Raw genomic sequence first — 57671 nt, 5'->3', positions numbered from 1 at the left:
CACCCGCATCTCGCACCGCAACACCGGCCACCAGTCGGGTGACCCGGTCTGCGACCGCATGCTGGCCCGCATCGCGACCGACGAGAACCTGCACATGGTCTTCTACCGCAACCTCCTCAAGTCGGCGTTCGAACTGGCCCCGGACCTCACCATGCAGGCGGTGCGCGACGTCGTGGTGAACTTCCGGATGCCCGGCCACGGCATCCCCGGGTTCGAGCGGGCGGCCGCGCAGATGGCCATCGGCGAGGTGTACAACCTGCGCATCCACCACGACGACGTGATCCAGCCGGTGCTCCGCTTCCTGAAGGTCCTGGAGATCGACGGGCTGGGCCCCGAGGGCGTCAAGGCCCAGGAGGAACTGGGTCTGTTCATGGGCGGCCTGGACGCCGAAGCCGCCAAGTTCGACGAGAAGCTCGCTGCCCGCAAGGCCCGGATGGCGGCCCGCGCCGGCGGCTGAGACCTGCCGGGCCGAGGAGGGCGGGGCGGCTGGATTCGAACCAGCGTCTTCCCGGTTTTGGAGACCCGGCGCGTCGGCCTCTGCGCTACGACCCCGCCCCTGTACGCAGGGTAAAGGGATCGGGCCGGGTCCCACCAGTCAGTTTCGGCGGATCACCAGGCCGCCTCCTGGTAGTCCTTCAGGAATACGCCGGCCACCGGGTCCCCGGCCTCTCCCCGCACGATGGGGTCGTAGACACGGGCCGCCCCGTCGACGACGTCCAGCGGGGTGCGGAAGCCGGCCCGCGCGATACGGGACTTCTTCGGTGCGGGGTTCTCGTCGGTGATCCAGCCGGTGTCCACGGCGCACATGTACACGCCTTGTTCGGCGAGTGCGGCCGCGCTGGTGCGGGTGAGCATGTTGAGCGCGGCCTTGGCCATGTTGGTGTGCGGATGGCCGGGCATCTTGTTGCGCACCGCGAACCGGCCCTCCACAGCGGTCACGTTGACGACGTAGCGCCGTGGGTGCGGTGAGGCGAGCAGCAGGGGCAGCAGCCGGTCGCACAGCAGCGCCGGGGCGAGGGCGTTGACGAGCTGGGTCTCCAGCACTTCGGCGGGGTCGAGCGCGCCGAGCCTGGCCGACCAGGAGTTCTCCGGGGACGGGTCGGGCAGCAGTCCGGCCTCGTCGGCCTCGCGCAGGGCCACCGGCAGCGTGGCGCGTCCGTCGCCGAGCGTCCGCATCGGGGTGAAGCCCGGCGCACGGCGCGCCCCCTCGGGCAGTTCGTCCCGCTCACCGGAGGCGAGCAGCGCGTACGACTCCGGCGGCCGCCGCACGGTCTGCGCGGCGTTGTTGACGAGGATGTCCAAGGGTTCGCCCTCGCCGCGCAGTTCCTCGCACAGCCCCAGCACCTGGCGGGGGTCGCGCAGGTCGACGGCGAGTATGCGGAGCCGGTCGAGCCAGTTCGCGCAGTCGGGCTCCGCCCGGAAACGGCGGGCGGTGTCGTGCGGGAAGCGGCTGGTGACGGTCAGCTCCACGCCGTCGCGCAGCAGCATCAGCGCCAGCTGGAAGCCGATCTTCACCCGGCCGCCGGTGAGCAGGGCGCGGCGGCCGGTCAGATCGGTGGAGAGTCGGCGCCGGGCGCGGTTGTCGACGGCGCAGCCCGGGCAGAGCCGGTGGTAGAAGGCATCGACCTGTCGATAGGACGACTTGCAGACATAGCAGTGGCGCGACCGGTGGAAGACACCTGGACGGCCCGGGGCCACCAGCGGGGCGTCCTCGCGGCGGTCCGGCGCGCCGGTGGCCGTGGCGGCCATCGTCGCGGCGTCGGCCGCGGACGCCGCATCGTTGCGCGCCCTGCGGCGCCGGGCCTGTCCGTCGCGTACGAAGGAGGCGGCGACATGTTCGGTGCGCAGGCGCACCGGGTCGTCGGCGGGCAGCCGGCGCAGCCGGCCGACCGTGCGGTGGAAGGCGGACAGCTCTTCCTCGGTGATGCCGTCGCCCATGAGGCGCCCCCGTGTGTGTCGTGCCGGGGGACGCGCCGGACGCGGACCGGTGTGCCCTCCCTGCCGTGGAAAGGCGTCCGCTCCGCCGTCCGCCCCTGTGCGGCCCGGACGACCGGCTGCGAACCGCCGTGCGGGCCGGATCGATCGTAGCCACCGGAGCCACGTGGCCCGTACCGGTTTTCCCCGCCCTGACGGGCGGTGACCGTCAGGGAACTACCGTCCGGTGCGCCGCAGTTCCAGGCGCTCCTTCTCCGACAGGCCGCCCCAGACACCGAAGCGCATGTCGTTGGTCAGGGCGTACTCGAGGCAGGTGGCGCGGATCGGGCAGAGGCCGCAGATACGCTTGGCCTCGCGGACCGAACTGCCGGGCTCGGGGAAGAAGAATTCTCCTCCCGTCTGCGCGCACAACGCCTCCTCCTGCCAGGCGAGGTCGGGCGACGGGAATGTGTCGATGTGCATGGCCGGAAGCGTGCCGGACGGCGAAAAACGTTCGATCAACGCCGTATCAACGTCCGGGGCGCGGCCGGCTCCCGTGACCGCATGATGATGGCGCCGGGCGGCCCGGCCCGCACGGCGGCGCGCCGGGGTTCACGTCTGGCGGGGATCCCCCTTGAGGACCGCGAAGCGCGCGCCGTACGGATCCTCCAGGCGGGCGAGCCGGCCGACACCGGCGAGGGACGTGGCGGGCATCCGTACCCTGCCGCCCAGCTCGACGGCCCGGGCGACGACCGCGTCCGGATCCTCCACCCCGATGTAGGGCAGCCAGTAGGGGAGTCCGCTCTCCGCCTCGACGGGGTCGTCGGCCAGCGGGACCAGCCCGCCGAACATGCCCTCCTCCCCCGTCCCGGCGGGGTTGACGGAGGTGTAGACACCGGCGGGAAAGGTCACCGCCGAGGTCTCCCAGCCGAGGGTGGAGTGGTAGAAGGCGGCGGTCCGGGCGATGTCCGGGGTGTAGAGCTCGACCCAGCACAGGGAGCCCGCCTCGCCGGCCGCTTCGATGCCCTTGCGCAGGGAGGGCTCCCAGATGCCGAAGGGGACGCCCGCCTGGTCGGTGAGGATCGCCGTTCTGCCCTGCTCCATCACGTCCATGGGCGGCATGGTCACACCGCCCCGGGCCTGCTGGGCGGCCCGCGCGGTGGCGTCCGCGTCGGAGGTCCGGAAGTAGACGGTCCACGCGGGCGGGCCCTGTTGCGGGGCGCTCTGCATGCCGCCCGCGACGATGCGTCCGGCCAGCTCGAAGAAGCCGTAGCCGCCGGCGTCGGGCCCCGCCGAGCGGAACTCCCAGCCGAACAGGGCGCCGTAGAAGGACGCGGCGCCGTCCATGTCGGAGGTGCCGACGTCGATCCAGTTCGGGGCGCCGTTGACGAAGTGGGTGGTGAGCATGGTGTCTCCTCCTCCGGTGGGAGTCTTCCACCAGCCACTGACAATCACCGCCGGAGCACCCGGACGGGCGCAGCGTTTCTCGCCCCCGCCGCGCCTTCCCGTTCCCGGGGCGCTCCCCCCGGACTCCCGCTCCTCGAACGCCGGAGGGGCTGAATTCAGCCCGTATGGAGGAGTTAGAGGACGAGGCTCGTTCAGGGCCGACCAGCGGAGTCACGCCGACGCGCGGCGGATCAGTGTCGTCGGGAGGATCAGGCCGCCCGCGGCCTGGTCCTGCGCACCCGTGCCGTCGAGCGTGCGCAGCAACAGGCGGGCCATCAGGCGTCCCATCTCCTCTATGTCCTGGCGGACCGTGGTGAGCGGGGGTTCCGTCTGTTCGGCGATCGGGAGCATGTCGTCGAAGCCGACCACCGCCACGTCGTCCGGCACCCGCCGCCCCCGTTCGCGCAGCACGCGCAGCGCGCCCGCCGCCATGAGGTCGTTGGCGGCGAACACCGCGTCGAGGCCGGGGCTGTGCTCGAGGAGTTCCCGCATCGCCCGCTCGCCGCTCGCCGAGGTGAAGTCGCCCTCCACGACCAGCCGGGGATCGGCGCCGGCCACGGCGTCGCGGTAGCCGTCGAGCCGGTCCACGGCCGAGGTCTGGTCGAGGGCGCCGGTGATGTGGGCGATGCGGCCGCGGCCGAGGCCGATGAGATGCCGCACGGCGTCGCGGGCGCCGCCCCGGTTGTCGCAGTCGACGTAGACGACGCCGTCCCGCCCGCCGCTGAAGTCGGGCCGGCCACCGAACACGGTCGGGACCCCGGCGCTCCGGATCAGCCCGGGCAGCGGGTCGTCGACGTGGAGCGAGATGACCAGCGCGCCGTCGACATGGCCGCCGGCGAGGTAGCGGCCGACGCGGGCGTGGTCGTCGCGGTCCTCGGTGAGCAGCAGGACGAGCTGGCTGTCGTGGGCGGTCAGTTCCTTGCTGATGCCGCGCAGCTGGCGGGCGAAGAAGGGGTCGGCGAAGACGCGGGTCTCCGGTTCGGCGACGATGACGGCGACGGCGTCGTGCCGCTTGGTCACCAGGCTGCGAGCGGCCTGGTTGGGGACGTACCCGAGTTCTTCCACCGCCTGCCTCACCCGTTCGGCCAGGGGTTCACGCACCGCGTCGGAACCGTTGACCACGCGGGAGACCGTGGCCCGGGAGACCCCGGCCCGTGCGGCCACCGCCTCCAGCGTGGGGCGCGGCACTGTCTCGGTCACTTGGGCGCTCCTCACCTGCGGATGCGGGAAAGGATATCCCCGGCCATCCACGGGCGAGGGCGCTCTCGGATCATGTCCGGCGCCGTCAGTGCTCGTGCGTCGGTTCCTCCTCGGCGGCGGGCTCATGGGCGTGCTCGTGTTCGTCCGGGTCGTACCCCGGGATGGTGCCGTCCGGTTTCTTCACCAGGAACAGGCCGACCATGCCCATGTCGGAGTGGCTCTGGACATGGCAGTGGTACATCCAGGCGCCCGCTCCGACGCCCTCCCCCGCGATGATCTGGAAGCCGAAGGAGTCGGCGGGGCCGCAGATCTTGTTGTCGATGACCTGGCTCGGGTCGTCGGGCCCGGTGAGCATGCCCGTGCGGTTGTCGGCCCAGCGGTGACCGTGCATGTGGAAGGTGTGGTAGTACTCGCCGTGCGTGATCATGACGATCTCGACGCGGTCGCCCACGGTGGCCTCGAAGTTGGGGCCGGTGTGGGCGGGCTTGTTGTTGATCGACATGTCATTGAAGACGATGGCGTGGGTCGCGTCGGGCAGGACGTCGCCCTTGCGGCGGACGATCACGGGGCCGTAGAGCCCGTTGCGGATGCCTCCGGTGCCGTGCACCGTGCCGACGACGTGGTCGTGGTAGTGCCAGTAGCCGGCGCTGCCGGCCCGCCAGGTTCCGTCGGAGCGCCGGCCCGGCTTGTGGGTGCGCCAGGTGTAGGTGCGGGTGCCGCCGGGCTCGACGTCGCTCTTGTTCTGCTTGGTGCCGTCGCTGGAGATCTCGTAGTCGAGGCCGTGGACGTGCAGGCTCACGGGTACGTCCATGGTGTTCTCGAACTCGATGTGCAGGGTGTCGCCCTCGTTGAGCTCGATCAGGGGGCCGGGGACGGACGCCTTGCCCTTCTCGAAGCCGTAGCCCATCCGTCCGCCGTCCAGCCGTTCGGCGTACATCTTGATGCGCCGCACCTCGCCGCCGGCGGGCGCGGTCTTCGCCGGCTTGTCCGCGCTCACGGCCTCGGGTGCCATGGACAACGATGTCGCCGCTACGGCGCCGCCCAGCAGTACCCGACGGTTGAACCCGCGTCTGTCCATGCCGAACTCCCCACGTGGCTGTCATGAACCTGGGAAACCGTAGCGGCCGCCCCGCTGTTTATCCACACTCAGGACAAAGTTTGGTTCATTGCTGCGATAGGTATTGGCGTGTGGCGCAAAGAGGTCTAGCTTCCTTGACGCTGTTGCTGCGACCGAGGAAGGGTGGGTAGCCACGTGCGGTCCACATCGCATCACGAACCCATGCATTTAGCAGGGTTGGACACGTCGAGTACCTCGAACGCACGAAGGACGAGATTCAGACGACGGGCCTGGGCGGCCACCGTGGCCGCCGGTGTCGTCGCCGCCGGCCTGCTGTCGGGTCCCGCCAGCGCGCGCCCGGCCCCGGATCCGTCCCTGACAACGATGTCCATCAAGTCGCCCCCGGGCGGCGCGAACGTACGTGTGCTGCTGTTCCACGGTTCGGCGGCCGGCGGCGACGAGTCGCCCCTGGTGAACGCCGGGATCGCGGCGATCGAGAGGATCGGGCTCTCCGGCCCGGCGGAGCAGCGGTTCCGGGTCACCGCCACCGGCGACGCCTCGGTCTTCACCAACGCCAAGAAGCTGGGCCGGTTCAACACGATCGTGTTCCTGACCGGCGGCGGCGACGTCCTCGACCCGGACCAGGAGGCGGGCCTCGAGGCGTACATGGAGGCCGGCGGCGGTTTCGTCGGTCTGCACGACGCCGCCCGCGCGGAGCCGTACTCGGACTGGTTCACCGGTCTGATCGGCGCCCGCCCGGCCGCCTCGAGCCCCGACAAGGTGCAGCGGGCGACCGTGGAGGTCGGCGACCGCGCGCATCCGGCGACCAAGGGTCTGCCGATGGAGTGGAAGCGGCCCGACAAATGGCTGAACTGGGTGAAGAACCCGTCCGGCGACGTGCACACGGTCGCCAGGGTCCGCGAGTCGACCTACGCGCCCGGTGCGGGCGCGGGCGGCTGGGACCACCCGGTCAGCTGGTGCCGTGACTACGACGGCGGCCGGTCCTTCTACACCGGCATGGGCGGCACGGTGTCGTCGTACGACGAGACCGACTTCCGCGAGCATCTGCGCGGCGCCCTGCTGTGGACCAACCGGCTCGTCCAGGCCGACTGCAAGGCCACCATCACCGGCAACTACAAGGCGGAGCGGCTCACCAAGCCCAACCAGCCCGGGCAGAACGACCAGATCGGCGAGCCGCACGGCCTGGTCACCGCGCCCGACGGACGGGTCTTCTACATCGGCCGCGGCGGCGCGGACGCCTCGCAGCCCGTGGTCACCGACTGGAACGACCCGGACATCGGCAAGGGCAAGGGCGAGATCCACGTCTACGACCCGAAGACCGAGAAGGTCACCCTGGCCGGAGCGCTCACGGTCTTCGGCAACAAGGGCGGCGGCGACGAGCTGAGGAAGGTCGAGGAGGGCCTGCTCGGCATCGAACTGGACCCGGCGTTCGAGCAGAACGGATGGGTGTACCTGCACTACACGCCCCACTCCGAGATCAACCGGGACACCCGCATGGCCGAGCGGCGGGTCTCCCGCTTCACGCTCGACCACGCCACCGACAAGCTGGACCTGAGCAGCGAGAAGGTGCTGCTGAAGTGGCCGGTGCAGATCCATAGCTGCTGCCACGCCGGCGGCGGGATGGCCTGGGACTCCAAGGGCAATCTGTACATCGCCACCGGTGACAACAACTCCAGCGGCTTCAGCGGCGGTTACTCGGGCAACAACCCCGAGCCCAACTACAAGGGCGTGTCCTTCGCGGACGCGCGCCGCACGGCCGGCAACACCAACAACCTCAACGGCAAGATCCTGCGCATCCACCCCGAGCCGGACGGCACGTACACCCTCCCCGAGGGCAACCTGTTCACCGGCGAGGAGACCGCCGAGGGCGGCGGCAAGACGCGCGGCGAGATCTATGTGATGGGGGTGCGCAACCCGGCGCGCATCTCCGTCGACAAGAAGACAGACATCCTCTACGCGGGCTGGGTCGGCCCGGACGCCGGTTCCCCGTCGACCGTGTGGGGCCCGGCGAAGTACGACACGTTCGCCGTCATCACCGAGGCGTCCAACCGTGGCTGGCCGTACTGCATGGGCAACAAGCAGCCCTACCGGGACCGGAACCTGCCGGACCCGTCCAAGCCGCTCGGCTGGTACGACTGCGACCACCCGAAGAACGAGTCGCCGAACAACGACGGCCTGGTCAATCTGCCGCCGGTGACCGGCAACAACATCTGGTACTCGCCGCAGGGCGGCGCCCCGGACTACCCGCGCGACGCGAACGGCATCCCGTCGTACGTGCAGGACCAGGCCACCTACCGGCTGCCCTGGCTGAAGGGCGGCGGCCAGGCCGCGATGAACGGCCCGGTCTACCGCTACGACGCGGGCAGTTCCAGTGACGTCAAGTGGCCGGCCTACTGGGACGGCAAGTGGTTCGTCGGTGACTTCTACGACGCCGACCAGCCGCGCAACGCGGTGCTCATGGACCCGAAGACGCAGGGCGACGGCGGTCTCCCGGTGCACTCGGAGTCCCTGAAGAAGATCGTGCCCGTCGGCAACGACGGCATCAGGAACCTGATGGGCTGGACGTTCGGTCCGGACGGCGCGCTGTACGTCCTCGACTACGGCCGCGGCTTCTTCACCTCGGACGCCAAGTCCGCGCTGTGGCGGGTCACCTACACGGGCGGCGGCCCGACCCCGGCCGCCGGTCAGCTGGCGAGGAAGGCCGGATGAAACCAGTGACACGGAAACGAAGAGTGTGGGCCGGCCTGCTGGCCGCCCTGCTGATGATGCTCGGTCTGCAGACGACGACGTCCTCGGCCGGCGAGTCCGGGTCCACGGCCGGCGAGGCGGCGGCGCAGGTGCTCACCTGGACCGCGGGCGACAGCATCACCGCGTACACGTCGGCGCCGACGACCGCGGTGGCCGGCCCGGCGACGATCGTCTTCGAGAACAGCGCGGCCACCGGCAACACCACCGGCATGCCGCACACGCTGACGTTCGTGACCTCCGACCCGGAGTTCAACAACGACGTCCAGCTCAACATCCTGGCCAACCCCAGTGACGCCCAGGGCGGCCGGCACACCGCGGAGGTGACGCTCACCCCGGGCCGCTACTTCTACCACTGCACCATCCCCGGCCACGGGGAGATGCAGGGCATCCTGACGGTGACCGAGGGCGGCGGCGAGGACACCACCGCTCCCGAGGCCACGGCGAAGGTGACGGGCTCGCAGAACGACAAGGGCGAGTACGTCGGTTCGGCGAGCGTGGCCCTCGAGGCCACGGACGACGACTCGGGCGTGGACCGGATCGAGTACGCCCTCGGTGCCGACGGCGCCTGGCAGCCGTACACCGCCCCGGTGGTCGTCGACCAGGTCGGTGCGCACACGGTGCGCTACCGCGCCCTGGACAAGGCGGGCAACGTCTCGGCGGAGAAGAGCGTCGCCTTCACCGTCGTCGCGCCGCCGACGGACGACACCACCGCACCGGAGACCTCGGCGACGGTGGACGGCGAGAAGAACGACGACGGCGCCTACATCGACATGGCGACGGTCACCGTCACCGCGTCCGACACCGGCTCCGGCGTCAACACCATCGAGTACGCCCTCGGGGCCGACGGTCCCTGGCAGGCGTACACCGGACCGGTGATGGTGCACGAGGTGGGCACGCACACCGTGCGCTACCGCGCCACCGACAAGGCGGGCAACACGGCGGCGGCCAAGAGCGTGGAGTTCACCGTCGTCGCCGCTCCCCCGCAGGACACCACCCCGCCGGCGACCGGTGTGACCGTGGAGGGCACCAGGAACTCCGACGGCGCGTACGTCGGTGACGCCACCGTGACCGTCACCGCGGACGACGGGCACGGGGGTTCCGGGGTCGCGGCCGTCGAGTACTCGCTGGACGGCGGCCCGTACCTGGCCTACACCGGGCCCGTGGTCGTCGACCGGGCGGGCCGGCACACCGTGGCCTACCGGGCGAGCGACAAGGCCGGCAACACCTCCGAGCCGCTCACCGTGAGCTTCACGGTCGTGGCGGACGGCGGGGTGCCCGCGCCCAACTGCCCGGAGTACGACGAGCGGTTGACGGTGTTCGTCGGCACGGTCGACTCGGGTGTGCCGAACCGGGTGACCAACAACCGCTGCCGGATCGGTGAGCTGATCGAGGACGAGAAGGAGTGGACCTCGCAGGCGCTGTTCCTCAAGCATGTGCGGAGCGTCGTGGACGCGCTCAAGAAGGAAGGGGTCATCGACAAGCGGGAGAAGCGGGCGATCAACCAGGCCGCCCGTCAGTCCGGCATCGGCAAGCCCGGCCAGACCGAGGGCTACCGCAAGATCCTCGACGGCACCCAGGAGACCTTCGCCAAGTGGGAGCACGTGGGCGGCGGTTCGTTCGGGCTGAACCCGGACGGGTCGATCACCTCCGGCACCACCCGGGGCGGTCTGGGCATGCTGTGGTTCCCCGAGCGCAAGTACGGCGACTTCTCGCTGAAGCTCCAGTGGCGTGACGACGCCCCGGGCACCGGCAACGCCAACTCCGGTGTGTTCGTGCGGTTCCCGCAGATCCACGACCACCCGGAGGAGCCCCGGCCGGAGTGGGCCGCCATCAAGTTCGGGCACGAGATCCAGGTGTTCGACTCGCCCACCGGCGACATGTACAAGACCGGCTCCGTCTACGGCTTCGACCGGGTGGGCCTGGCCGGCGCGGGCGTGACACAGAAGGGCACCTGGAACGACTACGAGATCCGCGTGGTGGACCAGCACTACTCGGTCTACCGCAACGGCGTGCTGATCAACGAGTTCGACAACACCGGCGGCCAGGACTTCACCCCGCCGCGCTCGGACGACCCGGGCACGGACGGGCGGCGGTTCGCCTCCGGTTACATCGGACTGCAGGTGCACGGCACGACGGACGTCGTCTCCTACCGGGACGTCCGGATCAAGGACCTGTAGCACCCACGGGTACTGCGGTCATCCCGGGTCAGGAGGCCGAGGGCTTCGGCTTCCTGGCCCGGCTCGGCTGGACCCGGCTGGGTTCGCCCGGCATCTTCGGATACTCGGGCGGGTACGGCAGATCGCCCAGGCCGTGGTCGTGTTCGTCGCGGCGGGCGAGTTCGAGCAGGGGCTCCAGCGAGAACGCGTGAGCGTCCATGTCCGCGTGCACGTCGCCGAGTTCGGCGAAGCGCGCGGGCATGGTCATGATGTCGAAGTCCCGCGGATGCGCGGCATGGACCTCCTCCCAGCGCAGCGGCGCCGAGACGGGAGCGTGCGGGTGGGGCCGCACGGAATAGGCGGAGGCGATGGTGCGGTCGCGGGCGGTCTGGTTGTAGTCGACGAAGATGCGTTCCCCGCGCTCCTCCTTCCACCACTTGATGGTCACCTGCTTCGGCATCCGGCGTTCCAGTTCCCGGCCCACGGCGATGGCGGCGCGGCGGACCTGGGTGAAGGTCCAGCGCGGTTCGATCGGCACGAACACATGGAGGCCTCGTCCGCCGGAGGTCTTCGGCCAGCCGCGCATCCCGTACGCGTCGAGGACGGCGCGCAGTTCGCCGGCGGCCCGGACGGCGTCGTCGTAGTCGGTGCCGGGCTGCGGATCGAGGTCGATGCGCAGTTCGTCGGGGTGGTCCACGTCCGTGCGGCGCACCGGCCAGGGGTGGAAGACGAGCGTGCCGTACTGGGCCGCCCACACCACGGCCGCCTCCTCGGTGGGGCACATCTCGTCGGCGCTGCGGCCGCTGGGGAAGGTGATGTGCGCGGTGGGGATCCAGTCGGGCATGCCCTTGGGGGCGCGCTTCTGGTAGAACCACTCGCCGGTGATGCCGTCGGGGTAGCGCTGCAGGGTGGTGGGCCGGTCGCGCAGGGCGCGCAGCAGTCCGGGGGCGACCGCCTGGTAGTAGCGGGCGACGTCCAGCTTGGTGTAGCCGTGCTCCGGGAAGAAGACCTTGTCCGGACTGGACAGCCGTACGGTCCGGCCGGCCACCTCGAGTTCCACCGCGTCACCCATGCGAGCCACGGTAGAGGCGGGACACCTACCCCGCACACCGGGCGACAACGGGCGTGGGCGCGCAGAATCGGAGCATGGATCTTCCCGTCATGCCGCCCGTGAAGCCGATGCTCGCCAAGTCCGTGGCGAAGATCCCGCCCGGGATGCAGTACGAGGCCAAGTGGGACGGGTTCCGGGCGATCGTGTTCCGCGACGGGGACGAGGTCGAGCTGGGGAGCCGTACGGGGAAGTCGCTGACCAGGTATTTCCCCGAGGTGGTGGCGGCGGTGCGGGAGCGGTTGCCAAGGCGCTGCGTGCTGGACGGGGAGATCGTCATCGCCCGGGAGGGGCATCTCGACTTCGACGCGCTCACCGAGCGCATCCATCCGGCGGACTCGAGGGTGCGGATGCTCGCCGAACGGACCCCGGCGTCCTTCGTCGCCTTCGACGTCCTGGCGCTGGCGGACGAGTCGCTGCTGGACGTCCCGCTGTCGGACCGCCGGGAGCTGCTGGTCCGGGCGCTGGAGGGGGTCACGCCGCCGGTGCATGTGGCGCCGGCGACGACCGACGTCGAGGTGGCCCGGGGGTGGTTCGAGCAGTACGAGGGGGCCGGCCTGGACGGTGTGATCGCCAAGCCGATGGATCTGCGCTACCGCCAGGACGAGCGGGCCATGTTCAAGATCAAGCACGAGCGCACGGCCGACGTGGTCGTCGCCGGCTACCGGCTCCACAAGAGCGGCCCGGTCGTGGGCTCGCTGCTGCTGGGCCTGTACGACGACGGCGGCCGCCTCCAGCATGTCGGCGTGTCCGCGGCGTTCCCCATGAAGCGGCGCGCGGAGCTGATCGAGGAGTTGGCTCCGCTGCGGATGGACGACGTGTCGGGCCATCCGTGGGCGGCCTGGGCGGACGAGGCGGCGCACGAGTCGGCGCGGCTGCCCGGGGCCCCGAGCCGCTGGTCGGGGGGCAAGGACCTGTCGTGGGTGCCGCTGCGGCCGGAGCGGGTGGCCGAGGTGGCCTACGACCACATGGAGAACGGGCAGCGTTTCCGGCACACCGCCCGCTTCCGTCGCTGGCGCCCGGACCGCGCTCCCGAGAGCTGCACCTACGCGCAGTTGGAGGAGCCGGTCCGCTACGACCTGGCCGAGATTCTCGGCGGGCCGTGAGTCAGGGCTGCATCAGCACCTTGACGGCGCCGTCGCGCTTCTCCTGGAACATCGCGTAGGCCTCCGGTGCCTCGCTCAACGACACCCGGTGGGTGGCGAAGTCGTCCACGCCGAGGGGGTCCTCGTCGGTGAGGTAGGGGATGATCTCGTCGCTCCAGCGGCGTACGTTCGCCTGGCCCATGCGCATCTGGATCTGCTTGTCGAACAGGGTGAGCATGGGCATCGGGTCGGCCATGCCGCCGTAGACGCCGCTGATGGAGATGGTGCCGCCGCGGCGTACCAGGTCGATGGCGGTGTGGAGGGCGGCGAGGCGGTCCACGCTGAAGCGTTCCGCCATCGGGCCGCTCAGTTTGCGGGGCAGCAGCGCCGAGGCGTTCTGCACCATGCGCGCCGCGGCGCTGCCGTGGGCCTCGGTGCCGACCGCGTCGATCACGGCGTCGGGGCCGCGTCCGTCGGTTCGGTCGCGGATGGCGGCGACCAGTTCCTTGTGGTCGTCGAAGGAGCGCAGGTCGAAGGTCTCCACGCCCCGTTCCTTGGCCCTGTTCAGCCGTTCCGGGACCATGTCCACGCCGAACACCTGGCCGGCGCCCTGGACCTGGGCGACCCGGCAGGCCATGTCGCCGATGGGGCCGAGCCCGAGCACGGCGACGCTGCCGCCCTTGGGGACCCCGGCGTAGGCGACCGCCTGCCAGGCGGTGGGCAGGACGTCGGAGAGGTAGACGAAGCGGTCGTCGGACGGCCCCTCGGGGACCTTGATCGGGCCGTACTGGGCCTGCGGGACCCGCAGGTACTCGGCCTGGGCGCCCGGCACCGCGCCGTACAGCCGGGTGTAGCCGAACAGCGCGGCGCCCATGCCCTCGGCGCTGACCTGGGTGGTCTCGCACTGGGTGGGCAGTCCGGTCAGGCACATCCAGCAGTTGCCGCAGGCGATCTGGAACGGCACCACGACCCGGTCACCGACCTGGAGGTCGGGCACCGCCGCGCCGACCTCCTCGACGATGCCCATCGGCTCATGGCCGAGGATGTCGCCCGGGGTCATGAACGGGGTCAGCACCTCGTACAGATGGAGGTCGGATCCGCACAGTCCCGTGGAGGTGATGCGGATGACCGCGTCCGTCGGCTCCTCGATCCGTGGGTCGGGCACGTTCTCCACGCGTACGTCCCGCTTTCCCTGCCAGGTCACTGCCCTCATCGCCGTCTGCTCCCTCCGTGCCGGCCCGTGTGCCGCTCGTGCGGTGGGCGTCCGGGTACCCGAGCGGCCGGATGCCGAACCGCGGGCCGCTGAGCCGATCGGCGGACGCCACCGCGCGGGAGCACCTCCGTTCCGCTCTGGCCAGAGACGATCAGAAAAGCGCACAATCAAGACAACGGATGATATGAGGCAGGCGCGGTGGCAACGGTGGGCACGGAACGAGGGGCGCGCCTACGGCGCGGCACGGGGGCGAGGATGCTGCTGGCCGCCGTACTGACGGCCGGGCTCGCCGCGGGCTGTACGACGTCGGACGGTCCCGGTGACGACGGCCGGGGGTCGGCCGACGCGTCACCGTCCCGGCCCGGTGGACAGGACGTTCCGCCGGTACTGGCCGTGAAGATCGACAACGCCCCTGCCGCCCGCCCCCAGACCGGTCTGGGGGCCGCCGACGTGGTGTACGCCGAACAGGTCGAGGGCGGGAGCAGCAGGCTGATCGCCGTGTACGCCACCGAGCTGCCGGACTCGGCCGGGCCGGTCCGCAGCGCCCGTGAGTCCGATCTGGAGCTGCTGCGCCAGTTCGACCGGCCGGTGCTGGCCTTCTCGGGGGCGCAGAGCAAGTTGCTGCCGCTGATCGAGGAGGCGCCGCTGGAGGCGGTGACACCGGAAACGGAGCCCGGAGCCTACACCCGGGACCCCGGCCGGTCCGCTCCGCACAATCTGTATCTGCGCCCGGACCGGATCATGGACAGTCCTCCCGGCGAGACCGCCCTGACCACCGGCTTCCGCTTCGGCCGGCCTCCGGCGGACGGCGAGCCCCGGAACGAGCTCACGGTCCGCTACCCGGCCGCCCGCTTCACGTTCACCTGGTCCGAGGACCGCGACCGCTGGCTGGTCTCGATGGACGGCGCACCGGCGGTCACCACGGAGGGCGGGCGGCTGGCGCCCGCGACGGTCGTCGTGCAGTACGTGACCGTGCGCGCCTCGGGATTCCGGGACTTCCTCGGCAACACCACCCCGTTCACCGAGACGGTGGGATCCGGTGACGCCACCGTGCTGCGCGACGGACGCGCGTACCGGGCGGACTGGAAGCGTCCGGCCGCCGGGGACGGCACCTCCTTCACCACCGACGACGGCGACCCCCTGAACTTCGCACGCGGTCAGGTGTGGGTGGTGTACGCCGAGGCGCCCTGAGCCGGTACGGTCAGTGCGGGGCGCCCAGGGCGGGCCGGGGATCGCGCAGACCCTCTGCCGCATCCGCCACGCGCCGCATCAGGTCCATGAACACGGCCCGCTCGTCGGCGTCGAGCGGGGCCAGGAAGACCTGGTTCATCCGCGCCGTGCGCACCGTCAGCCCGCGGTGGGTGCGCACCCCGTCGTCGGTGAGGCGCAGCAGGAACCGGCGGCCGTCCTGCGGATCACGGACCTTGTCCAGCAGCCCGCGCCGGATGAGCCGGGCGATCACCTCGGCGACGGTGGACCGGTCGAGCCCGACCCGCTCCCCCACGGTGCGCTGGTCGAGACCCGGTTCGGCGACGAGCGCGTTGAGCACGGCGAACTGCGGTGAGGTGATCTCCTCGGAGACCATCGTGGTCCACAGCAGGTGGTGCGCCTGCTGGAGCCGCCGGGCCAGGTGCCCGGGATGGGTGGCGAGGTCCACGGCGGCCATGTGCGCTCCCATGGTTCGTTCGGTGCGTTTCGTCGGTGCACTGATTTTTTTGAACTCCTGAACAGTACTGGACAGGTGACTTGCCGCGTGTAAATACTCAGTGCCCTGATCAAACCAGGATCGGGCGGTCCGGAAGGGATGGGGTTCCTCCGATGGACAAGGTGGTCGTCTCGGCGGCGGAGGCAGTGGCCGACGTGCCGCACGGTGCGTCCCTGGCGGTGGGCGGCTTCGGCCTCAGCGGTGTCCCCCAGGTGCTGATCCGGGCACTGTACGCGCGGGGGGTCGGCGGCCTGTCGGTCGTCTCCAACAACTGCGGGGCGATGGAGTCCGGACTCGCGGTGCTGCTCGCGGCGGGCCGGATCGCCCGGGTGACCGGTTCGTACATCGGCGCGAACAAGGAGTTCGCACGGCAGTACCTGGCCGGCGAGCTGGAGGTCGAGCTGATCCCGCAGGGCACGCTCGCGGAACGGCTGCGCGCCGGAGGCGCCGGTATACCCGCGTTCTACACGCCCGCCGGAGTGGGCACGCAGGTCGCCGAGGGCGGACTGCCCTGGCGCTACGACGGCTCCGGCGGGGTGGCGCTCGCCTCGCCCGCGAAGGAGGTGCGGGAGTTCGACGGCAGGCAGTACGTGCTGGAGCGGGGTATCCGCACCGACTACGCGCTGGTACGTGCGGCGAGGGGCGACCGGCACGGCAACCTGGTGTTCGGCAAGTCCGCCCGCAACTTCAATCCCCTTGCGGCGATGGCGGGCCGGGTGACGGTCGCGGAGGTGGAGGAACTGGTGGAGCCCGGCGGCCTCGGCCCGGACGCCGTGCATCTGCCGGGCGTCTTCGTGCAGCGGGTGGTCGCCCTCACGGCAGCGCAGGCGGCGGACAAGAAGGCCGAGCGGCGGACGGTGAACGGCTGATGGCCTGGACCCGCGAGCAGATGGCGGCGCGGGCGGCCCTCGAACTGAGGGACGGTCAGTACGTCAACCTCGGCATCGGACTGCCCACGCTGATCCCGGACCACCTCCCGCCCGGCGTCGAGGTGGTGCTGGAGAGTGAGAACGGCATCCTGGGCACCGGCCCCTACCCCGCCGCGGACGACGTCGACCCGGACCTGATCAACGCCGGGAAGGAGACCGTCACGGTCCTTCCGGGCGCCTCCTTCTTCGACTCGGCGCTGTCGTTCGCCATGATCCGGGGCGGACACATCGATGTCGCCGTCCTCGGCGCGATGCAGGTGTCCTGCCGCGGTGACCTGGCCAACTGGGCGATACCCGGCAGGCTCGTCACCGGCATCGGCGGCGCGATGGACCTGGTCCACGGCGCCCGCACGGTGATCGTGATGACGGCCCACACCGCGAAGGACGGCACTCCGAAGATCGTGACGGAGTGCTCGCTGCCGCTGACCGGCAAGGCGTGCGTCGACCGGATCGTCACCGACCTCGGTGTCCTCGACGTCACCGGCGCCGGCCTCGTCCTCGTCGAGACCGCCCCCGGCGTGACCGTGGAGGAGATCACCGCCCGGACCGGAGCACAACTCACCCTCGGGGAGGGCCTGTCGTGACCGACGCACTCACTCAAGCCGACATCGACCGGGAGATCGCGGCCGAGCACGCCGCGTACGAGAAGCGGCTCGCCGACGGCGGGCCGGTCGAGCACCATCCCCGCCGCGGCTACGCGCCGTACCGTTCGTCGGTGCTGCGCCACCCGAAGCGCCCGCCGGTCGCCGTCGACGTGTCCCGGGACCCGGAGCTCGTGGAACTGTCCTCCCCCGCGTTCGGCGACCGGGACGTCACCGAGATCGACAACGACCTCACCCGGCATCACACCGGCGAGCCCATCGGCGAGCGCATCACCGTCTCCGGCCGGCTGCTGGACCGTGACGGCCGCCCTGTGCGCGGCCAGCTGGTGGAGGTCTGGCAGGCCAACTCGGCCGGACGGTACGCGCATCGGCGCGAGCAGCACGACGCCCCGCTGGACCCGAACTTCACCGGCGTGGGCCGCACCCTCACCGACGCCGACGGCCGCTACCGCTTCACCACGATCCGGCCGGGCCCGTACCCGTGGCGCAATCACGTGGGCGCCTGGCGCCCGGCGCACATCCACTTCTCCGTGTTCGGTACCGCGTTCACCCAGCGGCTGGTGACGCAGATGTACTTTCCGGGCGACCCGCTCCTCCCGTACGACCCGATCCTGCACTCCGTGACCGACGACGCGGCGCGGCAGCGGCTGATCGCCGCCTACGACCACGGCCTGTCCGTACCGGAGTTCAGCCTCGGCTACCGCTGGGACATCGTGCTCGACGGACCGCGGGCCACCTGGACGGAAGAAGGGCGCTGACCACCATGACGGACACCACCGGCCCGCACGGCGTGCTGCCCACCCCCTCGCACACCGTCGGCCCCTTCTACGGCTACGCACTGCCCTTCCGCGGTGGTGAGGACATCGCACCCGCCGGACATCCGGACACCCTGACCGTGCACGGGTACGTGTACGACGGCGAGGGCGGGCCCCTGCCGGACGCGCTGCTGGAACTGTGGGGTCCGGACCCCGACGGGAACGTGCCGACGGCGGACGGTTCGATGCGGCGGGACCCGGCGAGCGGGGGCTTCCTGGGCCGCAACGGCGTGGAGTTCACCGGCTTCGGGCGGATCCAGACCGATGCGGACGGCCACTGGTACGCCCGTACCCTGCGCCCGGGAGCACGCGGCCACAACGCGCCGTACCTGAGCGTGTGCGTCTTCGCGCGCGGCCTGCTGGTGCACCTGTTCACCCGCATCTATCTGCCGGGCGACGAGCCGGCCCTCACGGCGGATCCGCTGCTGTCCCGGCTCGACGCGGAGCGCCGCGACACGCTGATCGCGGCCGACGAGGGGGCCGGCACGTACCGTTTCGACATCCGCCTTCAGGGCGAAGGCGAGACGGTCTTCCTGGAGTTCCAGTGACATCAGCCGATTCCGACACCGGCCTGCTCGCCCCCGGGTGGACCGGCTCCCCGGCCGCCGCCGAGACCGGTGACCCGGCGTTCCTGCGGGCGCTGCTCGACGCGGAGGCCGCGCTCGCCCGGGCCCAGGCCGCGCTGGGACTCGTCACGGCGGAGGCGGCGGCCGCGGTGACGGAGGCGGCCGACCCGGGGCGCTTCGACATCGCCTCCCTCGCCGTGCGCGCCCGGGACGGCGGAAACCCGGTGATCGGGCTGGTCGCCGAGCTGACGCGGAGCGTCGGCGAGGTGCACGGAGCCGCCGTGCACCGGGGGGCGACCAGCCAGGACATCATGGACTCGGCGACGATGCTGGTCGCCCACCGTGCCCTGGGGCCGGTCCTCGACGACCTCGAGCGCGTGCAGCGGGCCCTGGCCCGGCTGGCCGTTGAACACAGGGACACCGTGCTGCCGGGCCGGACCCTGACCCAGCACGCCGTGCCGACGACGTTCGGGCTGAAGGCCGCCGGGTGGCGGTCGCTGGTGCTCGACGCCCGGGACCGGGTGCGGACGGTACGGGCCTCGCTGCCCGCCCAGCTCGGGGGCGCGGCCGGCACCCTGGCGGCCTTCTCCGCGTACGGAGCCGACGACGCGACGGCGCTGCCGGCCGCCTACGCCCGCGAACTGGGTCTGCAGGAACCGCTGTTGCCCTGGCACACCCTGCGCACTCCCCTCGCCGACCTCGCCGGGTGCCTGGCGTCGACGGCCGGGGCCCTCGGCAAGCTCGCGGCCGATGTCCTCACCCTCTCCCGTACCGAGATCGCGGAGGTGTCCGAGGGGAGCGGCGGCGGTTCCTCAACCATGCCGCACAAGGCGAACCCGGTCCGCTCCACGCTCATCGCGGCGGCGGCCCGGCGGGCACCGCAGCTCGCGGCCACGCTCTACGGCTCGCTGGTGGCCGAGGACGAGCGTCCGGCCGGGGCCTGGCACGCCGAGTGGGAACCGCTCAGGGACCTGCTCCGCCTGGTCGGCGGCGCGGCCCGGGACGCCGCCGAGCTCACCGAGGGACTGCGCGTGCACCCGGAGGCCATGCGTCAACACCTGGACACCACAGGTGGGTTGATCGTCTCCGAGCTGCTCTCCGCCGAGCTGGCGCCGGTGCTCGGCCGTGCCCGGGCGAAGGAACTGCTCACCGAGCTGGCCCGGCGGGCGCAGGAGGAGGGCCGCGAGCTGAGTGAGCTGCTGGCCGCCGTACCGGAGGTGCGGGACGCCGGCCTCTCCCCGTTCCTCGACCCCGCCTGCCGCACCGGCTCCGCCGGAGTGCTCACCGACCGTGCCCTGGAGCGATCGTGACCCCTTCTCTCCTCAACCACCGTGCCGAGGGAGCCGCTTCCGCTCCCCCGCTGCTGCTCGGCCCGTCGCTCGGCACGTCATCGGCCCTGTGGGACAGGGTGGCGCCCGAGCTGTCGGCCGCGCACCGGGTGGTGCGCTGGGACCTGCCGGGGCACGGGGGTTCCTCGGCGGGGCTGATCGGTCCCGGTGCCACCGTCGGCGATCTCGCCGGTCTGGTGCTCGCGCTGGCCGACTCGCTCGGCATCGACCGGTTCGCCTACGCGGGTGTCTCGCTGGGCGGTGCGGTCGGGCTGCATCTGGCCGTGCACCATCCGCGGCGGCTGACGTCGCTGGCCGTCATCTGCTCCTCGGCGCACTTCAACGGATCGAAGCCGTGGGAGGAGCGGGCGGCGCTGGTGCGACGCGAGGGAGTGGCCGGGCTCGCGGCGAACGCGGACGCCCGGTGGTTCACGGGCGGCTTCACCGTGCCGGAGCTGGTCCGCGATCACCGGGAGGCCGACCCGGAGGCGTACGCCGCGTGCTGTGACGCGCTGGCCGCCTTCGATCTGCGGGAGCGGCTGGCGGACGTCTCCGTGCCGACGCTGCTCGTCGCCGGTCGGGAGGACCCGGCGACACCGCCCGCGCATCTGCGGGAGATCGCGGACGCGGTGCCGGACGCGGCCCTGGTGGAGATCCCCGGCGCCTCGCATCTGGCGCCGGCCCAGTGTCCGGGGGCCGTGCTGGCCGCGCTGCGGGCGCAGTTCGGCGGTGCCGCCGGCCGCGGGATGGAGGTGCGGCGCGAGGTGCTCGGCGACGCGCACGTGGACCGGGCGCAGGCCCGCCAGACGCCGTTCACCGCCCGCTTCCAGGACTTCGTCTCTCGCTACGCGTGGGGCGAGATCTGGACCGACCCGACGCTCAGCCGCCGCGAACGCAGCATGATCACGCTCACCGCCCTGGTCGCGCACGGCCAGCACGACGAGCTGGCGATGCATGTGCGCGCGGCCCGACGGTGCGGGCTCACCCCCGAGGAGATCGGGGCGGTGCTGTTGCAGACCGCCGTGTACTGCGGGGTTCCGGCCGCCAACGCGGCCTTCGCGACGGCCCAGCGGGTGCTGGCGGAGGAGGGCGGTCACGAGCGGCCCTAGAAGGAGGCTCGTTGGGCTCGCGCCGGGGTCACGGGCCCTGGCACCGCATCTCGCCGCGTCGTCGTCGGCTGCCGCTCCGCCGTGCGCACCACGACCCCGGACCCCGCTCGGCCCGGCCGCACGGCACCGTTCATCGGAGCCGGCGGCCTGACCCCTGTGACGCCGCCGGCCGCGACCTCCTCGGCGCCGCACCAGGAGGTGTCCGACACATGGGCGCGGGAGAAGGAGCGGCGTCCGGTGCGTGCGATCGCAAGGCGCCGGAGCGCCCTCGTGACGGAGCCACGTGGGCGTTTCGGCAACGCGGCGAGCGTGCCTGCCGGACGCCGCGGGCATGTGTCAGACGCCCCTAGCGGAGTCCCGCGCCCGTCTCCAGTTCCGCCCGGGCCCGCTCCGCGAGGCCGTCCGCACCGCAGGAGCGGGCGAGTGCCAGGCCCCGTTCGAGATCGGTGGCGGAGCGGGCGAGGGTGCCGTACTCCACGCGGGCCGCGGCGTGTTCGTACTGGCAGGGCGAGGACTCCAGGTAGGTGACCGCCTGGGCGGCGAGGCGCACCGCGCGCTGGCCGGTCTCCAGGGCGGCGGCGACGCGCAGGGCCTCCCCTATGGCGGTGTCCGTGCCGAGCCGCTCGGCGCGCCGGCGGACGTCCACGGCCAGCCGGGCGGCGCGGGCGGGGTCCTCGGCGGCGAGGGCGCGGGCCAGGTCGGCGGCGCCGAAGACGTGCACCGGGTTGTGGTGGCCGCGGGCGGCCGCCGCCTTCTCCGCCGCCTCCAGTTCGTTGATGCCGTCCTTGGTGCGGCCGACGGCCAGCAGCAGCCGGCCGCGTACGGAGCGCGGGTCGGGCAGGACGATGGTGGACGGGTAGGGCGGTGCGAAGGCGTGCCGTTCGGCCGTCGCCCACGCCTCGTCGACATGACCGCGCGCGAGCAGGGTGTCGACGAGATTGCAGGTCGCGGTCCAGTACAGGGGCAGTCCGCGGCCGACGCGCTCGGCGAGGCGCAGGGATTCGCGCAGTGACTCCTCCGCCGCCTCCAGCCGGCCCCGCCGGCGGTGGGCGAGGCCGACGTAGGCGTGTGCCAGGACCAGGTGGCCGCCGCTCCAGCCGGCCGTGTCGTAGGCGTTCAGGGCTTCGGTGTAGAGGCTTTCGGCCCGGTCGAGGCGATCGGTGTAGGCATAGGAACTGGCCAGCATCAGCAGCAGTTCGACGCCCCACTCGGAGTCGGTCCAGCCGAGGCCGGGCGCGAGACGGCCGTTGACGAGGGCGCGGTTGCAGACCTCGACGATCTCCTCGGCGTTCTCGCCGCGCATCATGGCGTCGAAGCCGCGCAGGATGAGCAGCGCCCGTTCGGAGTTGTCGCGGCCGGTGCAGGTGGCGGCGAGCCGGGCGAGGCGCTCGGAGCGGCCGGGGGTGATGGTCTCGCCGGCGTGGATGCCCTCCCACATGAACTGGACTGCCTGGAGCCGCAGTTGGGCGGGACCTGGTTCGAGCCGGGCGGCCTCCGCCTCGACGGTGCGGACGGCCTCCTCCATCTGGTCGTTGTGCATCAGCGCCTGGGAGAGGCGGATCACGGCGTCCACCCGGCGGTCACCGTCGAGACCGGGCATACCGAGCGCGGTCCGCAGATGGCCGATCGTGCGGGCGGGTGCGGTGAGGAAGGTGGCACTGCCCAGTTCGTACAGGACGTGTGCGTGGACCTCGGGGCGGGGCGGTTCCTCGAGGGCGCGTTCCAGACAGCGGCGGGCGGCGTCGGGAGCGCCGACGGCGAGGTGTTCGCGCGCGGCCTCGCGCAGTTGCCAGACGAGTTCCTCGTCGTCGTCCGGGTGCACTTCGAGGAGGTGGCGGGCGGCGGCCGCGGCGCTGTGTCCGGAGTCGGTGACGATCCGGGCCGCGATGCCGTGCATGGCCCGGCGCAGGGCGTCGGGGATGGAGTTGTACACGGCCGTGGCGATCAGCGGGTGCACGAACTCCAGGTCGGCGGCCGAGGTGCCGCCCGTGGTGGCGGGGTCGGGCGCGGTGAGGATGCGGGCGCTGCGCAGGAGTTCGGCGCACCGTACGGCGTCGTCGCGGCCGAGGGTGGCGAGCCGGGCCACCAGGTCGACGGTGATGTCGCCGCCCAGGATGGCGGCTGCCCAGGCGAACCGGGTGGCGTCTATGCCCAGTTGTTCCAGCCGGGCGACGAGGCCGCCGCCGCGGGCCGAGCGGTTGAGTTCGCGCAGTTCTCCGGCGTGTGCCTCGACGGGCTCGAGTTCGCTGTCCTGGACCTTGGCGAGGAGCTCCACGGTCTCGTAGGGGTTGCCGGCGGTGACGGCCCACACCTCCCGGCAGAACGCGGCGTCGGCGTTCTCGCCCAGGGTGGCGCGGGTGAGTCCGGCGGCGGCGTCCGGGGTGAGGGCGCTGAGGGTGGTCACGGGGCGGTCGGCCGCGGCCGCGACGGCGTCCAGGTGCCGGGCTCCGGTCCCGGATATCTCACCGGGCCGGCGGGCGACCACGACGAGGACGGACAGGTCGGCCAGGCGCTCGGTGAAGGCGGCAAGCCAGTACAACGTCTCCTGGTCGGCCCAGTGGGCGTCGTCGATGAGCAGGACCAACGGCCAGTCGCGGCGGGCGAGTCGGCGAACGGCGGCGACCAGGCCCTCGCAGACGCCCTGCGGGTCGGCGTGCCGGTCACCCGGGTTCGCTATGCCGAGGGCGGGGCCGGCGATGTCGTACCAGTCGCCCAGGTACTCGCGTGCCTCCTCCGGCAGCATCGACACGAGGGCGGGCTGCAGGAGTTGGCGTACGACGTTGAAGGGGACGGAGCGCAGGGTCTCGCCGCCGCGGGCCGACCAGACGGTGCAGCCGCGCCGTTCGGCGATGCGCCGGGTCTCCGCCAGCAGCGCGGTCTTGCCGAGCCCCGCCTCGCCCCGCAGCACCAGGAGGCTGCCCGGCGAGGAGCGGTCGGCGCACAGGATGTCGACGGCCTCCTCGATCGCGGCGACTTCCTCGTCGCGCTCCCACAGGGAAGCCGAGGAAGCCGCCCGGGGCCGTGCCTCCGTCATCCTGCTACCTCCCCGATTCGCCCGAACGACGTACCGGTGTCGAGCGTAGTCCTCCTCCGGTCCGAGCGGGTCCGGTCGGCACACGTGTTGCCGTGACGAGTGACACCCGACACACCGGGTCGACGCCTCCCGCCTGCCACCAGGGGGCCTGATGGTCAACGACTGTCGGGAGGGGCCGGGTTGCGGGGGGCGTGCGGGCCGCGGGGCGCGGCCGGCGGGGTCTCTCATCCGGCTTTCACCGTCGCCTCATACGGTGGGGGCATGACGCAGGTGACTCCTCCCGGGTGGTACCCCGACCCCGGGCAGACGAATGACGGACCGGCCACCGAGCGCTGGTGGGACGGCGCGGCCTGGACGGGACAGGTCCGGCCGACGGGGTCGGCCGCCGCCTGGGGGCCGCCGGCGCCGGGCACAGCGGCCGGGGCGGCGTTTCCGGCGTACCCGGTGCATCCCGCTCCGCCGCCGCCCGGACGGGGACACCGGGTGCGGTACGGGATAGCCGTGGCGGTGGCCGTCGCCGTCCTGGCGAGCATCGGTGTGGGTGTGTACGCGCTGACGGACGACGGCGGAGGCGGGGGCACCACGACCTCGCAGGGGCCGGGCGGGCGGGACGACGGGCCGGACGGCGACTCCGGCGACTCCGGCGGCTCCGGCGGCGAGGAACCGGAGCGGGACGGCTCCGAGGCGCCGCGGGTCGAGAGCGGATCGGTGACCGACGCGCTGAGCGGGATCAGCCTGCCGGTCCCGGAGGGCTGGTACGGCCAGGAACTCCAGGTGGGTGCTGCGGTGACGTCGAAGGACGAGTACGACTGTCCCGGCAACACCTCCAAGAAGTGCACCAAGGGCGGCGCGTACTCGGCGCCCGCCCTGGCCCTCGGCGTCCGCGGCTCCACCGCCGAGGAGGTCGCCAAGGCGGACATCGCCGCCAACGCCGAGGAGAGCTACGGCAAGGACTCCTACGGGAAGATCACCTCGCACGACGTGCTCGCGTCCAAGGCGGTGACGGTGGCCGGGCAGAAGGGTTACCTGGTGCGCTGGAAGGCGGTCACCAGCAAGGGCTCCGACGGGTACGTGCAGTCGCTCGCCTTCCCGTCCCCCGCCCAGCCGAAGCAGATCGTCGTCGTCCGCCTCGGGGTCGACACCGACCAGACGCAGGACGTCCTCGACGAGATCACCGAGGGCATCGAGGTGTCGTCGGGCGGCGGCCGGGGGCAGGACGTCTGACGTCCGCGTATGACGGCCGGGTGGGCCACCCCTCCGCTCAAGAGGTGTCCCACCCGGCCGGGGTGAGCGCCGCCCCCGTCCCCACGGTGCGGCGCGGTCAGGTCGCCGTCCGGTCGGCCCGGTCACGGCGGCCTGCGTCTCATTCGAGGCCGAGTGCCGGCAGTACGGCGGCCTCCACGAACCGGAGCAGATAGTCCGGGTCCGCGTTGCACCCGTCCAGCATGGGCCGCACCCGCAGCACGCCGAAGATCTGCGCCGGGATGTACTCGAGCGCCGGGTTCCCGGCGTCCACCTCCCCGCGCTCGACCCCGCGCCGCAGGATCTCCGCCAGCGCCGCGAGCTCCGGGTCGACCAGCGCCTCGCGCAGCGCCCGCGCGAGTTCCTGGTCCTGCAGGACCGCGTGCCCGAGCGCCTGGAGCAGCGTGGCGTCCTTCGGCGACCACTCCCCCGCGCACCGCGCCGCCTCGCGCAGGTCCCCGGCCAGGGTGCCGGTGTCGATCCCCGCGAACCGCGCCTGCCGGCTGGACCGCAGGGCGGCGGCGACGAACTGCGGCTTGGTCCGCCACTGCCGGTAGAGCGTCGACTTGCTGCACCGCGTGCTGGCGGCGATGCCCTCCATGCTCACGGCGTCGTAGCCGCACTCGCGGATCCGGTTCAGCACGGCGTCGAAGAACTCCCGCTCACGCTCCGGCGTGATCTTGGAGCGGCGCGAGGTTCCGACCGGCCCCGGTCGGTCCGCGTCCTGCGACGTCATCGGCTCGGCTCCCTGCTCCCGAAGTGTGTCCCGCATCTGTCGATACGCCAGTGTACCGGTACGCCACCGTATCGGTACGTCGTCGTATCGGTACACTTGCGTATCGGTACGGTGGCGTACCGATGAGAGTCGGTGCCCCCGCGCACCGATGAGCTGGGCCCGGTCCCCGGGTCGACAGTTCAGCCGGCAGCACCACGACAGCACCACCGTCAGCGAAAGGGCCGGGGGATGAATGCCCGCAAGGAGCCTGAACCGGCCGGGTCCGACGCTCCGGCGCGCCCGCCGCTCGTCCGCGAACTCCTTCTGGTGGCGGGCCTCTTCCTCGCGTACAAACTCGGCCGGCAGCCGGCCACGGGCCACACCGGCCGGGCGTACGGCAACGGCCACGACGTGTGGGCCCTGGAGCGCGCGCTGCGCCTGCCCGGCGAGGGCGCGGTGCAGTCCCTGCTGCTGCACGGCGACACCCTCGCGCACCTCGCGAACACCTACTACGCGGCCGTTCACTTCCCGGCCACCGCGGCCTTCCTGGTCTGGCTCCATCTGCGCCGGCCGGCCCACTACGTGTGGGCCCGCCGGGTTCTGGCCACGGTCACCGCGGCCGCGCTCGTGCTGCACCTGGCGTATCCCCTGGCCCCGCCGAGACTGCTCACCGCCACAGGTCTGGTGGACACCGCGCGGCTGTACGGACCCTCGGTGTACGGCCCGCCCGGGACGGACGAGCTGTCGAACCAGTTCGCCGCCATGCCCTCGCTGCACTTCGGGTGGGCGCTGATGGTGGCCGTCGGTCTGATCGTCGTCTCCCGGACGCGGTGGCGGTGGCTGTGGCTGCTGCACCCGATGGTGACCCTGCTGGTGATCGTCGGCACCGCGAACCACTTCTGGCTGGACGCGCTCGTGGCGGCGGCGCTGCTGGGCCTCGCGCTCGCGGTACTGCGCCGGCCACGGCCCGCCACGACCGCGGCCGGGCGGATCCGGGCCCGGCACGTGCCGGCCGAGGACAGCTCGCTCGTGGGGGCGGGCCGGTGAACGCCGTCCTCGTGGCCGTCGTACTGTCCCTCGTCTCCGCCGTCGCCTATGCCGGCGCCGCGGTCGCCCAGGAGCGGCTCGCCGCCCGGAGCGCCGGCACCGGCACTCTGCGGCTGCTGGCCGGCGGGGCCTGGTGGGGGGCGGTCGCGCTGAACGCCTCGGCCGCGCTGCTGCATGTCGTGGCCCTCACGTACGGGCCGCTCACCCTGGTCCAGCCGCTGGGCGCGCTCACCCTCGTCGCCGCGGTGCCCATGGGGGCGCGGTTCGCGGGGCGGGCGGTCAGCGCGGTGGAGTGGCGGGGCACGGCCTTCACCCTCGCCGGTCTGGCGGCCGTTCTCGCGACGGCGTCCGGACCGGCGCCCGACGATGTGCTGAGCGTGCCCGAGGCGCTGGCCGTCGCGGGCGGTTCGGCGACCCTCGTCGGTCTGCTGGCGTGGCCTGGTTCCCGGCCGGGCCTGCGGCACGCGACCGCTTCGGGCGTCGCCTCCGGGGTCGCCTCCGCACTCACCCAGACGGTGACGGTGGCGATGACGGACCGGTCGGGTCCCCTGCTCAGTGCCCAGGTGGTCGGGGTGGCCCTGCTGGTGGCCGCCTTCGCGGCCGGCGGCCTGCTGCTGGCCCAGACCGCCTACCGCGGCGGTCTGGGCGCGCCCCTCGCGGTGGTGACCCTGGCGAACCCGGTGGCGGCGTCCGTGATCGGCCTCTGCCTGCTCGGCGAACGTCTCCGGGGCGGCGCCTCGGGTGCGCTCCTGGCCCTGGCGGGAGCGGCCCTCGCGTCGTGGGGCGTGCTGCTGCTGACCCGCGCGGGCCGCTTCCCGGCGGCGGAGGCGGCGCGGCACGTGGCCCGGTCGGCCGCGGCGGAGCGGGGAAAGGTGCCCGGCCAGGCGGCGCAGGAACGCCTGCCGCGATCTCCTGAGCCCGCCCCGACGCCCTGACCAAGCGCGCCGTGCGTGCGGGTGTCCGGGACGCGTCACGCCTGGTCGGTAATGGCGAGCGCGTCCGTCGGTACGCGCCCGGTGGCGTACCTGGCCCTCACGAACAGGAGCACGGAGGCCGTCGCACAGGCCACGACGAGCCCGTTGAGCCACTTGTACATCCCGGAACCGGGATACGTCGTCCCGTCGTCCAGGACACAGTCGAAGGCCGGCGGCAGATAGACGGCACGGTGTCCGACGAGGTGCTCCACCAGATGGGGCGCGGCGTCGCGGCAGGCGGGCGCGGGGGAGGAATTCGTCCCCGACCGTGACTCGTGGTCGGACAGCTCGACGGCGCCGAGGGCCAGGGCCGCGAGCATGACAGCGGCGGCCGCAAGCATCCCGGCGCCCCAGCGCAGCAGCCGCACACCCCCGTCGGGGCGCCGTCCCGGCGTCACGACGGACACCAGCTTGACGATCACGGCGACGGCCCACACGGGGGCGGCGAGCAAGGCCGCGAAGGCGAGCAGAACGAACATGTCCGGACCTCCTCCCCCGCCGGGCTGGCGTACTGGTGCATGGACGCTCGGGGCAGCCTATCCGTCCGGCTGGATCGCCCGTGTGGCACGCCAGTTGCCCCGGCGCAGGGCCGCTTCGGTGCCGGAGAGATAGACGGCGGTGGCCAGCCACCGCAGTGCGTACCGGTCCTGATCGCCGTCGTCGGGACGGCCGAACGCGTCGCGGCCGCGGTGGGCGGCCACCGTGGCGAGCGCGGTGACCAGTTCCGCGCCCGTGGTGAACCCGCTTTGGCGCAGCGCGGCGACATGTCCGTGGCGGTCGTCGTCGCGCGCGGGTTCGGCGGCGGCCCGGCGCCCGCCCGATACGGCCAGCTCGACCAGCCGGCGGACGCGCCCGAGCGGCGAGTCGGCCACCGGTGCTCCGCCGCAGGGGAAGGGCTCGGGCGGGCGGGAGGGGCCCGGGGGGAAGTGGTCGTCGCGGAGTCGGTCGTAGCCGAGGTCGGCGCGGCCCTGCCAGTCGGCCGGGAGGCGCAGGGTGGCCCCGGAGCCGGGTACGGGGGCGACGGCGAGCGGGCGGAGGGTCGCCGGCCGGTCGTGGTCGAGGCGTCCGACGACCCGGACGTGAAGCCCCGGCCGCGCGCCCAGCCGCCGGAGGTTCGCGGTGTGGAGCAGACGGGGGTGGCTGTGGGCGGGGGCGAGCCGGACCGGCGTGCCGCCACGCTCCGGCAGTACCCGGGCCAGCAGGTCCGCACCGTCCGTGGCGACGATCTCGACGTCGCAGACGGTCAGTGCTCCCGTGTGCCCGGCTCCGTCGGGGGCCGCCGCCGTCCAGGGCCGTCCGGCGGCGAAGGTGGCGCGGACTCCCGGTTCCGGCACCAGACGGCCGTCCGGGGAGACCACCGCGCCGGTGAGGACCAGGCCGCCGCGGGAGAGCCGGAAGTGGTCGCCGAGGAAGGACCGGATCGCGACGTGGGCGGTGCCGGCGCGATGGGCGCGGGCGGGGCCGCCGGGCTTGACGTCGCGGAGGGTGTACCAGCGGCCGTCGCCGTCGACGAAGTGGGTGACCACACCGCCGAGGTCCCCCGGCCCGATCACCGGTTCACGGCAGACGCCGTACAGCCGCAGCGGTCCCTCGGGGCGGTCGTTCCGGCGCACGGTGCCGATCAGGGCCGGGTCGGTGTCGCCGTTCCGCAACCGGTGCGTCACCAGGAGGAGTTCGCACAGTGCCGCGGCCAACGCGGCGAGGGCGCGCTGACCGTGCGGGTCACGCTCGTCACGCAGACGGCGCACCACGTCGAGGGCGGCGGCCTCGGCACGGTGGAGATCCGCGAGGCGGGCCGTGTGGGCGGCACGGAGCAGCTCGGCCTGGAGCACCGCCCCCGCACCGGCGGTTCCGGCGGCCAGTACGGCTGCGGCCGCCGTCCAGAGCCCGGCGGCGGCCTGCGTCTGCCGGGCGGTGGGACCGGCGGGAGCCGCCGCCGGGGCAGGGCCCGGCTCGGGGTCCGGGGCCGCGCGGTGGTCGGCGGCGGACACCGGGCAGGCGGTCAGCACGGCGGCCCGGTGCAGGCAGCGGGGGGCCAAGAGGCACGTGCACACCGCTTGTTCGGCGTGGGTGAGGACGCCGGACGGGCCGGGTGCCAGGGTCACCCACGCGTCGTCGCCGCAGCGGACGCGGACGGTTCCTGCGTCGGCGGTGACGGGCGCGCCGGTCAGGGCCTCGACGGCCGCGTCCAGTCTGCCCCGCAGGCGGGTGGTGAGACCCTCCACCGCGGAGGCGGTCACCTCCGGTGCGGCGGGCGGGAGGGGGACGGAAGGGTTCATCGGCCTGCTCCACGGACGCGTTCGCCCACCCAGCGGGCGAGTGAGAGAGGACTCAGGGCAGCCACCGGCATCCCGGCGGCGACGAGTTGCCCGGCGATGGGCACCGAGTAGCGGGGGACCCCCTGGTCGTCCAGGGCGGCACAGCCCAGCAGGTGGACACCGGAGGCGACCAGGGACCTGACCTCGGTCAGCAGGCCCCCGGTCCCGAACCCTTCCTCGAAGTCGCTGACGACCACCAGCAACGTGCGGTTCGGCACCTTCACCAGGGTGCGGGCGTGGGCGAGACCCGCCGCGATGTGGGTGCCGCCGCCGACCTTCACCTCCAGCAGCAGGGAGAGCGGGTCGTCGATCCGGTGGGTGAGGTCGACGACCCGTGTGCTGAAGGTGAGGAAGTGCGTGGAGAGCATGGGCGTGCCGCCCAGTACGGCGGCGGTCAGGGCCGACCAGATGACCGCGGCCTCCATCGAGGCGGACACGTCGACGAGCAGGATCAGCCGCCAGTCGTTCCGCCGGTTGGCGCGTGTCCTGAACACCGGCCGCTCGGGGACGAGTTCGACCGTGCCGTCCTCCGCGCGGCGGCTGTGGGGCAGGTTCTCCCGCAGGGTGCGGGCCAGGTCGAGCCGGCCGCCGGGACGCCGGGTGGGGCGAGGGGTGTCGAGGCCGGTCAGCGTGGGGCGCAAACGGGTGGCGAGTTCGCGGGTGAGTTCCTCGACGAGCCGTGCGACGAGCGGCCGCAGGTGCGCGATCCGCTGCTCGGGCATGCCCTGAGCGAGGGTCAGCACGGCGGACAGCAGTTCCACGGACGGACGCACCGAGGCCGGGTCGAGGTGGGCGATGACGTCCGTACGGCCGTGCGCGGCGGCGCGTCCCAGGACCTCCTCCCGGATGTCGGGGCCGAAGAGCGCCTCGAGTTCCTCGGCCCAGTGCCGGACGGTGGGGTAGCCGGGGGCCTCCTGGCCACCGGTGAGCCGGTCCGTGTCGCCGCCCCAGGCCGCGGCCGCTTCCGCCGCCTCGCCAGAGCCGCTGCTCGCGCCCTGGCCGCCGTCATGGACGCCGTGGACGTGCCCGCCGTCCTGACCGCCACGGCCGTTCCGGCCTTCGTGGCCGTCCCGGCCCTCATGGCCGTCGTTGCCCTCATGGCCGTCGTCGCCGAACAGTTCGTCGAGGGCTCGGGCGTAAGGCGCCAGGTCCGGGGGGAGTGCGGACCTTTCCCGGCCGAGCAGCAGCCGCCACCGGTCGGCGGGGCGGATCCGTCGGGTCCCGTGTTCCGCCCCGCTGCCGGACACCGGCCGGCCCTTCGCGGGCACCGTTCCTGCGGGAGCGGGCGGGTCGACGCCGGGGGAACTCACCAGCTCCGCCAGACCCACCTCCCTCAGCAGTGCGAGCCCGGCGTCGTCGGCCTCGGCCCACCGGCCGATCAGTGCGGCGGGCGCGCCGAGCCGCAGGCCGGGACGGTCACCGAGGCGTCCGGTCACGGCCGTCAGCAGCCGCCCTCTCCCTTCCGCGGTGAGCGTCCGGAAGCCGCCGCGCAGGGAGGCGAGCCGGTCGAGGAAGGCGCGGTCGCCCATCGTCTCGACGCGCTCCAGCAGCGGGTCCAGGGCCGTGGGCACGGACTCGATCAGTGGTGCGGCGGCGATGAGCACTCCGGTGAGCCTGCGCTCCAGCCGGTGCCGCGACTCCGGTCCGGTCGCCGAGTCGACCCAGCCCGCCAGCCTTCCGCCCAGCAGGCCGGAGCTGTCGAGGTCGAGCAGCACCCGCGCGGCGAGGGCCGCTCCCTGCACAAGGGGCGAACCGGTGCGGGCGAGGTCGTACAACTCGCCGTCCAGGCGCAGGCCGAGCCGGTCCTCGCCGCTGCGCACCGCCAGGGTCACGAGGGCGACGGCGTCCTCCTGGTCGTCGCTGCCGGCCAGCCCGGGAAGGGCGCGGACCGCTGCCTCCAGGAGGGTGCCGCACAGAGCCGCCGCCCGGGCGCGGATCCGCTCCGTGGTGCCGGGCAGATGTGCGCGGCTCAGCGACTCCGACAGGTCCAGGGCGTCCAGCAGTTCAGGGAGAGTGGCCGCGGACGGGAGCACCCGTGCGGACTCGGTGAGGGCTTCCCCGACCAGGTCCGGCAGGGCGCACCGGGCCGCGGCCCCGAGGAGAGCGATCACCCGGGCGGAGGTGACTCCGTCGGAGTCGCACGCCCGGCGATGGTTCTCCCGGAGCATGCCGTCGGCCGCCTGGGCGGCGGTGACGCCTCTGCCGCCCGCCAGGTCGAGCCGGGCGGCGACCGAGGGCGTCCAGGCGGCCTGCCAGCGGGTGGTGAGGGCGCTCCCCTCCCCCGCGGCGGACACCGCGGTCGGCTCCGCGTAGCCCACCCCGCACGCCTTGAGCCGCTGGAGCAGGATCTCGCGCCGGGAGTCGAGGGGGGACCGCAGGGGCGACAGCCGGATCTCCCGCCGGGCGGGGCTGTGCGGCCCGGGCAGCCGCAGTGAGGCCAGCTCCGCCTCCACCCAGGGGCCGAGGCCGGAACGGGGCGTGCCGGGGGCGAGCCGGCCGCGTCCGGTGCCGACCAGCACCGGTTCCAGGGCTCGTTCGAGGGGGTTTCCGTGCCCCAGTACGGACGTCACCGCCTCCCTCAGTTCGCGTCGGCCGGGTGCGGGAAGACCGCGCAGGCTGCCCAGGTCACAGGCCAGCCGCAGGGCCTCGATCGCCTCGCCCGTGCCCGCGGGGTGGCCGGAGGCGCGGATCTCCCGGCAGATCTCGGTGACGAGACGGGCGGCGGCATCGCGTATCCGGTCCGGGTCGCCCTCGGCGTCGAGCACGGCCTGCTGCCATCCGGGGTCGCGGATTCCGGACGGGTAGCCGGACCGTGGGTCCAGCTGGGCGAAGGCGTACGGCACGAGCGAGGTGACGGCCGTCCGGCGGGGCCCGCCGGCGTCGGCGGCGGGCCCCGGGTCCGCGTCGGTCAGGGCGGGGGCGTGGAAGGCGCCGGTCACCGCTGCCACCCGGCGCTTGCCGAACCCTGCGACCACCCGGCGCATGTGTGCCTCACGGACCAGATCGACGTCCGCGATCGCGCCCCGTGCCCGCCGGTCCTGCCGCAGCGCCCAGCCGAAGCCGAGCGCGGCCCGGCGCAGGTTCTCCGGGGTGCTGCCGGGAGCCCGCGCCTCCACGGTGCGGTCCCACAGGTCGTCCGTGTCGGGTCCGGGCCCTTCCCCGCCGGGCGCCGGGCCGGCCGGCCACCCGGGGTCGGCCAGGGGAAGATCACAGCAGACCACCTCCGCGCCGCGCTCCCGTGCCCAGCGGATCGCCGCCAGCTCCGGCGAGAAGTCGGCGAGGGGGTGGACGTGCAGCCGCCCGTCCTCGTAGGCACCGGTGAGTGCCACGGGCGCGCTGGTGCGCGGGTCGGAGAGGTACGGCAGCCACGGCTGGAACTCGGCGGGCAGTTCGACGCAGACGACCTCGGCGTCGGCGGCGTCCAGCAGCCGGGGTACGGCGCCGGCCAGTGCGGGACTGTGGTGCCGTACGCCGATCAGGTACGGCCGGGTGCGGGCCGCCAGTGCGGCCACGTGGGCGGCCGGTGCTTCTCTTGTGGTCATGGGTCCAGGTGAGCGGTGGTGCGGGGACGGCCGTACGCGACGGCCGTCCCCCTTTGTCCCGGTGAACTCAGCGGCGGCGCTTCCGCGGTCGCGGTACCTCCAGTTCCGTCGGCTGCGGCTCGTCCCCGTCCTGGATCCGCTGCCACGCGTCGCGGTAGAGACCCGCGACCGGACGGAAGGGCACCACGACGCCCAGCGCGGGGTCCTGGCCTTCGGCCAGGTCGTACAGGGGCAGTTTCCAACTCTCCAAGGGGAGATGCGGGTTGGTGAGCTGGGTCCAGGCTCCGGGCAGGAACAGGGAGCGTCCGGCCTTGGAGCGGCTGCCCTCGATGACCAGGTCGGTGGCGGCCAGTTCGGCGCGGGCGGCCCGCAGCCGGGCCGTTCCGCCGCGCTGCTTGCCCCAGCCGGTCCAGCGTGCGGTGTTGCGGTCGGTGGGGTCGGGCATGGCGAGCAGCATCAAGTAGAGGACGGCGGCGTCCTCACCGATGCCGTACCGCTTGGCCACCTCCGTGACCAGGTCGGGTACGGAACGGGCGGGGTCCTGCGGCCACCACACGCCCTCCGCGTCCCGCTCCCCCGCGACCGGGTTGCCCGGGTCGGCGAGCAGTTCGGCGAACGCCCGGTCGTGGAGCAGGCGCAGCACGGTCTGTACGACGGACGGCCGTTGCCCGGGGAACAGCGCCGCCATGTACGGGTCGTTCCCGGCCGGGTCGAGCAGGGCGGTCCGGAGTGCGGCGTAGGGCGAGGAGCTCCCGGTGCCCAGCACGACGGCGCCGTGGCGTTCGAAGCCGTCGCCGGTCTCCGTGGGGTCGCCGGCGGCCAGGCGGTACGCCTCCGCGTCGATCGTCCCGTCGAGTCCGACCAGCAGTTCCGGATGCGCCAGCCGGGCGCGTATCGCGGTGAGAACGCCGGGCAGGACGGCGCGGACCGGGTCGCCTGCCGGGAGCCGGTGGGCGAGCCACGCGGCCAGCGGTACGGCTCCCTTCAGGGTTTCGCCGTCGAAGCCGGGTGTGCCTTCGACCGCTTCGGGACGGTAGCGGCCGGGCGTCCAGGTCAGGTCCCGGGTCAGCCGGGGCTCGGTCCGCAGGTCGACGAAGCCGTACAGGGCGGGGACCGGGGCCCATCCCCGTGGCACCACGGTGCGGGCGGCGTCGTGGACCACCTCCTCGGGGACGGGGGTGCGCCGGCCCAGCCGCTCGTTCCAGATCGCGGCCGCGCGGGCGGCGTCGGGGCCGTCCGTCCACAGCCGGGACGGGTCGTCGGGCAGCAGGGCCGCCACGACGGCCTGCCGGACGCGGGGGTCGACGTCCTTCAGCTCGTCCTTGGCCACGCGCGCGTCGGCCGTCTTCACGCCGATCGTTTTCAGTGTCGCGGCGGGAACCGGTTCGCGCTTGTCGTCGATCCTGGGCATGCCCGCGACGATCAGGCGGGCCATGGTCGGGGTGACTCCGGTGAGCCGTGCGAACTCCTCGGCCGCCGCCGGGAACCAGGGGGCCGGTCCGCGCGCGGCGAGTTCGGCGCGGAGCCTCGCGGCCCAGCCGGCCGGGCGCGTCGGCTCGGGGACGAACGGCCGCGTGGCGAGCACCGTGTAGGGCGCGGGCGCCGTGAAACGGCCGGACGGGTCGTGGAAGAGGGCTCCGTAGTGCCGGCCCGTGGGCTCGTCCACGTCCCCCTCCGCCAGGAAGAAGTACGGCCTGTCGGGGACCAGCAGGAACGCCCCGCCGCCGAGGTCGAGGACGGTGGCTTCCGCGTATCCCTTGATGGCGTCGGGCCCTTCGAACAGGCTCGGGTCCAGGCGCAGCCGGACACACCGCCAGTGGCCGGGGTCCAGGTCGGTGAGACCCTGTGCGTCGAACTCCTCGAGGAACGCCCGCAGCGCGTCCCGGTGTTCCTCCACGGTGGCCTCGGACGCGGCCCTCAGGGCCACGATCGCGGGCAGTGTCGGCAGGGCCACGGCGTCCAGTTTCTCCAGTGACCGCTGCTTCGCCTGGTCCACGTGGGTCCGGCCGGCGGGGACCGGCTCGGGCAGGCCCCGGATCGACTCGCCGATCAGGCGCGGCAGTTCGTAGAGGAAACGGTCGGACCTGTAGTAGGTGGGACGCCAGCCGCGGCCGGTCACGCCGACGCCGTTCACCGCCGCCTCGAGCAGTTCGTCCCCCGGCTCGGGCCGCGGCTTGTCGGGGACGACTCCGGCGATCGCGGCGTCCAGCCGGGCGCGCGCCGCGTCCAGGGTGCGCTGCTGCTCCGCGGCGAACCGCACCACGCCGGTGATGCCCGCCCGCAGCGCCTCGTGGCTGACCTGCGGCAGCAAGGTGCGCACCAGGGCGGGCAGCCGCTCCGCGCCCTGTTCGGTCGCCGGCTCGGACTCGTCCCCGGTGTCGCGCGGTGCCTCCTCCACGGCCGCGGCGAGCAGTGCCGCCGCGGTGTCGTCACCGATCCGGCGGAGCGCCGCGGAGCCCTGCGGGTCGCGGGGCTGGAGCAGGTGCCAGTGGGACAGGGGCGGCATCAGGGGGGTGCCCGCCGAGAAGGGGCCGGCGACGTGTCCGTCGGCGACCTCGGCGACCACCTCGCCGTCGGGGCCGAGCAGCAGGGCGCGGGTACCGGTCCACCGCAGGACGCTCACGACCCGGTCGGTGCCGGGGAACACCAGGGCGTGCGCCAGGCTCCCGCCCATGCGGGGCGGCACGAGGGCCGTGCGGCCGCCGAGGTCCTCTCCCCGCTGCGAGCCGTCGGGCAGCGTGATCACCCGCCAGCCGAGCAGTCCGTCCACCGGGGCGCACACCGGGCCCGGCACGGCGGCGGGGGCGGGCAGCAGCCACCCGGAGTGGAGGGTGCTGCCCTCCGGGGCGGCGCTCAGCCCGTCACGGAGCCAGTCCGGCGCGCCGGGCGCACCCTCCGTGCCACTGACCGGGTCGTACGGGCGCCAGTTGCTCTGCGTTCGGTCGGCCCAGTTGTCGGTCCACAGCCAGTACGACGTGCCGTCGCTGATCACCCGCCGCCTCCCCGGCACGTGGGTGTCTCCCCGCCGCAGCACGCCCTGGCCGGCGGTCCGGCCACCGCCGGGCAGCGGGAGGGAGGCGTAGGGCATGCCGTTCCCCCCGTTCCTTCCGTCCGCCCGGGAGGCGTGGGAGTGGCGGACGTCGCCGTCGAGCGCCGTCGGTGACGAGGCACCCGTGTCGGGGTGGTACCAGTAGCCGTACGGCTCGTCCGCGGACCTGTCGTACCACGAGACGAGCAGGGCGCCGTCCACGTAGCGGGCGTCGCAGCGGTCGCGTTCCGCCGTGTCCGGGAGGCGCAGCCGGTGGCTGAGGACCGTGCCCTCCGCGCCGATCACCCGGGCGTGTCCGTCGCGGAGCACGATCAGGTGCGGCCAGGCCTCGGCCACGTACGTCGTCCGCGCCGTCTCGGCGGGATCGGCCGAGCCGATCGCCTCGTCCCAGGCGGGCCAGCCCAGTTCGTCGAGTATCCCGGTGCGCAGGGTGCGGGCGAGGCCCCCGGCCATGCCGGTGCCCAGGGCCTGTCGCACGTCCTTCTCGGCGACCGCGAGGATCTCGCCCGGCAGCCACCCCAGCGTCTCGAACGGACCGTCGTACCGGGTGAATCCGCCCAGGTCGCTGGTGACGTACCGGCGGCTGACCTCGGCCACCCACTCGGCGAGCATCGGGCGCCCGCCGGGCGACTCGGCGAGCCTGGCCAGGGTGGGTCCGTCGTTGCCCTGGCGCCCGTTGGTGGGGCAGCCGCGCCGGAAGGCCTCGCGGAAGCGGGCGTCGGCCTCCAGGGCGACGAGGTCGCGCCGCTCGTCGCGGCCCGCCCAGTCGCGGAGGCCGAGCCTCGCGTCCCCCTCGGGGTCGGCGACCGGGATGCGCAGGGCGAGAAGCTGGTCGAGGAGGTCGATGTCGCCGACGGGCGGCCGCAATGTACCGCCGGAGCCGGTCAGTTCGGTGCGCAGGGCGTCGGCCATGCGGTCGACGAGCGGGTACAGCTCCGGCGGCGCGAGGTGGCGGCTGTCGGTGCGGCACAGTGCGAGGAATCTGCGCGTCCAGCCGGCCGTGCCGTCGGGCGAGCGCTCTTCGGCGGGCAGCGTGGCGTCACACAGCCCGGCGGTGACTCCGGTCTCCTCCAGAAGGCCGATCCACAGCCCCAGCTCCTCGTGCTCCCACCCCGAGGGCAGCAGCGCCAACAGGGCCCCGCGGGCGGCGGGTTCACGCCGGGTCAGTTCCTCCAGGGCGGCGCGGTGGGCCTTCCACCAGCCGACGGGTGCCTTGGCGGTGCCGGGCAGTGCCAGCATCTCGCGCAGATAGGCCGTCTCCTCGGCGAGCGCGTTCCTGCCCGCGACCGCCTTCGCCAGTCTGCGCAGGTCGGCCGCGGCCGGGCTGGACGGCGGGAGTCCGTGCGCCGCGAGCCGGAGGAAGAGGCCGCGCAGATGCCGGAACGCCGTCGCGGCGGGGACGCGCGCCGGGAGGCCCTTGGCGTAGCTGGAGAGCACCTTGGTCGGCACGGCGTCGGCGAGGGCGAACTCCAGGAACACCGCGTCCATGCGGGCCTCGTCGAACGGCAGTCCGTGCGCCGTTTCGGCCTTGCGTGCGTTGACGAACATCATGGACGCGTAGGACCGCTCACCGGCCGCGAGGAAGACCCGTCCCGCCTGCTCGTAGAAGGTCGGCAGGAAGTGCGGTACGGAACCGGCGAGGCGTTCGCCGATCGCTTCGTAGGCGGCGCGGGCCCGCTTCGGCCGGGACCGCACCGTCCGGGCCACCTTGTCCATCTCCTCGACCAGGGACATGGCCAGGTGTCCGTCCGAGGGGTGACGGGTCAGGACCCAGTCGGGGAAGCCCAGGGCCCGGTGCTGCCCGACGCCGACCTCCACCGGCTCGCCCTCGGGCACGAGTCCGAGGAAACCGGTGTCCGTGTCCCCGGTCCCGTCCTCGGCGGTCAGACGTACGACGACCCGGCCGTCCAGGCCCGGATGGCGGTAGGCCCGGGTGTACAGGGGCACGGCCCGCTCGCCGCCGCCGACGGTGCCCGGCGGCAGCACCGCGCCGGCGCGCAGCAGCTCCTCCACCTCCGCCGGCTCCCCGTCCTGTGTCGTCCCGTCGCTCATGCTCGTGCTGCCTTTCGTGGGTGTGCGTGCCGTCGTGCCGTTCACCGCGAGCCCTCCGTGCCCGTGCTGCGGCCGGCGTGCAGGGCGGCGGCCATGCGCATGCCTTCGGACCAGGCCACGGGGCCGACGTCGGTCAGCGGAAGGCGGCCGTGTCCGTCCGCGTCGCCCCAGGTCAGGTAGCCGGTCCAGGCCTTGTCCTCGGTGTAGGGGTCGCTCATGCCGACCGAGGCGGTGACGATGCGTCCGGCGTCCCGGATCCGGTCGACGACCGAGCTGCCGGCGATCTTGTACCCGAGAGAGGTGGCGCGGGCGGAGAGGTGGAACCACGAGCGGTACTCGGCGTCGGCGAACTCGGTGACCTTGGTGGCCCCGGGGGCGATCTCCTCGGGCTTGCGCCAGGTGGCACGGTGGAGCTGCTCGACACCCTGGACCACGCCCAACTCGGCGGCGAAAGCACGGAGCTCCTCCAGGTCGGGGAGGAGCACCGGATGCGGCATGGTCACCGTGGTGGGGTTCAGGCGGACGGTCTCGCCGTCCAGGTTCACCACCCGCAGTTCGCCCGCGTCACCGGCGTCGCGCAGGAAGCCGACCTCGTCGGGGCCGTCACCGACAACAACGATGTCACGCAGCGCCGTCTGCCACGCCTCGTCGGGCCAGACCCGGGCCAGCAGACCGGTCGGCACCGGCAGCGAGGACACCATCCAGGTGGTGACCTGTGCCGCGCACTCCGCCGCGTGGCGGTCCAGCCACTCGGCGAACCGCTGGAGTTCGACCACCTCGGGCCGGTCCCGTATCTCCGTCGGCAGGCTCTTCTGCTGCTTCCCCTCCTGCCCGGCCGGAGCGCCCGGCGTCGCCTGCCGGGCCACCACCCGCCCGTCCACCAGAGCGACCTCGTACCTTCCGCCCGCTGCCAGCCAACCCATGGGTCCTTCGCCTCTTCCAGCACTCGTCTGCGCGCACAGCGCGTCCGACGCGCCATTCGGCGCGCCCTGCTGTGACGTTGGGCGACACAGTAGGGGCAGCCACCGACAGTCCCCGGCGAGGCCGCCCGGACGGGCGGTGGGATTCGCGCCAGATTGGACACTGACCGTTTCAAGCCGAACTCAGGGCGGGCCGGTGGCGTCGCACGATCGCCCGGTCCGACGGGGTGCGGCGGCGTCGGCGGTCAGTGTGCCGCCGTGGCCAGCGTCGAGGGCCGTCGAAGCCGGTGTGACGCCCGGCATCTGCCGCCCCCGCAGCCGGGTGCCGTCCGTCGGGAGGGGGGTGACTCCGTCGTTTTCAGCCGGGCGGGCACGGCCGTCCCGCCCTCCGGCGGGCACCGGGCGCGGCGCATTGCGTCCGGTGCGGTTCGCACGTGCGTACGTGTCGTGTTCTTGCGGGACGGATCAGGGCACATGGCCCGTGGCTCGGAAGGAGTGCCTGGTCGGCTGTCCTTGGGCGCAGCCGCTGACAAGAGGTGGGGGAGATGGTTCGTACTGTCGTGGTGCACGACGAGGAACTGCTGCGGTCGGCGTTGGTGCAACTGCTGAGATCCGATGACACGTTGCAGGTCTCGTCCATGTCACCCGGCGCCGGCCTGCCGGATCACGAAGTGCCGTCGGCAGACGTGTGGGTCGTGGACGGTGACTGTCTGAAGGGTCCGGGGCAGGCGCACGAAGCACCCTTCCGGGCTCGGCACGGAGACCGGATGGTCGTACTGACGACCGCCAAGCGGCCGGGGATCCTCCGCCGGGCGTTCGACGGCGGTGCCCTCGGGCTGGTCGACAAGAACGCTTCGGCGCGTCGGCTGATCACGGCGGTGCACGCGGTCGCCAAGGGAGAGCGCTTCCTCGACGAGACACTCACGGTCGCCCTGTTGGAGGGCGCGGAGATGCCGCTGACCACCCGCGAACTGAGCGTGCTGTCCCTGGCCTCCCAGGGGGCGCCGATGGCCGAGATCGCGGCCCGGCTGCACCTGTCCCGGGGCACCGTCCGCAACTACATGGCCACGGCGATCCGTAAGGTGGGCGCCCGCAACCGGGTCGACGCGATACGTATCGTGCAGAGCGCCGGATGGACGTGAAAGTGGCTCGGCCGCGGTCAGGATCCCCGGACCGGGCCGTTGTTCCAGTGACCTGTCAGGTCACGGTAGAGCGGTGAGCGGTCCAGGACCTCCTCGTGCGTGCCGCACACCGCTTCCGTCCCGTCCAGCAGCAGCACCCGGTCGGCGCGGACCGCCGACGACAAGCGGTGTGCCACCACCAGCAGCGTTCCCCGGCGTCCCGCGAGGACGTCCTCGGCGCGTGCCTCGGCCGCCGGGTCGAGATGGCAGGTGGCCTCGTCGAGCAGCAGCAGGGGGGCGGGCGACAGGTAGGCGCGTGCGAGCGCGATCAACTGCTTTTCTCCGTGGGACAGTTCGGTGGGGCGGGTCTGGGCGTCGAGCCCGCCCAGGCGCTCCACCAGCGGTCGCAGGCCGAGGGCCCCGACGGCGTCGTCGATGTCCGCGCGGCTCACGTCGGCACTCAGGTACGTGAGGTTGTCGCCCAGGGTGCCGGAGAAGACGTACGCCTCCTGCGGCACCAGTACGCGCAACGCGGCGAGTTCCTCCGGTGCGCGCCCGGTCACCTCATGACCGGCCACCCGGACCTCGCCACCACTCGGCGCGAGCGTCCCCGCGACCAGGCGGGTGAGCGTCGACTTGCCGATGCCGCTCGGTCCGACGACGGCAAGGTGCTCGCCCGGGGCGACGCACAGGTCGAGGGAGTCGAGGACCGGTTCCGCGCGGGCACCGTAGGACAGGGTCACGGACCGCAGTTCCACCGCGGGGGTCCGCCCGCCGTGCGCCGTGTCTCCCCCGGGGGCGGAACCCGGTGCCGGAGAGCTCGTCTCCGGGTGGGCGGTCCGCCGCCGCGCGAAGTGCGCGGCGGCGGGCGTCGACGCCTGCGGCCCGCGCGCCTTCCGCGTCCGCTCCGGCTCCGGCCTCGGCTCCGGCTTGGTCTCCGGCTGCAGTCCCGGATCCGGGTCCGGGCCGATGATGCGGTCGAGGACGACCAGCAGCCGGGCCCCCGCCGCGCTGAGCGCGGTCATCAGCGTGTGCAGGGCGGGCAGGAGCGACTGGACGAGATAGGTGAAGGCACCCAGCAGCGCGCCTGCCGACACCCCTCGCCCGCGCAGCCACGGCACGGCCAGCAGCAGCGCCAGGACGGGCAGGTGACCCGCGACACCGAGCGCCGCCGTGCGCACCGCCGCCCACCCGGCCAGGACCCGTGCCGCGGCAGCGGCGTCATCGATCAGCCGCGCGCCGTGCCGCGCCGCGTCGGGTCCGGTTCCGCAGGCGGTCAGGTCCCGCAGCGCCGCCCTCGACCGGGCCGCGTGGTCGCCCAGTGCCTCGTCGGCCGCCAGCGCGCGTCGCTGAGCAGCCGCCATGGGCCGCAGCGTCGCCAGGAACAGCGCCAGCCCGCCCGACAGGGGCGGCAGCACCACCACGAGGAGGGCCGGGTGCAGGGACAGCAGCCCCAGCAGCGCTCCGACGGCGGTGAAGACGAACGAGCGCACGGTCAGGACGAGACCTGCGAAGCTGTCCCGGGCGATCTCGACCTGATTCGTCAGGCGGGAGACGGCCGCCCGGTCCGTCCCTCCCGGTCCGTCCACGGCAGCCCGGGCCAGGGACCGGTCGACCGCCCACCGCACCAGGCCGTCGCGCAACGGTTCCGTCAGACCGGCCAGCTGCACGAACACGCCCCGGATCACGGGCGCACCGAGCAGCACGGCGACCAGCGCGACCGTGAGCCACAGCAACCCCCGGCGCACGTCACCGGCCAGAAAGCCCCGGTCGACGGCCTGGGCGACGCCGTAGCCCACGAGGAACGCCTGCCCCGTCTCGGCCAGCGACCAGAGCGCCAGCCGTGCCAGCACCCCGGTGCGACGGGCGAGGAAGCGGCGGGCGTGCGGCGTGATACGGCGCAGCGCACCGGACCCGTCGCCCGCGCCCCGCGCGTCCACGTCCCCGTCCGCGGCGCACGTCACGTCCGCGCTCCTTCGGGTTCGGACCGGCACGCGGTGCTCCGGCGCGGTTGCGCGGCCGCGGTGCCGTCGGCCGCGAAGACCGCCCGGTAGCCGGCCCGGTCCCACAGGTCGCGGTGGGGCGCGACAGCCAGCACTTCCCCGTCCTCCAGCCAGATCACCAGGTCCGCCCCGGCCGCCACCGACGGGCGGTGCGCCACGACCAGTCTGGTCCCGGGCCGCACCGAGTGGCGCAGCGCCCGGTCCACCTCGTGCTCCGTGGCGGTGTCCAGACCGGACGTCGCGTCGTCCAGGATCAGCAACCGTCCGGCGTGTGCGAACGCCCTGGCCAGTCCGAGGCGCTGATGCTCGCCGCCCGAGAGCGGCGCCGCGCGCAGCGGGGTGTCGTAGCCGCTCGGCAGCCGGCGGACGAAGCCGTCGGCGCCCGCGGCACGGCATGCCTCCCGGACCTGTTCGGGCGTCACCTGCCGGGCACCGGCCGCGACCGCTTCGGCGACCGTGCCCTCGCCCAGCGCCGGGCGCTCGAAGGCGTAGGCGACCTCGGTGCGCAGGGCTTCCCGCGTCAGCCGGTCGAGACGAACACCGTCCAGCAGCACATGTCCCTCGTCGGGGTCGATCAGCCGGCCCGCCACCGCGGCCAGAACGGACTTCCCCGCTCCGCTTCGGCCGACCACGGCGGCGGTGGTGCCGCCCGGCACCCGCACACCGTCCGCGTGCAGCACCTGCCTGCCGTCGCGCACCACCCGGACCCCGCAGAGTTCGAGTTCGCCCGCTCCGGTCGGGGGCAGGTGTCGCGTCCCGTGGATCAGCTCGGGCATGCGTGCCAGTGCCAGGGTCCGGTTCCGCGCCTCGCGGCCCCGGACCAGCGCACCCAGCAGTGACGCGGTGCCCCCGACGCCGGCTGTCAGCTGTGCGTACCGGAACACGGCGAGCAGTTCCCCGACGCTCAGGGCACCGGACGCCAGACGCAGGCCGCCGGCGGCCGTGGCGGCCAGGGTCAGCAGGGGGACGAGGACGCCGCTGCGGGCCAGGGCGCGTCCGTGCAACGCCCACATGTGTCTGCCCTGGGCGGCCAACCGGGGCAACGGCGCGAGCACGCGGGCTCGTTCGCGGGCGCCGGTTCCCGCCGCGGCGATCGTCGCCGCGCCCTCGAGGGCCTCCAGCAGTCGGGAGGCGATCTCCGACTGCGTGTTCTGGTAGGCCGCGACCGAGGCACCGGTGTCCCGGGCGAACGACCGCAGCACCAGCGCCAGGGCCGGCAGCCCGGCCAGCACGCAGGCCGCCACCCACAGGTCGACGAAGGCCAATGCCGCGAGCGCGCCCACGGGCGTGACCAGCGAGGCCGCCAGGGCCGCCCGGGCCGCCGGGGCGCCTCCCGCGTCGGCGGCGTTGAGGGTCAGGCGGGCCCCGACGTCCCCGGGTGTGCAGGACCGCACGCGGTCCGGTACGGCACGCAGCAGGCCGTCGAAGGCGCGGGACCGGATGGACGCCGTCCAACCGGCGTTGCAGCGGCCGGTGAACAGGGAGGTGAGGCTGTCGAGCAGCAGTTCGCCGACGAGCAGCGCGGCACTCAGCGCCAGCCAGCGGCCCGCGGTGCCGTCACCGCCGCCGTCGTGCAGAAGCAGGTCGAGGGTGCGGCCGAGGGCGAAGGGCTGGGCCACCGTGACCGCGGCCGCTCCGACCGAGCAGAGCAGCACCAGCAGTTCGGGCGTGCGCCCCGGCGTCGCGCCGTCGGCCCGGTCACGCGCCCTGGCCTCCCGTCGCGCCCGGGCCCCGCTCGTCGGCACAGGCCGACCTCCCTTCCCACCGTCCGTCCTTCCGTTGGGACCGGACACGCCGCTGCCCTGCGGGCCGGGGATCGGGTGTCCGCCCATGCGGGCACCGGCGCCCCGGGCGGTGACCCGGGGCGCCGGAACCGAGCGACGTTCACTCACCGCGTCACCGCGGCGGTCGGCGCCGGTGTCAGTTGCAGGTGGTGACGCTCAGGCTGCTGTCGCCACAGAGCAGCAGGCTCGCGCGGCTGCCGGTCTCCACATCCCCCATGGCCTCTTCCTTGGGGGTCTCCATCGACTGCAGGTCGAACAGGTTCATGACGTCTTCCCTTCGTACGGCAACGGGTTGTCTTCTTTCCTCACGACCCCTGGAAGGGGCCGAGTCGTGGGGCCGCCCGTGTGTGCGGCGGAAGGAACGGCAGCCCGGGGGGCGGGGTGCCGTGGAGGGAGGCGACGGCCAGGAGGCAACCGGCCGTGCCGGTGGAGAGGTCCATGGACAGGCGCATCATCTGCTCACCGGGGAAGGCGAGGTGACCGCGGTAGGACATGGCGTGCCAGGAGAGCGCGTCGAGTTGGCGCCGAACGGCCTCCGGACCGGTACCGGGTACCTCGGCCGTCGTGCGGCCGAGGTACAGCACCATGCCGGACACGCCGCGGTACAGGCCGGGCTGGGCGTAGAACTGGGCCTGCGCCGCGGCCACGATCTCACCTCTCGCCCGCGCGAAATCCTCGTCCTCCCGGTGCGCCAGGTAGTCGTCGAGCACCATGCCGATGCCGACACTGCCCGCGCCCAGGTAGGGCATGGTGCGCCAGCCCTCGTCGACCTGCAGTGCGCCGCCGGCGCCGCGGACGCAGCGGGCGAGGTCCTGGCGCAGCTCGTCCCGTGCCAGGTCGAGCAGGGCCGGGTCCCGGTCGCGTTCGTACAGCCGCAGGAAGAGCAGAGCGCGCCCCGCGGCCCCGTGCAGCAGTCCCGCGCGGCCCCGGCCGGTGCTCCCGTCCGCGGCGGGCGCGCACCGAGCGGTCAGCTCGGCGCAGCGCCGCGCCGCCGAGTGCAGGGTGGCCTCCCCGGTGGCGGCGGCCAGCGAGTCCAGGGCCAGGCCCAGTCCGGCGGTGCCGCTGTGCAGATCCGGGGCCAAGTGGTCGAAGGGCTGGTCGAGGAGGAGTTCGGCGAGGTCGAGCGCGCGATCGCGGTGGCCGAGGTACTCCAGCGTCCAGGCGACACCGGCGAGGCCGTCGTGGAAACCGAGCGGCATGCCCGACGGCGGTTGCTTGGTCCGCTCCAGCAGCCACTGTTCCCCGTCCTCGTCCCTTCCCGCCCCGCTCTCGGCCAGTGCGTACAGCACTCCCGCCGCGCCGTGGCCGAAGGCGAGTCCGCCACCGGCCGTGGCGAACTGCGCGATGTCGCCGGGGAAGAGGCGGTCGGTGCGTGACGGTGTCGCCGACGCGCGGATGGCCGCGGCCATCGAGTCCCGGCTGCGGGGCCAGTCGCCCGGCCGTACCGACGTCGTCGGCTCGGCCGTCCGTCGTGCCGCCGGGGCGCCTGCGGTGGCAGCGCCGACGGCGCCGTCCGTGATCTCGTGGACCGCCGCGTCCAGGAAGGCCCGGTCCACCGGGAACTGACCGGCCACCACGTCGGCGAGATGGGCGGCTTTGCGCCGGTCCAGCGCCAGCAGACTGGTGAGCGGGAGGAACAGCGCGAGTCGCAGACAGGCCAGTGCGTACCGGTCCACCGCGACGCCCCGTCGGTCGGGCGGCGCCACGAAGCCCGGGTTGGCCACGGTCTGGCGGCCGGCCTCGCCGACCTGGTGTGCCGCCTCGAAGTCCAGCAGGGCGACGCTGTCGTCCTCGCGGATCATGATGTTGAACAGGTGCAGGTCGTTGAAGACCACGCCGCGGGCGTGGACGTCCTCGACGGCACGTTCCACCCGCGCGTGGACGTCGAGGGCCCACGCCGTGTACTCGGCCAGCCGCTCCTCACCGGGGTCGGCCTCGATGAGCGGATGGCGGCGGGCGAAGAACGTGTTGAGCGGCTTGCCGTCGATGTACTCCAGCACCAGGAAGTGGTGTTCCCCGACCGTCAGGTGGTCGAGCACCTCGGGTGTGCAGTCGAGGCCGGAGAGACGCTCCAGTGCCCGGCGCTCGCGGTGCAGCCGGGTCACGGCGTCCGCGCCGTCCGCTGCCAGACCCGCGTGCGGACGGGCCTCCTTGAGGACGACCCGCTCCCCGGTGCGGGAGTCGCGGGCGAGGTAGACCCCGCCGCCGTTGGAGAAGTGCAACGCCGATTCGATGGCATAGGGCAGGCCGGCCACGGTCAGCGCGTCCCGGGCCCGGAGGTGCGGGGCCAGGAACGCAGGCGGATCCACCCAGTCCGGTACGCGGAAGACGGGGCCGCGCAGATCGGGCACCAGCACCCCGTCCGCATCGGTCACGGCAGGCCTCAGCTCCCCGTTCGCGTCATAGCAGTTGCGCCGGGTGAAGCCGCCGTACCGCACGTGCACCGGGCCGTCGCCGAGCCGCAGATCGCTCAGGATGTGCGGTCCGGGTTCACCGGCCAGCAGCTCCGCCAGCTCGCCCGCGAGCCGTTCGAAACACGTCTCGTCCCCCGGGTACACGGTGATGAACTTGCCGCTGCCCGCCCGGTCCGCGTATTTGGCGTTGCGCTGGTGCAGCAGGTAGCGGCTGGGGACGAACTTGAACGCCGTGCCGCCGCGGACGCAGTACCGCCATACCCGCTCAAGCACCGACTCGGCGTTGTCGAGACAGGCGGAGACGTGGATCTTCCAGCCCTGGTCGGGCAGTTCGGCGTCGATGGGACGCAGGGCGAGCCAGTCCCCGCTCTCGTTGCGCTGCCATCCCGCCGGAACGGGCCACGAGGCCGCGGCGTACCTGCCGCGCCCGGTGCCGGCCGGGGAGACGGTGCGGTGCGGAGCGTCGTAGAAGTTTGGGTCCGCGTCGCAGTACACGGCATAGCCCTTGTTCACGCCGTCTCCCTCCCGTCGATCGCTGACGGACATGACGCTGTCACGCGGCGTACCGCCCCGCCCAGTCACCGTTGTCATCACTCCGACGTGCGGAACGCACGGGTAACTTCGCGCGGGTCGAGCGGGACCGGTGGCGCCCAACGTTCCTCCCGTCGGCCGCACTTCGGCTCCCGACACGGGGGTTCGTACGGTACGGCGGCTGTGGCGGGGCCAGTTGACCACGCGGGTGGCACCGCGCTTCGCCGAGTTGCGGACCCATGTGTACGAGCAGATCCAGGCGGCGAAGCGCGGGGCCGGCGCGGTCAGGAAAGATACGCCTCCACCTCACTGAACTGGGCCGCCGGCCAGCCCGTGTTGCCGGTGACGTGCAGCCGGACGTAACGGAGGTCACCGGTGACCGGGATCGTCACGGTGTTGCCGGTGGCGGGGTCGAAGCGGTACTCGCGCGAGGGGACCACCGTGGAGTACGCGCTGCCGTCGGTGCTGCCCTGCACGGACAGGGTCTGGGTGCGCGCCTGCCAGACGGCCTGCGGCGGCAGTTTCAGCACCAGCCGGCGCACGGGCTGCCGGGAGCCGAGGTCGACGGTCAGCGACTGCGGGAAGGCGTGGTTGGCGGACTCCCAGTAGCTGTTCGGGTCGCCGTCGACGGCCTTGCCGGGCGTGTAGATGTCCTGGGAGCCGGTCGCCGTGGCCGGGCGTCCCTGGGCGAGGTTGCGGTCCGGATCCGGGTCGGGGTTGCCCTGGCCGGGCTCGGGCCAGGTGGAGCAGTCCGACCAGGTGCTGTCCCACCCCGAGTTGCCGCCGCCGTCGGTGACGGTGAACGTGCCGGAACCGGACGGGTAGGGGCAGTTGTAGACGCCGGCCGCTCCGACGTCCGTGGCCGTGACGTCGCGGAAGGTGGCGGCGCCCTGGGTCTCGGCCTGGACGACGACCGTGCCGACCTTGTGCACGGTGGCGCCGTCGACGGTGATGTTCCTCGCGGCGTGTCCGCGTCCGCTGCCGGAGACGAACTCGAAGGCGCTGTAGGGGCTGTCGGTGATGGTGGTGTCGGTGATCCTCACCTGCGCCTCGATCGGGCTGTCGTAGGGGTCGACGCGCAGGGCGGCCATCGGATGGTTCCAGTTGGGGTTCATGGCGCCGGTGCGGACCAGGGTGTTGCCGTCGACCGTGATGGTGCCGGCCAGCGGGTGGAAGGGGTCGAGGAACTTCTGGTTGGAGATCGCGATGCCGCTGCCGAGGGCGTTGGTGTCGCTGACCAGGTTGTTCCGGACGGTGATGTCGGTTCCGCCGTAGATCGCGATGCCGTTGGCGAGGTTGGGCTGCGAGACGGTGTTGTTCTCGAAGGTGCTGTTCGTGTTCGGCGCGTGCAGGGACCACATGGCGAGGGCGTCGTCGCCCTGGTTGCGCAGGAAGTTGTTGCGGACCTTCACTCCGCGCGCGTTGCCGTTGAGGTTGAGGCCGTCCGCGGTCATGTCGAGGAACCGGTTGTTCTCGACGACGAGGTTGTCGTTGGTGCCGGTCAGCCAGAGGCCCACCTTGAGGTGCTGGAGCCACATGCCGGAGACGGAGGAGTTCGGGCCGAGGGAGCCGTTCACGAAGTTGTCGGGGCTGGAGTCGACGCGTTCGGTGACCTCGCCGATGACCGCGAAGTCCCTGATGTGGACGTTGCCGGAGGAGCTCTGCTGGTCGATGAAGCGTGAGGTGCGGACGATGGAGTGCCAGTGTCCCGCGCCGCGCAGCGTGACGTTCTGGACGCCGGCGAGGGAGGAGGTGAGCCGGTACTCGCCCGGAGGGATCCACACCACTCCCCCTTGCGCGGCGGCGACGGCCTCGCGGAAGGCCTGGGTGGAGTCGCCCTGTCCGCTGGGGTCGGCTCCCTTGTCGGTCACGGAGACGGAGCCCGCGGGCCGGCCGGCGGGGGCGGGCGCCTGCTCGAAGTCGGCGACGTCCACGGTGACGGGCACGCCCGTCGCCTGGAAGGCGACCTTGTCGCCCGTCTGGACGTCGCGGCCCAGCAGCAGCCGGGCGTTGGCGTAGAAGTGGTGGGTTCTGGCGCCGGGGATCCAGGAGGTGTCCACGTAGGAGTACTTGGAGGTCACCGGGAGGGTCTTCGCCAGTTTCTGCCCGTTGACGTACACGTCGAGCGAACCGGACTGGCCGTCGGGCACGCTGTAGGCGACGTTCACGGCGTTGGCCGCGCGCGGGACGGTGAACTCGACCCGCTGACCGGCGTCGAGGCGTACGGCCCGGCGCCCGGAGGCCTCGGAGGCGAGGGTGCCCTGGGTGTGGTCGGGGCCGATCCTGCTGCCGGTGGTGGCGGCGGCCTCGGCCTCGACCGAGGTGAAGGGGAGCGTGGCACCGGCGGCGGCGGGGGCGGGGGCGGGCGCGAGGGCCACGAGGGTGCCGGCGGCCAGGGCCACCGCCGTGGCGATGGCCGGGGCGCGTCGGAGGGTTCCGGAGGTGCTCATGTGCTGATCCCTTCGGGGTGGGGGTGCGGGAACAAGCGGGTGCGGTCTCAGGCGCGCAGCCAGACCGCGGTGTCCTTCGGCAGCCGTCCGTCGTCCGTGAGCGGGCCGCTGCCGACGAGGAGTGCGCTGTGGGCGGGGAGGGCGGCGGGCGTGTCCGCGAGGTTCACCGCGCAGATGGCGCCGCCGTCCGCGCGGGTGAAGGCGAGCACGCCGTCGGGGGTGGGCAGCCAGGTGAGCGGGCCGGTGCCGAAGACGGGGCGCAGGCGGATCGCCTCGCGGTAGAGGGCGAGCATCGAGCCGGGGTCGCGGGCCTGCCGGTCGGCCGCGTACGACGCCCAGTCGGCGGGCTGCGGCAGCCACGGTTCGCCACCGAAACCGGCGTGCGGTGCGTCGGCCGTCCACGGCAGCGGCACCCGGCATCCGTCGCGTCCGGGATCGGTGCCCCCGGAGCGGGCGTGCATGGGGTCCTCGATGCGGTCGAGCGGGATGTCCGCCTCGGGCAGGCCGAGTTCCTCGCCCTGGTAGACGTAGACCGCGCCGGGCAGGGCGAGGGAGAGCAGGGCGGCGGCGCGGGCGCGGCGGGTGCCGAGGGCCAGGTCGGTCGGGGTGCCGAAGGCCTTGGTGGCGAAGTCGAAGCCGGTGTCGGCGCGGCCGTAGCGGGTGACCGTGCGGGTGACGTCGTGGTTGCACAGCACCCAGGTGGCGGGGGCGCCGACGGGGGCGTGCTCGGCCAGCGTCTCGTCGATGGAGGCACGCAGTCGCGCCGCCTCCCAGGGGCAGGTCAGGAAGGAGAAGTTGAACGCGGTGTGCAGTTCGTCGGGGCGCAGGTAGCGGGCGAAGCGTTCGGTGTCGGGGAGCCAGACCTCACCGACGAACACGGCGCCGTACTCGTCGGCGACCGCCCGCCAGCCCCGGTAGATGTCGTGGAGTTCGTCGCGGTCGACGTAGGGGTGCGGATCGCGGCCCGCCACGAAGTCCGGCAGCCGGGGGTCCTTCGCCGGCAGCGCTGCGGAGTCGATGCGCACGCCGGCCACGCCCCGCTCGAACCAGAAGCGCAGGATGTCCTCGTGTTCCTGGCGGACGGCGGGGTGTGCCCAGTTGAGGTCGGGCTGCTCGGGGGCGAACAGGTGGAGGTACCAGTCACCGTCGGGCAGTCTGGTCCAGGCGGGGCCGCCGAACTCGGACTGCCAGTCGTTCGGAGGGAGTTCACCGTTCACTCCGCGGCCGGGGCGGAAGTGGAACAGCTCCCGCTCGGGGCCGCCCGCGCGTGCCGCCCGGAACCAGGGGTGCTGGTCGGAGACGTGGTTGGGCACGATGTCGACGATGGTGCGGATGCCCAGTTCCCGTGCCTCGGCGATGAGCTTCTCCGCCTCGGCGAGGGTGCCGAAGGCCGGGTCGATCACCCGGTAGTCGGCGACGTCGTAGCCGCCGTCCTTCATCGGGGACAGGTACCAGGGGTTGAACCACAGGGCGTCCACGCCGAGTTCGGCGAGGTGGGCGAGCCTGGCGCGAACACCCGCGAGGTCGCCGGTGCCGTCGCCGTCGCCGTCGGCGAAGCTGCGGACGTACACCTGGTAGATGACGGCGGAGCGCCACCAGTCGTCGCTTCGGGCAGGGGTGGGCTGTCCCACGGTGCGTGCCTTTCTCTCTGGTGTGGATGAGGTGCGGTGTCAGCCCTTGGTGCTGCCCGCGCTGATTCCGGCGATGATGTGCCGCTGGAAGACGAGGAACAGCGCGACCATGGGGATGCTGGCGATCACCATCGCGGCGATGAGCACGGTCAGCTGGATGTTCTGCGACAGTTGCACCAGGGCCACGCTGATCGGCTGTTTGCCGGTGTCGGAGAAGACCATCAGCGGCCACAGGAAGTCCTGCCACACGGCGACCAGCGCGAAGATCGACACCACGCCGAGCACCGGACGCGACATGGGCAGCACGATCGACCACAGGGTGCGCAGCTTCCCCGCGCCGTCGATCTCGGCGGCCTCGAGCACGTCCTTCGGCAACTGGTCGAAGAACCGCTTGAGCAGGTAGAGGTTGAACGCGTTGGCGACGGCCGGCAGCCAGATGGCGAGCGGATCGTTGAGCAGTCCCAGGTCCGCGACGGTCAGGTACTTCGGTACGACCAGGGCCTGGGCCGGCACCATCAGGGTGGCGAGGATGCCGCCGAGGATCAGCTTGCCGAAGGCGGGCCGCAGCTTGGACAGGGCGTAGGCGGCGGCCGTGCAGAACACCAGCTGGAAGAACCAGGCGCCGGCCGCCTGCACCACCGTGTTCCACAGGTGGGTGGGCAGCTGCATCAGTTCCCAGGCGTCGGTGTAGCCGGTGGTGCTCCAGCTCTCCGGGACGAGGGTCGGGGGCGTGCGGGCCACCTCGTCGGGCGACTTCATCGCTCCGCTCGCCATCCAGTAGACGGGGAAGAGGAAGGCGAGGGCGAAGAGCACGGCGATGCCGGTGAACACCGTCCAGTAGACGGCCCGGCCGCGGGGGCGGGCCAGGACGGCCGGGGAGACGAGGGTGCGGGTGCTGCTCATGCGGCCTCCTCTCCGGAGCGGGTGAGGCGGAGGTAGACGGCCGAGAACGCGCCGAGCAGGGCGAGGAGCATCACGCTGAGCGCGCAGGCGCCGCCGAAGTCGTTGTAGAGGAAGGCGTACTTGTAGATGAGGTAGAGCACGGTCACGGTGGCGTTCTCCGGGCCGCCGCCGGTGATCACGAAGGGTTCGGTGAACACCTGCATGGTCGCGATGATCTGGAGCAGCATCAGCATGAGGATGACGAATCTGGTCTGCGGGATCGTCACGTGGCGGATGCGCTGGAGCAGGCCCGCCCCGTCCAGCTCGGCGGCCTCGTACAACTCGCCGGGGATGGACTGGAGCGCGGCCAGGTAGATGAGCACGGTGCCGCCCATGTTGGCCCAGGTGGCGACGATGACCAGGGAGATCAGCGCGGTGTCGGTGCCGTTGGACCAGTTGGACGTGGGCAGGTGCAGGTAGCGCAGTGCCTCGTTGGCGAGGCCGGAGCCCGGGTCGTAGAACCACTTCCACAGCAGGGCGCTGACCACCGGCGGGATCATCACCGGGAGGTAGACGACGACCCGGAAGAAGGCCTTGGCGTGCCGGAGTTCGTTGAGCACGAGGGCCAGGACGAAGGGGATCGCGAAGCCGATCAGCAGGGCGAGCAGGGTGAAGGTGAGCGTGTTGCGCCAGGCCGCGCCGAACTCGGGGTCGTCCAGGACCCGGGTGAAGTTGTCGGTGCCGACCCATTCGGGGTCCGAGCCCGGGGTGTACTTCTGGAAGGCGATCACGATGGCGCGGATCGCCGGGTACCAGGAGAACAGGGCGAAGCAGACGAGTCCTCCGAGGAGGAAGCCGTAGGCGCGCAGATGGTCGGTGAGGCGGCGCCGTCTCCGGTCCCCTGCCGGGGACGGCGCCTTCACCGGTCGGACCCGCACGGCCGCGGCGGGCCGTTCAACCGTCTTCGTCACCGGTCAGCCCCGGGCCAGGATGCCGTCGATCTTGCCGGAGGCGTCCTTCAGGAGCCGGTCGATGTCCGCGTCCTCCTTGGTGAGGACGGCGGAGACGACGCCGTCGAGGACGGAGTAGAGCTGCTGGGCGTGCGGCGGCTCGATCTTCATCTCCAGCTTCTGGTTGCCGTCGAGGAAGGCCTGGTAGTTCTCCACCGGGACATTGGCGTTGGCCTGCTTGACCTGCTGGTCCTTGGCGTCGGCGGCGCCGGTGAACAGGCGGGGTTCGGGCAGGCCGACGGGCGCGTCGTTCTTCCTGGCGCGTGCGTAGTCGCCGAGGAAGCCGTCACCGGGCGTGAGGAACATGTGGTCGAGCCACTTGAGACCGGCGCGGATCTGCTCGGGTGTGGCCTTCTTGTTGAACATGTAGCCGTCGCCGCCGATGAGGGTGCCCTCGCCGCCGGGCATGGGGGCGAGGGCGATGTTCTCGTACTCGGCCCCCTTCTCCTTGACGAGGATCGGGATGTTGTCGGGGGCGGCGAGGTACATGCCGAGCTTGCCGGCGCCCATCATCTGCTGGACGTCGTTGATGACGAGCAGCTGCTTGCTGCCCATCGACTCGTCCTTCCACCGCATGTCGTGCAGGGTCTGCAGAACGGCCCGGCCCTGCGGGGTGTCGATGGTGGCCTTCTTGCCGTCGGCGCCGACCACGTCGCCGCCCTGGGAGTAGAGCTCGGCGGTGAAGTGCCAGCCGCCCTGGTTCTGGGCGCTGTAGTCGGCGTAGCCGAGGGTGCCGTCGCCGAGTGCGGCGATCCTCTTCGCGGCGGCGCGGACCTCGGCCCAGGTGGTGGGCGGCCGGTCGGGGTCGAGGCCGGCCTTCTCGAAGAGCTCCCGGTGGTAGATCAGGCCCATGGAGTAGCCGGTGCGCGGGATGCCGTAGACCTTGCCGTCCACGGTGTAGATGTCCCTCAGCTGCTGCTGGATGGTGTCATAGCTCTTCAACTCCTTGATGTAAGGGGTGAGATCGGCGGCCTGGTTGATGTCGACGACGTGCCTGGCGTCGGTGAAGTACGTGTAGAAGACGTCCTCCATCTGCCCGCCGGCGAGTTTGGCGTCGAACGTCTTCGGGTCCTGGCAAGGGAACGCGTCGTGCGGGACGACGTCGATGTCGGGGTTCTTCTCCTCGAAGGCGGCGATGTCCTCCTCGAAGAACTGCCGGTCGACCTTGGCGCTCTTGGGCGGCATGCAGTTGACGGTGATGCGGGTCTTGCCGCCGGCGGCTTCGTCGCCGTCCGAGCCGCAGGCGGTGAGCGCGAGCGCGCCGACGCCTAGCGCGGCGAGGGTACGACGGATCCCGGTGCTTCTCATCGGTGGACCCCTTACGGGACAGGAGCGAGTGAACCCCTCGGAACAGGAGCGGTGGGCGGGGCACACTCAAGCACCGACGACATCGGTCCGCAAGATGTCGCGCATACTTTGAAATTATTCGACAGCACAGCGGCAGTCAGGACCGGGGAGCCTGGGCGGTCGACCCCCGCACCACCAGCTCGGGCTCGAACAGCAGCTCCTCGGGCGCCACCGTGCTGCCGTTGATCTGCGCGTTCAGCAGTTCCACGGCCGCCTTACCCATGGCCTCGATGGGCTGCCGGACGGTGGTGAGAGGGGGTTCGGTGCAGTTCATCAGGGCCGAATCGTCGTAACCGACGACGGAGATCTGCCCGGGAACGTCGAGTCCCTTGCGCCGGGCGGCCCGTACGACGCCGAGGGCGAGGGGGTCGCTGGCGCAGATGAAACCGGTGACGCCCCGCTCGATGAGCCGGGTGGCCGCGGCGTGACCGCCCTCGATGGAGAACATGGCGCGGGCGACATGGGCGTCGGGCACCTCCCCGGCCACCGAGCGGGCGGCGGCGAGCTTGCGGGCCGAGGGCACGTGGTCGCCGGGGCCGAGGACCAGTCCGATGCGGTCGTGTCCGAGCGAGGCCAGGTGCCGCCAGGCCTGCTCCACGGCCACGGCGTCATCGCACGAGACGGCGGGGAATCCGAGATCCTCTATGGCCGCGTTGACGACGACCACCGGGATGTTGCGCTCGGCGAGCCGGCGGTAGTGGTCGTGGGGCGCGTCGGCCTGCGCGTAGAGACCTCCGGCGAACACGACGCCGGAGACCTGCTGCTGGAGCAGCAGGTCCACGTAGTCGGCCTCGGAGACACCGCCGCGGGTCTGGGTGCAGAGCACCGGCGTCAGTCCGAGCTGTGCCAGCGCGCCGCCGATGACCTCCGCGAAGGCGGGGAAGATCGGGTTCTGCAGCTCGGGCAGGACCAGCCCGACCAGCCGGGCACGCTCACCGCGCAGCTGGGTCGGCCGCTCGTAGCCGAGCACGTCCAGGGCGGAGAGCACCGCCTGCCGGGTGGCCTCGGAGACTCCCGGCTTGCCGTTGAGCACCCGGCTGACCGTGGCCTCGCTGACCCCGACCTTCTTCGCCACCAGAGCAAGTCGTCGCGTCATGTGCGCAAGAGTAGCGCAAGAAGCGCAAGTTTTTGCGCCCCATGACGCAAGCTTCCAGGCGGGGTGTGCCCGCGGAGGCGCTCAGTCGACGGCGGGGACCACCCGGAGGTGGGAGGCGGTGCGGCGGTTCCTGCGGCCGGCGGTCGCCACGGGGTGGGCTTCGCGCAGCACCAGGGTCAGCCGGACACAGCCCATGTCCTGGAGGGTGCCGGTCGTCTCGACGACGATGCGGCAGTCGGTGGCGCCCCAGCGCGGGTCGGGGTGCAGCAGCGGCCGCACCGCGCCGTCGTGCTCGGCGGCCCGCTCGCCGACGGACCGGAGCCAGTGCGGCAGCCCGTGCCGGTAGGCGGCCTCCATGATGGGGTCCTGGGCGATGTCGCGGCGGATGGCCTGCAGCCCGTGGTCGTGGCCGTGCTGCTCGACGGTCTTGGCGAGGTGGGCCAGCATCGGCAGGCACCAGCTCGACTCGTGGTCGCCGAGGACGGTGGCGGCGTCCGGGTGGAAGAGCACGAACCGCAGGAAGTTGTCGCCGGGCCCGGCCGTGGGATGCGGCTCGACCTCCTCGAAAAGTGACCGGAAAGCGCTGTTGGTCAGCAGCACGTCCCAGCGGTGGTCCACCACCAGGGAGGGGAACGGCGCCGCTTCCAGAAGAGCGGCGTAGTCCTGCAGATAGGCCTGGACCTCGGGGGTCCCGGGGACGGGCCGCGGTGCCGGCCGCTGCCCTCCTGCCTGATATGCCATCGGGAGGTCACCCCTCTTGCCTGTGCGGCCCTGACGCGGCGCCCCGATCCTGGTGCCCGGACACGCGGCATGTCAACTATCGTGGCATTCCACGACGGTTGACGGCCGAAATTGGCCACAGTTGTGGCGAGACCTGGATGTGAGTTCGAACCACCGGCTAGTCTCCGTGAAGTTCACGGCAATCGCTTGTGAGAAGCCTGTGAGAGACGTAGGAGATCTTTCGGTGACGGGTGGCTTCGAGGGTCCGGGCACCGCGCCGACGACCGCGCTGCCGGCCGTCGTCGCCCGCGTCACCGCACTCGCCGACCGGCTGGGCGTGCCGCACAGCGAGGTCTTCGACGTCGGCCGGCTCTCCGTGGCCTCCGGCGTCCCGGAGTCCGTGGTCAAGGCGCTGCTGAGCGGCCGGTGCGCGGGCGAGCCCGATGTGCAGGCCCGGTTCGTGCAGCGGCTGGACCTGCTGCGCCGCACCCGGCTCAAGCCGAACGGCCGCAAGTACACGCAGCAGGAGATCGCCGACGGAGCGGGCATGTCACGGCAGCAGGCCGGCGCGCTGATCAACGGCGACCGGCGGCCCACCATGGAGCACTGCGACGCCATCCAGCGGTTCTTCCGGGTGCACGCCGGTTTCCTCACCGCCGAGGACCCCGAGGCGCTCGCGAGCGCTCTCCAGCACACCGAGCAGGATCTGCTGCAGAAGCTCGCGGACCGGGAGCGGGGGGCCACGGAGGTCACCGACGATCCCCTGGAGCGGCTGCTGCAGGACCAC

The 57671-nt window shown here is 72.8% G+C and carries 42 protein-coding genes, 1 tRNA gene and 1 pseudogene (2 of these 44 cut by a window edge); 17 read left to right on the top strand and 27 right to left on the bottom strand.

The window, feature by feature from the left end:
- On the top strand, positions 1-457 hold the end of the coding sequence (locus ACZ44S_RS30010; protein ID WP_466934372.1) for an acyl-ACP desaturase. It extends 518 nt beyond the left edge of the window; only the last 457 of its 975 coding nucleotides appear in the window; the start codon falls outside the window, past its left edge; its stop codon occupies positions 455-457.
- A gap of 19 nt (positions 458-476) precedes the next feature.
- Here the strand turns inward: ACZ44S_RS30010 and ACZ44S_RS30005 are convergent.
- The 6 genes from ACZ44S_RS30005 to ACZ44S_RS29980 form a co-directional block, all read right to left on the bottom strand.
- Positions 477-554, bottom strand: a tRNA-Trp gene (locus ACZ44S_RS30005).
- 55 nt (positions 555-609) lie between these two features.
- Positions 610-1938 carry an SDR family NAD(P)-dependent oxidoreductase gene (locus ACZ44S_RS30000; protein WP_466934370.1) on the bottom strand — a complete coding sequence of 443 codons (1329 nt, stop codon included), beginning with the start codon at positions 1936-1938 and terminating at the stop codon, positions 610-612.
- Between the two features lie 213 nt (positions 1939-2151).
- Complete coding sequence (locus ACZ44S_RS29995; protein ID WP_466934368.1) at positions 2152-2397, bottom strand: WhiB family transcriptional regulator; 246 nt, start codon at positions 2395-2397, stop codon at positions 2152-2154.
- A gap of 129 nt (positions 2398-2526) precedes the next feature.
- Entirely contained in the window at positions 2527-3321 is a 795-nt protein-coding gene (locus ACZ44S_RS29990; RefSeq protein WP_466934367.1) for a VOC family protein, read from the bottom strand.
- 210 nt (positions 3322-3531) lie between these two features.
- Positions 3532-4560, bottom strand: coding sequence for a LacI family DNA-binding transcriptional regulator (locus ACZ44S_RS29985; RefSeq protein ID WP_466934365.1), 1029 nt, complete (start codon positions 4558-4560; stop codon positions 3532-3534).
- 85 nt (positions 4561-4645) lie between these two features.
- The gene (locus tag ACZ44S_RS29980; RefSeq protein WP_466934364.1) at positions 4646-5638 is read right to left on the bottom strand and encodes a multicopper oxidase domain-containing protein; all 993 of its coding nucleotides are present in this window, start codon (positions 5636-5638) and stop codon (positions 4646-4648) included.
- A gap of 201 nt (positions 5639-5839) precedes the next feature.
- Between ACZ44S_RS29980 and ACZ44S_RS29975 the strand changes: the two genes are divergently transcribed.
- On the top strand, positions 5840-8347 hold the full coding sequence (locus ACZ44S_RS29975) for a ThuA domain-containing protein (RefSeq protein ID WP_466934362.1): 2508 nt from the start codon (positions 5840-5842) through the stop codon (positions 8345-8347).
- Positions 8348-8370: 23 nt separating this feature from the next.
- Positions 8371-10563 carry an OmpL47-type beta-barrel domain-containing protein gene (locus ACZ44S_RS29970; protein WP_466934445.1) on the top strand — a complete coding sequence of 731 codons (2193 nt, stop codon included), beginning with the start codon at positions 8371-8373 and terminating at the stop codon, positions 10561-10563.
- 28 nt (positions 10564-10591) lie between these two features.
- Here the strand turns inward: ACZ44S_RS29970 and ligD are convergent, their stop codons facing one another.
- Positions 10592-11614 carry a non-homologous end-joining DNA ligase gene (gene ligD / locus ACZ44S_RS29965; RefSeq protein WP_466934361.1) on the bottom strand — a complete coding sequence of 341 codons (1023 nt, stop codon included), beginning with the start codon at positions 11612-11614 and terminating at the stop codon, positions 10592-10594.
- A gap of 74 nt (positions 11615-11688) precedes the next feature.
- On the opposite strand from ligD, the gene ACZ44S_RS29960 reads away from it, so the two are divergent.
- A complete protein-coding gene (locus ACZ44S_RS29960; RefSeq protein ID WP_466934359.1) occupies positions 11689-12756 on the top strand; it encodes an ATP-dependent DNA ligase in 1068 nt (355 codons plus the stop codon).
- 1 nt (position 12757) lies between these two features.
- Here the strand turns inward: ACZ44S_RS29960 and ACZ44S_RS29955 are convergent, their stop codons facing one another.
- Positions 12758-13948 carry a zinc-dependent alcohol dehydrogenase gene (locus ACZ44S_RS29955; RefSeq protein WP_466934358.1) on the bottom strand — a complete coding sequence of 397 codons (1191 nt, stop codon included), beginning with the start codon at positions 13946-13948 and terminating at the stop codon, positions 12758-12760.
- A gap of 198 nt (positions 13949-14146) precedes the next feature.
- Here ACZ44S_RS29955 and ACZ44S_RS29950 point away from each other — a divergent pair, with 198 nt between their 5' ends.
- Positions 14147-15139 (top strand): DUF3048 domain-containing protein, encoded by a 993-nt coding sequence (locus ACZ44S_RS29950; protein WP_466934356.1) that lies wholly within the window; start codon positions 14147-14149, stop codon positions 15137-15139.
- Positions 15140-15149: 10 nt separating this feature from the next.
- Here ACZ44S_RS29950 and ACZ44S_RS29945 read toward each other — a convergent pair whose 3' ends face one another.
- Positions 15150-15614 (bottom strand): MarR family winged helix-turn-helix transcriptional regulator, encoded by a 465-nt coding sequence (locus ACZ44S_RS29945; RefSeq protein ID WP_466934355.1) that lies wholly within the window; start codon positions 15612-15614, stop codon positions 15150-15152.
- Positions 15615-15766: 152 nt separating this feature from the next.
- Between ACZ44S_RS29945 and ACZ44S_RS29940 the strand changes: the two genes are divergently transcribed.
- From ACZ44S_RS29940 to pcaDC, 6 genes are read left to right on the top strand one after another with little or no spacing between them, the layout of a single operon-like run.
- Complete coding sequence (locus tag ACZ44S_RS29940) at positions 15767-16522, top strand: CoA transferase subunit A (protein WP_466934353.1); 756 nt, start codon at positions 15767-15769, stop codon at positions 16520-16522.
- Positions 16522-17166, top strand: a complete 645-nt coding sequence (locus ACZ44S_RS29935) for a CoA transferase subunit B (RefSeq protein ID WP_466934352.1) — start codon at positions 16522-16524, stop codon at positions 17164-17166. Before ACZ44S_RS29940 ends, ACZ44S_RS29935 begins: the two co-directional genes overlap by 1 nt.
- On the top strand, positions 17163-17942 hold the full coding sequence (gene pcaH, locus ACZ44S_RS29930) for a protocatechuate 3,4-dioxygenase subunit beta (protein WP_466934350.1): 780 nt from the start codon (positions 17163-17165) through the stop codon (positions 17940-17942). The genes ACZ44S_RS29935 and pcaH overlap by 4 nt, the downstream gene beginning before the upstream one ends.
- A gap of 5 nt (positions 17943-17947) precedes the next feature.
- Positions 17948-18547 carry a protocatechuate 3,4-dioxygenase subunit alpha gene (gene pcaG / locus ACZ44S_RS29925; RefSeq protein ID WP_466934349.1) on the top strand — a complete coding sequence of 200 codons (600 nt, stop codon included), beginning with the start codon at positions 17948-17950 and terminating at the stop codon, positions 18545-18547.
- On the top strand, positions 18544-19875 hold the full coding sequence (gene pcaB / locus ACZ44S_RS29920; protein ID WP_466934347.1) for a 3-carboxy-cis,cis-muconate cycloisomerase: 1332 nt from the start codon (positions 18544-18546) through the stop codon (positions 19873-19875). The genes pcaG and pcaB overlap by 4 nt, the downstream gene beginning before the upstream one ends.
- Positions 19872-21002 (top strand): bifunctional 3-oxoadipate enol-lactonase/4-carboxymuconolactone decarboxylase PcaDC, encoded by a 1131-nt coding sequence (pcaDC, locus tag ACZ44S_RS29915; protein ID WP_466934345.1) that lies wholly within the window; start codon positions 19872-19874, stop codon positions 21000-21002. The genes pcaB and pcaDC overlap by 4 nt, the downstream gene beginning before the upstream one ends.
- Positions 21003-21348: 346 nt before the next feature.
- On the opposite strand, the gene ACZ44S_RS29910 is transcribed toward pcaDC, so the two are convergent.
- Positions 21349-24036, bottom strand: a complete 2688-nt coding sequence (locus ACZ44S_RS29910; protein ID WP_466934343.1) for an ATP-binding protein — start codon at positions 24034-24036, stop codon at positions 21349-21351.
- Positions 24037-24297: 261 nt separating this feature from the next.
- On the opposite strand from ACZ44S_RS29910, the gene ACZ44S_RS29905 reads away from it, so the two are divergent.
- A complete protein-coding gene (locus ACZ44S_RS29905; protein ID WP_466934342.1) occupies positions 24298-25260 on the top strand; it encodes a DUF2510 domain-containing protein in 963 nt (320 codons plus the stop codon).
- Between the two features lie 139 nt (positions 25261-25399).
- Here ACZ44S_RS29905 and ACZ44S_RS29900 read toward each other — a convergent pair whose 3' ends face one another.
- The gene (locus ACZ44S_RS29900; protein WP_466934340.1) at positions 25400-26014 is read right to left on the bottom strand and encodes a TetR/AcrR family transcriptional regulator; all 615 of its coding nucleotides are present in this window, start codon (positions 26012-26014) and stop codon (positions 25400-25402) included.
- Between the two features lie 228 nt (positions 26015-26242).
- On the opposite strand from ACZ44S_RS29900, the gene ACZ44S_RS29895 reads away from it, so the two are divergent.
- Complete coding sequence (locus ACZ44S_RS29895) at positions 26243-27040, top strand: phosphatase PAP2 family protein (RefSeq protein ID WP_466934339.1); 798 nt, start codon at positions 26243-26245, stop codon at positions 27038-27040.
- The gene (locus ACZ44S_RS29890; protein ID WP_466934338.1) at positions 27037-27975 is read left to right on the top strand and encodes a DMT family protein; all 939 of its coding nucleotides are present in this window, start codon (positions 27037-27039) and stop codon (positions 27973-27975) included. Before ACZ44S_RS29895 ends, ACZ44S_RS29890 begins: the two co-directional genes overlap by 4 nt.
- A 35-nt stretch (positions 27976-28010) precedes the next feature.
- Here the strand turns inward: ACZ44S_RS29890 and ACZ44S_RS29885 are convergent, their stop codons facing one another.
- The 5 genes from ACZ44S_RS29885 to ACZ44S_RS29865 all read right to left on the bottom strand — a co-directional run bounded on the left by ACZ44S_RS29885 (position 28011) and on the right by ACZ44S_RS29865 (position 39898).
- Positions 28011-28493 (bottom strand): hypothetical protein, encoded by a 483-nt coding sequence (locus tag ACZ44S_RS29885; protein ID WP_466934336.1) that lies wholly within the window; start codon positions 28491-28493, stop codon positions 28011-28013.
- 57 nt (positions 28494-28550) lie between these two features.
- Positions 28551-30293: a hypothetical protein gene (locus ACZ44S_RS29880; RefSeq protein ID WP_466934335.1), complete on the bottom strand. Its 1743-nt coding sequence runs from the start codon at positions 30291-30293 to the stop codon at positions 28551-28553.
- Positions 30290-33874, bottom strand: coding sequence for a DUF5682 family protein (locus ACZ44S_RS29875; RefSeq protein WP_466934333.1), 3585 nt, complete (start codon positions 33872-33874; stop codon positions 30290-30292). The genes ACZ44S_RS29880 and ACZ44S_RS29875 overlap by 4 nt, the downstream gene beginning before the upstream one ends.
- A 67-nt stretch (positions 33875-33941) precedes the next feature.
- Complete coding sequence (locus tag ACZ44S_RS29870) at positions 33942-38975, bottom strand: DNA-binding protein (RefSeq protein ID WP_466934331.1); 5034 nt, start codon at positions 38973-38975, stop codon at positions 33942-33944.
- A 41-nt stretch (positions 38976-39016) separates the two neighbouring features.
- Positions 39017-39898 (bottom strand): DUF4132 domain-containing protein, encoded by an 882-nt coding sequence (locus tag ACZ44S_RS29865; RefSeq protein ID WP_466934329.1) that lies wholly within the window; start codon positions 39896-39898, stop codon positions 39017-39019.
- Positions 39899-40440: 542 nt separating this feature from the next.
- Between ACZ44S_RS29865 and ACZ44S_RS29860 the strand changes: the two genes are divergently transcribed.
- Complete coding sequence (locus ACZ44S_RS29860; RefSeq protein WP_466934328.1) at positions 40441-41037, top strand: LuxR C-terminal-related transcriptional regulator; 597 nt, start codon at positions 40441-40443, stop codon at positions 41035-41037.
- Between the two features lie 17 nt (positions 41038-41054).
- Here ACZ44S_RS29860 and ACZ44S_RS29855 read toward each other — a convergent pair whose 3' ends face one another.
- The 4 genes from ACZ44S_RS29855 to lanKC form a co-directional block, all read right to left on the bottom strand.
- Positions 41055-42980: an ATP-binding cassette domain-containing protein gene (locus ACZ44S_RS29855; protein ID WP_466934326.1), complete on the bottom strand. Its 1926-nt coding sequence runs from the start codon at positions 42978-42980 to the stop codon at positions 41055-41057.
- Entirely contained in the window at positions 42977-44764 is a 1788-nt protein-coding gene (locus ACZ44S_RS29850) for an ABC transporter ATP-binding protein (protein WP_466934325.1), read from the bottom strand. Before ACZ44S_RS29850 ends, ACZ44S_RS29855 begins: the two co-directional genes overlap by 4 nt.
- Before the next feature lie 175 nt (positions 44765-44939).
- The gene (gene ramS / locus ACZ44S_RS29845) at positions 44940-45068 is read right to left on the bottom strand and encodes a mycelium formation morphogenetic lantipeptide SapB (RefSeq protein ID WP_006130296.1); all 129 of its coding nucleotides are present in this window, start codon (positions 45066-45068) and stop codon (positions 44940-44942) included.
- Between the two features lie 40 nt (positions 45069-45108).
- A complete protein-coding gene (lanKC, locus tag ACZ44S_RS29840) occupies positions 45109-47730 on the bottom strand; it encodes a class III lanthionine synthetase LanKC (protein WP_466934323.1) in 2622 nt (873 codons plus the stop codon).
- A 205-nt stretch (positions 47731-47935) separates the two neighbouring features.
- Between lanKC and ACZ44S_RS29835 the strand changes: the two are divergent.
- A pseudogene (locus tag ACZ44S_RS29835) lies at positions 47936-48061 on the top strand (ABC transporter ATP-binding protein); the annotation flags it as partial.
- Here ACZ44S_RS29835 and ACZ44S_RS29830 read toward each other — a convergent pair.
- From ACZ44S_RS29830 to ACZ44S_RS29800, 7 genes are all read right to left on the bottom strand, one after another.
- Complete coding sequence (locus ACZ44S_RS29830; RefSeq protein ID WP_466934322.1) at positions 48033-50198, bottom strand: discoidin domain-containing protein; 2166 nt, start codon at positions 50196-50198, stop codon at positions 48033-48035. The pseudogene ACZ44S_RS29835 and the gene ACZ44S_RS29830 sit on opposite strands and share 29 nt — an antisense overlap.
- Before the next feature lie 47 nt (positions 50199-50245).
- Positions 50246-51829 (bottom strand): glycoside hydrolase family 13 protein, encoded by a 1584-nt coding sequence (locus ACZ44S_RS29825; protein ID WP_466934320.1) that lies wholly within the window; start codon positions 51827-51829, stop codon positions 50246-50248.
- A gap of 39 nt (positions 51830-51868) precedes the next feature.
- Positions 51869-52732 (bottom strand): carbohydrate ABC transporter permease, encoded by an 864-nt coding sequence (locus ACZ44S_RS29820; protein ID WP_466934318.1) that lies wholly within the window; start codon positions 52730-52732, stop codon positions 51869-51871.
- A complete protein-coding gene (locus tag ACZ44S_RS29815) occupies positions 52729-53682 on the bottom strand; it encodes a carbohydrate ABC transporter permease (protein ID WP_466934317.1) in 954 nt (317 codons plus the stop codon). Before ACZ44S_RS29815 ends, ACZ44S_RS29820 begins: the two co-directional genes overlap by 4 nt.
- Before the next feature lie 3 nt (positions 53683-53685).
- Positions 53686-55029 carry an ABC transporter substrate-binding protein gene (locus ACZ44S_RS29810; protein ID WP_466934315.1) on the bottom strand — a complete coding sequence of 448 codons (1344 nt, stop codon included), beginning with the start codon at positions 55027-55029 and terminating at the stop codon, positions 53686-53688.
- Positions 55030-55165: 136 nt separating this feature from the next.
- Positions 55166-56164, bottom strand: coding sequence for a LacI family DNA-binding transcriptional regulator (locus tag ACZ44S_RS29805; protein WP_466934314.1), 999 nt, complete (start codon positions 56162-56164; stop codon positions 55166-55168).
- 81 nt (positions 56165-56245) lie between these two features.
- Positions 56246-56905: an MmyB family transcriptional regulator gene (locus ACZ44S_RS29800; RefSeq protein ID WP_466934312.1), complete on the bottom strand. Its 660-nt coding sequence runs from the start codon at positions 56903-56905 to the stop codon at positions 56246-56248.
- A gap of 223 nt (positions 56906-57128) precedes the next feature.
- Here ACZ44S_RS29800 and ACZ44S_RS29795 point away from each other — a divergent pair, with 223 nt between their 5' ends.
- Positions 57129-57671 carry the 5' portion of a helix-turn-helix domain-containing protein gene (locus ACZ44S_RS29795; RefSeq protein ID WP_466934311.1) on the top strand. The gene runs 114 nt beyond the window's last position, so the window shows 543 of its 657 coding nt (coding positions 1-543); it begins with the start codon at positions 57129-57131; its stop codon lies beyond the right edge, outside the window.

Source organism: Streptomyces malachitofuscus, assembly GCF_055571035.1.
The sequence above is the reverse complement of the archived record's forward strand: the minus strand, read 5'-3'. Positions and strand labels throughout refer to the sequence as shown.

Coding starts and splice junctions, on each gene's coding strand:
- ACZ44S_RS29900 (WP_466934340.1), bottom strand. CDS start 26,014: ATGACGTCGCAGGACGCGGACCGACCGGGGCCGGTCGGAACCTCGCGC.
- ligD (WP_466934361.1), bottom strand. CDS start 11,614: ATGGGTGACGCGGTGGAACTCGAGGTGGCCGGCCGGACCGTACGGCTG.
- ACZ44S_RS29995 (WP_466934368.1), bottom strand. CDS start 2,397: ATGCACATCGACACATTCCCGTCGCCCGACCTCGCCTGGCAGGAGGAG.
- ACZ44S_RS29860 (WP_466934328.1), top strand. CDS start 40,441: ATGGTTCGTACTGTCGTGGTGCACGACGAGGAACTGCTGCGGTCGGCG.
- ACZ44S_RS29800 (WP_466934312.1), bottom strand. CDS start 56,905: ATGGCATATCAGGCAGGAGGGCAGCGGCCGGCACCGCGGCCCGTCCCC.
- ACZ44S_RS29865 (WP_466934329.1), bottom strand. CDS start 39,898: ATGGGTTGGCTGGCAGCGGGCGGAAGGTACGAGGTCGCTCTGGTGGAC.
- ACZ44S_RS29955 (WP_466934358.1), bottom strand. CDS start 13,948: ATGAGGGCAGTGACCTGGCAGGGAAAGCGGGACGTACGCGTGGAGAAC.
- ACZ44S_RS29820 (WP_466934318.1), bottom strand. CDS start 52,732: ATGAGCAGCACCCGCACCCTCGTCTCCCCGGCCGTCCTGGCCCGCCCC.
- ACZ44S_RS29960 (WP_466934359.1), top strand. CDS start 11,689: ATGGATCTTCCCGTCATGCCGCCCGTGAAGCCGATGCTCGCCAAGTCC.
- ACZ44S_RS29895 (WP_466934339.1), top strand. CDS start 26,243: ATGAATGCCCGCAAGGAGCCTGAACCGGCCGGGTCCGACGCTCCGGCG.
- ACZ44S_RS29870 (WP_466934331.1), bottom strand. CDS start 38,975: ATGAGCGACGGGACGACACAGGACGGGGAGCCGGCGGAGGTGGAGGAG.
- ACZ44S_RS29830 (WP_466934322.1), bottom strand. CDS start 50,198: ATGAGCACCTCCGGAACCCTCCGACGCGCCCCGGCCATCGCCACGGCG.
- ACZ44S_RS29875 (WP_466934333.1), bottom strand. CDS start 33,874: ATGACCACAAGAGAAGCACCGGCCGCCCACGTGGCCGCACTGGCGGCC.
- ACZ44S_RS29940 (WP_466934353.1), top strand. CDS start 15,767: ATGGACAAGGTGGTCGTCTCGGCGGCGGAGGCAGTGGCCGACGTGCCG.
- ramS (WP_006130296.1), bottom strand. CDS start 45,068: ATGAACCTGTTCGACCTGCAGTCGATGGAGACCCCCAAGGAAGAGGCC.
- pcaG (WP_466934349.1), top strand. CDS start 17,948: ATGACGGACACCACCGGCCCGCACGGCGTGCTGCCCACCCCCTCGCAC.
- ACZ44S_RS29945 (WP_466934355.1), bottom strand. CDS start 15,614: ATGGCCGCCGTGGACCTCGCCACCCATCCCGGGCACCTGGCCCGGCGG.
- ACZ44S_RS29910 (WP_466934343.1), bottom strand. CDS start 24,036: ATGACGGAGGCACGGCCCCGGGCGGCTTCCTCGGCTTCCCTGTGGGAG.
- ACZ44S_RS29990 (WP_466934367.1), bottom strand. CDS start 3,321: ATGCTCACCACCCACTTCGTCAACGGCGCCCCGAACTGGATCGACGTC.
- ACZ44S_RS29975 (WP_466934362.1), top strand. CDS start 5,840: ATGCATTTAGCAGGGTTGGACACGTCGAGTACCTCGAACGCACGAAGG.
- ACZ44S_RS29810 (WP_466934315.1), bottom strand. CDS start 55,029: ATGAGAAGCACCGGGATCCGTCGTACCCTCGCCGCGCTAGGCGTCGGC.
- ACZ44S_RS29885 (WP_466934336.1), bottom strand. CDS start 28,493: ATGTTCGTTCTGCTCGCCTTCGCGGCCTTGCTCGCCGCCCCCGTGTGG.
- ACZ44S_RS29980 (WP_466934364.1), bottom strand. CDS start 5,638: ATGGACAGACGCGGGTTCAACCGTCGGGTACTGCTGGGCGGCGCCGTA.
- ACZ44S_RS29905 (WP_466934342.1), top strand. CDS start 24,298: ATGACGCAGGTGACTCCTCCCGGGTGGTACCCCGACCCCGGGCAGACG.
- ACZ44S_RS30000 (WP_466934370.1), bottom strand. CDS start 1,938: ATGGGCGACGGCATCACCGAGGAAGAGCTGTCCGCCTTCCACCGCACG.
- ACZ44S_RS29880 (WP_466934335.1), bottom strand. CDS start 30,293: ATGAACCCTTCCGTCCCCCTCCCGCCCGCCGCACCGGAGGTGACCGCC.
- ACZ44S_RS29805 (WP_466934314.1), bottom strand. CDS start 56,164: ATGACGCGACGACTTGCTCTGGTGGCGAAGAAGGTCGGGGTCAGCGAG.
- ACZ44S_RS29935 (WP_466934352.1), top strand. CDS start 16,522: ATGGCCTGGACCCGCGAGCAGATGGCGGCGCGGGCGGCCCTCGAACTG.